Annotated in this window: 46 protein-coding genes and 2 pseudogenes; 23 read left to right on the top strand and 25 right to left on the bottom strand. The window is 59.5% G+C overall.

Annotation, left to right across the window (positions count from 1 at the left end; all coding sequences use genetic code 11):
• Window positions 1-92 precede the first annotated feature (92 nt).
• Genes ACX3P1_RS21950 through ACX3P1_RS21930 form a run of 5 tightly spaced genes read right to left on the bottom strand, consistent with a single transcriptional unit; the run spans window position 93 to window position 5,090 of the window.
• Complete coding sequence (locus tag ACX3P1_RS21950; RefSeq protein WP_459081728.1) at window positions 93-431, bottom strand: slr1659 superfamily regulator; 339 nt, start codon at window positions 429-431, stop codon at window positions 93-95.
• Window positions 432-462: 31 nt separating this feature from the next.
• Window positions 463-1,011, bottom strand: a complete 549-nt coding sequence (locus ACX3P1_RS21945; protein ID WP_459081727.1) for a slr1658 superfamily regulator — start codon at window positions 1,009-1,011, stop codon at window positions 463-465.
• A gap of 4 nt (window positions 1,012-1,015) precedes the next feature.
• Window positions 1,016-3,400, bottom strand: a complete 2,385-nt coding sequence (locus ACX3P1_RS21940; RefSeq protein WP_459081726.1) for a SpoIIE family protein phosphatase — start codon at window positions 3,398-3,400, stop codon at window positions 1,016-1,018.
• A complete protein-coding gene (locus ACX3P1_RS21935) occupies window positions 3,397-4,572 on the bottom strand; it encodes a methyltransferase domain-containing protein (protein WP_459081725.1) in 1,176 nt (391 codons plus the stop codon). Before ACX3P1_RS21935 ends, ACX3P1_RS21940 begins: the two co-directional genes overlap by 4 nt.
• Window positions 4,572-5,090, bottom strand: coding sequence for a ubiquinone biosynthesis methyltransferase UbiE (locus tag ACX3P1_RS21930; protein WP_459081724.1), 519 nt, complete (start codon window positions 5,088-5,090; stop codon window positions 4,572-4,574). The genes ACX3P1_RS21935 and ACX3P1_RS21930 overlap by 1 nt, the downstream gene beginning before the upstream one ends.
• 214 nt (window positions 5,091-5,304) lie before the next feature.
• Between ACX3P1_RS21930 and ACX3P1_RS21925 the strand changes: the two genes are divergently transcribed.
• Together ACX3P1_RS21925 and ACX3P1_RS21920 are read left to right on the top strand one after the other, a co-directional pair.
• A complete protein-coding gene (locus tag ACX3P1_RS21925) occupies window positions 5,305-6,249 on the top strand; it encodes a PP2C family protein-serine/threonine phosphatase (RefSeq protein WP_459081723.1) in 945 nt (314 codons plus the stop codon).
• Window positions 6,250-6,366: 117 nt separating this feature from the next.
• Window positions 6,367-7,671: a PP2C family protein-serine/threonine phosphatase gene (locus ACX3P1_RS21920; protein WP_459081722.1), complete on the top strand. Its 1,305-nt coding sequence runs from the start codon at window positions 6,367-6,369 to the stop codon at window positions 7,669-7,671.
• Window positions 7,672-7,732: 61 nt separating this feature from the next.
• On the opposite strand, the gene ACX3P1_RS21915 is transcribed toward ACX3P1_RS21920, so the two are convergent.
• From ACX3P1_RS21915 to ACX3P1_RS21850, 14 genes are all read right to left on the bottom strand, one after another.
• A complete protein-coding gene (locus ACX3P1_RS21915) occupies window positions 7,733-8,113 on the bottom strand; it encodes a DUF3307 domain-containing protein (protein ID WP_459081721.1) in 381 nt (126 codons plus the stop codon).
• 43 nt (window positions 8,114-8,156) lie between these two features.
• Entirely contained in the window at window positions 8,157-10,388 is a 2,232-nt protein-coding gene (locus ACX3P1_RS21910) for a CHASE2 domain-containing protein (RefSeq protein ID WP_459081720.1), read from the bottom strand.
• Window positions 10,389-10,476: 88 nt separating this feature from the next.
• A complete protein-coding gene (locus ACX3P1_RS21905) occupies window positions 10,477-13,185 on the bottom strand; it encodes a FecR family protein (protein ID WP_459081719.1) in 2,709 nt (902 codons plus the stop codon).
• Window positions 13,186-13,252: 67 nt separating this feature from the next.
• Entirely contained in the window at window positions 13,253-14,650 is a 1,398-nt protein-coding gene (locus tag ACX3P1_RS21900) for a surface lipoprotein assembly modifier (protein ID WP_459081718.1), read from the bottom strand.
• A 107-nt stretch (window positions 14,651-14,757) separates the two neighbouring features.
• Window positions 14,758-15,258 carry a type VI secretion system baseplate subunit TssE gene (gene tssE, locus ACX3P1_RS21895; RefSeq protein ID WP_459081716.1) on the bottom strand — a complete coding sequence of 167 codons (501 nt, stop codon included), beginning with the start codon at window positions 15,256-15,258 and terminating at the stop codon, window positions 14,758-14,760.
• Between the two features lie 11 nt (window positions 15,259-15,269).
• The gene (tssC, locus tag ACX3P1_RS21890; RefSeq protein ID WP_459081715.1) at window positions 15,270-16,730 is read right to left on the bottom strand and encodes a type VI secretion system contractile sheath large subunit; all 1,461 of its coding nucleotides are present in this window, start codon (window positions 16,728-16,730) and stop codon (window positions 15,270-15,272) included.
• A gap of 111 nt (window positions 16,731-16,841) precedes the next feature.
• Window positions 16,842-18,335: a type VI secretion system contractile sheath large subunit gene (gene tssC, locus ACX3P1_RS21885; RefSeq protein WP_459081714.1), complete on the bottom strand. Its 1,494-nt coding sequence runs from the start codon at window positions 18,333-18,335 to the stop codon at window positions 16,842-16,844.
• A 3-nt stretch (window positions 18,336-18,338) separates the two neighbouring features.
• The gene (gene tssB, locus ACX3P1_RS21880; protein WP_459081713.1) at window positions 18,339-18,848 is read right to left on the bottom strand and encodes a type VI secretion system contractile sheath small subunit; all 510 of its coding nucleotides are present in this window, start codon (window positions 18,846-18,848) and stop codon (window positions 18,339-18,341) included.
• 62 nt (window positions 18,849-18,910) lie between these two features.
• Entirely contained in the window at window positions 18,911-20,023 is a 1,113-nt protein-coding gene (gene tssA / locus ACX3P1_RS21875; protein WP_459081712.1) for a type VI secretion system protein TssA, read from the bottom strand.
• Window positions 20,024-20,157: 134 nt separating this feature from the next.
• The gene (locus ACX3P1_RS21870; RefSeq protein WP_459081711.1) at window positions 20,158-20,826 is read right to left on the bottom strand and encodes a DUF6931 family protein; all 669 of its coding nucleotides are present in this window, start codon (window positions 20,824-20,826) and stop codon (window positions 20,158-20,160) included.
• 13 nt (window positions 20,827-20,839) lie between these two features.
• Window positions 20,840-22,825: a type VI secretion system Vgr family protein gene (locus ACX3P1_RS21865; RefSeq protein WP_459081710.1), complete on the bottom strand. Its 1,986-nt coding sequence runs from the start codon at window positions 22,823-22,825 to the stop codon at window positions 20,840-20,842.
• A gap of 61 nt (window positions 22,826-22,886) precedes the next feature.
• Window positions 22,887-23,363, bottom strand: a complete 477-nt coding sequence (locus ACX3P1_RS21860) for an Hcp family type VI secretion system effector (RefSeq protein ID WP_459081709.1) — start codon at window positions 23,361-23,363, stop codon at window positions 22,887-22,889.
• A gap of 69 nt (window positions 23,364-23,432) precedes the next feature.
• Window positions 23,433-26,174, bottom strand: a complete 2,742-nt coding sequence (gene tssH, locus ACX3P1_RS21855; RefSeq protein ID WP_459081708.1) for a type VI secretion system ATPase TssH — start codon at window positions 26,172-26,174, stop codon at window positions 23,433-23,435.
• A 139-nt stretch (window positions 26,175-26,313) separates the two neighbouring features.
• Complete coding sequence (locus ACX3P1_RS21850; RefSeq protein WP_459081707.1) at window positions 26,314-26,640, bottom strand: STAS domain-containing protein; 327 nt, start codon at window positions 26,638-26,640, stop codon at window positions 26,314-26,316.
• 158 nt (window positions 26,641-26,798) lie between these two features.
• Here ACX3P1_RS21850 and ACX3P1_RS21845 point away from each other — a divergent pair, with 158 nt between their 5' ends.
• The 14 genes from ACX3P1_RS21845 (at window position 26,799) to ACX3P1_RS21780 (ending at window position 45,728) form a co-directional block, all read left to right on the top strand.
• A complete protein-coding gene (locus ACX3P1_RS21845; protein WP_459081706.1) occupies window positions 26,799-27,827 on the top strand; it encodes an ATP-binding protein in 1,029 nt (342 codons plus the stop codon).
• Window positions 27,824-28,204: a PAAR domain-containing protein gene (locus ACX3P1_RS21840; RefSeq protein WP_459081705.1), complete on the top strand. Its 381-nt coding sequence runs from the start codon at window positions 27,824-27,826 to the stop codon at window positions 28,202-28,204. The genes ACX3P1_RS21845 and ACX3P1_RS21840 overlap by 4 nt, the downstream gene beginning before the upstream one ends.
• 1 nt (window position 28,205) lies before the next feature.
• Window positions 28,206-29,309, top strand: a complete 1,104-nt coding sequence (locus tag ACX3P1_RS21835; protein WP_459081704.1) for a methyltransferase domain-containing protein — start codon at window positions 28,206-28,208, stop codon at window positions 29,307-29,309.
• A 30-nt stretch (window positions 29,310-29,339) separates the two neighbouring features.
• Window positions 29,340-30,113 carry an FHA domain-containing protein gene (locus ACX3P1_RS21830; RefSeq protein ID WP_459081703.1) on the top strand — a complete coding sequence of 258 codons (774 nt, stop codon included), beginning with the start codon at window positions 29,340-29,342 and terminating at the stop codon, window positions 30,111-30,113.
• A gap of 51 nt (window positions 30,114-30,164) precedes the next feature.
• Window positions 30,165-30,668, top strand: coding sequence for a type VI secretion system lipoprotein TssJ (tssJ, locus tag ACX3P1_RS21825; protein WP_459081701.1), 504 nt, complete (start codon window positions 30,165-30,167; stop codon window positions 30,666-30,668).
• A 71-nt stretch (window positions 30,669-30,739) separates the two neighbouring features.
• On the top strand, window positions 30,740-32,071 hold the full coding sequence (gene tssK, locus ACX3P1_RS21820; protein WP_459081700.1) for a type VI secretion system baseplate subunit TssK: 1,332 nt from the start codon (window positions 30,740-30,742) through the stop codon (window positions 32,069-32,071).
• A 329-nt stretch (window positions 32,072-32,400) separates the two neighbouring features.
• Window positions 32,401-33,774: a type IVB secretion system protein IcmH/DotU gene (icmH, locus tag ACX3P1_RS21815; protein ID WP_459081699.1), complete on the top strand. Its 1,374-nt coding sequence runs from the start codon at window positions 32,401-32,403 to the stop codon at window positions 33,772-33,774.
• Window positions 33,771-35,570, top strand: a complete 1,800-nt coding sequence (locus tag ACX3P1_RS21810) for a type VI secretion protein IcmF/TssM N-terminal domain-containing protein (RefSeq protein WP_459081698.1) — start codon at window positions 33,771-33,773, stop codon at window positions 35,568-35,570. Before icmH ends, ACX3P1_RS21810 begins: the two co-directional genes overlap by 4 nt.
• Window positions 35,567-39,100 (top strand): type VI secretion system membrane subunit TssM, encoded by a 3,534-nt coding sequence (gene tssM, locus ACX3P1_RS21805; protein ID WP_459081697.1) that lies wholly within the window; start codon window positions 35,567-35,569, stop codon window positions 39,098-39,100. The genes ACX3P1_RS21810 and tssM overlap by 4 nt, the downstream gene beginning before the upstream one ends.
• 105 nt (window positions 39,101-39,205) lie before the next feature.
• Window positions 39,206-41,041 (top strand): type VI secretion system baseplate subunit TssF, encoded by a 1,836-nt coding sequence (tssF, locus tag ACX3P1_RS21800; protein WP_459081696.1) that lies wholly within the window; start codon window positions 39,206-39,208, stop codon window positions 41,039-41,041.
• The gene (tssG, locus tag ACX3P1_RS21795) at window positions 41,005-42,096 is read left to right on the top strand and encodes a type VI secretion system baseplate subunit TssG (RefSeq protein ID WP_459081695.1); all 1,092 of its coding nucleotides are present in this window, start codon (window positions 41,005-41,007) and stop codon (window positions 42,094-42,096) included. Before tssF ends, tssG begins: the two co-directional genes overlap by 37 nt.
• A gap of 13 nt (window positions 42,097-42,109) precedes the next feature.
• Window positions 42,110-43,651 carry a methyltransferase regulatory domain-containing protein gene (locus ACX3P1_RS21790; RefSeq protein WP_459081694.1) on the top strand — a complete coding sequence of 514 codons (1,542 nt, stop codon included), beginning with the start codon at window positions 42,110-42,112 and terminating at the stop codon, window positions 43,649-43,651.
• Window positions 43,652-43,736: 85 nt separating this feature from the next.
• Window positions 43,737-44,531 carry a protein kinase domain-containing protein gene (locus ACX3P1_RS21785; protein WP_459081693.1) on the top strand — a complete coding sequence of 265 codons (795 nt, stop codon included), beginning with the start codon at window positions 43,737-43,739 and terminating at the stop codon, window positions 44,529-44,531.
• 534 nt (window positions 44,532-45,065) lie between these two features.
• Window positions 45,066-45,728: a hypothetical protein gene (locus ACX3P1_RS21780; RefSeq protein ID WP_459081692.1), complete on the top strand. Its 663-nt coding sequence runs from the start codon at window positions 45,066-45,068 to the stop codon at window positions 45,726-45,728.
• Between the two features lie 125 nt (window positions 45,729-45,853).
• Here the strand turns inward: ACX3P1_RS21780 and ACX3P1_RS21775 are convergent.
• The 5 genes and pseudogenes from ACX3P1_RS21775 to ACX3P1_RS21755 form a co-directional block, all read right to left on the bottom strand.
• A pseudogene (locus ACX3P1_RS21775) lies at window positions 45,854-46,699 on the bottom strand (IS5 family transposase); the annotation flags it as partial.
• 250 nt (window positions 46,700-46,949) lie between these two features.
• A complete protein-coding gene (locus tag ACX3P1_RS21770; RefSeq protein ID WP_459081691.1) occupies window positions 46,950-47,369 on the bottom strand; it encodes a DUF2442 domain-containing protein in 420 nt (139 codons plus the stop codon).
• A gap of 713 nt (window positions 47,370-48,082) precedes the next feature.
• Window positions 48,083-48,391: a hypothetical protein gene (locus ACX3P1_RS21765; RefSeq protein ID WP_459081729.1), complete on the bottom strand. Its 309-nt coding sequence runs from the start codon at window positions 48,389-48,391 to the stop codon at window positions 48,083-48,085.
• Window positions 48,387-49,210 (bottom strand): annotated as a pseudogene (locus ACX3P1_RS21760) (MFS transporter); the annotation flags it as partial. The pseudogene ACX3P1_RS21760 and the gene ACX3P1_RS21765, both read right to left, overlap by 5 nt.
• A gap of 46 nt (window positions 49,211-49,256) precedes the next feature.
• Window positions 49,257-49,658 carry a DUF5086 family protein gene (locus ACX3P1_RS21755; protein ID WP_459081690.1) on the bottom strand — a complete coding sequence of 134 codons (402 nt, stop codon included), beginning with the start codon at window positions 49,656-49,658 and terminating at the stop codon, window positions 49,257-49,259.
• A gap of 97 nt (window positions 49,659-49,755) precedes the next feature.
• Here ACX3P1_RS21755 and ACX3P1_RS21750 point away from each other — a divergent pair, with 97 nt between their 5' ends.
• From ACX3P1_RS21750 to ACX3P1_RS21730, 5 genes are all read left to right on the top strand, one after another.
• Complete coding sequence (locus ACX3P1_RS21750; protein WP_459081689.1) at window positions 49,756-50,220, top strand: Ros/MucR family transcriptional regulator; 465 nt, start codon at window positions 49,756-49,758, stop codon at window positions 50,218-50,220.
• 595 nt (window positions 50,221-50,815) lie between these two features.
• On the top strand, window positions 50,816-52,024 hold the full coding sequence (repA, locus tag ACX3P1_RS21745; RefSeq protein WP_459081688.1) for a plasmid partitioning protein RepA: 1,209 nt from the start codon (window positions 50,816-50,818) through the stop codon (window positions 52,022-52,024).
• A 73-nt stretch (window positions 52,025-52,097) separates the two neighbouring features.
• Window positions 52,098-53,072 (top strand): plasmid partitioning protein RepB, encoded by a 975-nt coding sequence (gene repB / locus ACX3P1_RS21740; RefSeq protein ID WP_459081687.1) that lies wholly within the window; start codon window positions 52,098-52,100, stop codon window positions 53,070-53,072.
• A gap of 158 nt (window positions 53,073-53,230) precedes the next feature.
• Window positions 53,231-54,436, top strand: a complete 1,206-nt coding sequence (gene repC, locus ACX3P1_RS21735; protein ID WP_459081686.1) for a plasmid replication protein RepC — start codon at window positions 53,231-53,233, stop codon at window positions 54,434-54,436.
• A 9-nt stretch (window positions 54,437-54,445) separates the two neighbouring features.
• Window positions 54,446-54,790: an ASCH domain-containing protein gene (locus ACX3P1_RS21730; RefSeq protein WP_459081685.1), complete on the top strand. Its 345-nt coding sequence runs from the start codon at window positions 54,446-54,448 to the stop codon at window positions 54,788-54,790.
• Here the strand turns inward: ACX3P1_RS21730 and ACX3P1_RS21725 are convergent.
• A complete protein-coding gene (locus ACX3P1_RS21725) occupies window positions 54,782-54,976 on the bottom strand; it encodes a hypothetical protein (RefSeq protein WP_459081684.1) in 195 nt (64 codons plus the stop codon). The two genes, ACX3P1_RS21730 and ACX3P1_RS21725, sit on opposite strands and share 9 nt — an antisense overlap.
• 464 nt (window positions 54,977-55,440) lie before the next feature.
• On the opposite strand from ACX3P1_RS21725, the gene ACX3P1_RS21720 reads away from it, so the two are divergent.
• Together ACX3P1_RS21720 and ACX3P1_RS21715 are read left to right on the top strand one after the other, a co-directional pair.
• Complete coding sequence (locus ACX3P1_RS21720; RefSeq protein ID WP_459081683.1) at window positions 55,441-55,689, top strand: plasmid stabilization protein; 249 nt, start codon at window positions 55,441-55,443, stop codon at window positions 55,687-55,689.
• On the top strand, window positions 55,686-56,099 hold the full coding sequence (locus ACX3P1_RS21715) for a PIN domain-containing protein (RefSeq protein ID WP_459081682.1): 414 nt from the start codon (window positions 55,686-55,688) through the stop codon (window positions 56,097-56,099). The genes ACX3P1_RS21720 and ACX3P1_RS21715 overlap by 4 nt, the downstream gene beginning before the upstream one ends.
• Window positions 56,100-56,279 lie beyond the last annotated feature (180 nt).

Here is a 56,279-nt window from a genome sequence, read left to right as displayed (position 1 = left end):
ATGAAGATGACGAACCGGCTATTTCAGTCGCCGCTCGACTACGCCATCGCCAATAAATGATCCGTGCACCAAAGCTTGGAATCAAAACACCTCTATGCGATGACCAATTCTGCTGCCGGATGAAGCTTCTTCAGGTTGGGGAGTGACTTCGACTGCCAGGGTATTCGAGTCGAGCCTTTTACCGTCAGACCCACTTCCGGTTGCTTGCGCACTTCGATGGTGAATTTGGCGAGCAGGTTGATGCCGGAACTGTTGAGGAACTCGAGTTCTGTCAGGTCGAGTATGATGGTCTTGGGCTTTGACGCCAGAATACTGGCCATCAATTCGAGAATCGGCACATAGGCTTCGGTTCCCGAGAGACGCATCGTTCCTTCATAATGGATCGTAGACCCCTCGCTCCACACTCGATATTCATTCGCCTTAATTTCCATGACCTGCAATCTGCTCCTAAAAGAATTCGGGTTAAGCGATATCCAAGGCTGCAAAGGTTTCGAGCTGGATAGGCTCGTTTTCTCCGACGTCGTGGAATTCCCACCCCAAACGCGCGCCATAATCGTTCATCAGGGTCAGAAGACCAAGCCCTGACCCGCTCGATGATGAATCCGAAGCGTTTGCCTCGATTCGCTCTATCAGAAGATCACCCGGATCGCGCGACGTTACGTCCATCAGCATGAGTTGGAACTTCGCCGCAGTCCGGGCGTCGATCAGGTTACTGACTTTCAGTTCGAATCTGCCAGCATCGAGCGAGCTTTGAATGACGATATCACCCGGGTGTCTAAACTTCACCGCGTTTTCGAGAAGCTCGTTGACCAGATAGCCAATGCTGTGCCGGACCTCGTTGTAAGCTTGCTCCGATTTGGCGCATCCAAGTGCGAAGAATTCTCCCAGGAATTCCGCAGTCACGCCACAATGGTTCCAGTTCAGATCGATAGGGCCATCGCAGATGTAGATGGTGTTGGCCATTGCGCTTGATAAATTCTGGAAATGAGTATTACCGAAACTCACCCGCATATCCTTACCTGTGCCTCATGACGACGAGCGTGATATCATCGTGGATCTTCTGCGTACCGATATGAGCCATCAGATCGGAGATGATGCCGTCCTTGATGTCGTCCGCACTACCGTTACGATGACGCAGTGCGCTGTCGCACAGCCGGTCGAAGCCGAACAACTCGCCGTCCGGCGCCTCGGCCTCCGTAACACCGTCCGTATGGAGCACGATGATATCGCCAGTATCGAAGCTGAAGTCGTACGTATCGATGAACGGCCCGATGTCTCGTTCGAGACCGATCGGGAAGCCCAGGTCGATCGTGTCGATACGCTCGACTTCCTCTCCACGCACCACGATCACCTCCTCGTGCTGGCCGGACAGGCAGACGCGCCTGTCTTTGTAATCGAGAAAAGCGAGCGACAGGTGCTTGTCGGTCTTGGTGCGCTCGATGTTCTTGTAGATGGCGCGGTTGAGTACTTCGAGAAATTCCTTCGGATCGTCGTTTCCCTGCTCCTGCAAAGCGCGCGCGACCGACTGCACCATAAGCATCAGCACGCCGCTCTCAAGCCCGTGCCCGGTTACGTCACCTATGCCGATCTTGACGCGGTTGCCGCTCTGCAGCACATCGTAGTAGTCGCCGCCGACTTCGTCGGCCGGCTCCATATATCCGGCAATTTCGATCCGTGGAATGCCCGCAAGTTCGGCGATCTTCGGCAGCACCATCATCTGAATCTGCCGGGCCACATCCAGTTCCGCGCCGAGCCGCAAATTCTCTCTCTTCAGCTTGGCATTGAGCCCGTTGATTTCCTCGTTCGCCTTGCCAAGTTCCCGCGTTCTGTCGTCAACAAGCCTTTCTAGGTTTTCGGTGTGGTAGCTTACCTCTTCCGCCATGCGATTGAAGGCGTGGCCGACCGCCGCGACTTCGTCACCAGTCGGAATTTTGACGCGGACCGAATAGTCCTTGTTTTCCAAGCGTCTTGCGGCGTCAGCCAGCGCGCTCAACCCTGCGGTAATGCGGCCTGAAATGGTAAAAACCGCGAAGAAGACGACGATCAGGCTGATGAGGAACGTCAGCAACTGGTAGTCGATGATACGCGAGGTGGCTTCGGAGATATTTTCCTGCGCGGCAATCAGGGATTGGTATATTTCGCGCTCGGAGACCACGAAGCCGAGCGACATGGTTTCTTTGACGATCCCGGCGCCAGCCCACAAATTGGTGGGGTTGAGCTGCTTGAGCACAACCAGGTAGGGAACGTCTTCGCCATCTTTCTTGAGAAAAATATGCTTGATGACAATCTTGCCATCGGAGGGTAGCGCAAGCGTCTTGATCGCCTGTTGGCTGCTGTCTTTCAGCGAGCGGATGACGCCGGTGACACCCTTGCCGCTGACGTCGTTCGAGACCAGGCCAAGCGTCTTCTCGCCCGTGTCGTTGGTGGCGATAACGTTGCCGTTTTCCATCGCGAGGAAGCCAAAACCGGTCTTTGCTATGCTGACGCTTTCAACCAGATTGGCCAACTGGTCGAGCGTGATGTCGACTGCAGCCATGCCCGCGACGTCGGATCGGTTCTTAGTCCAGAGCGGATGGAAAAAGCTGACGACCAGCTTGCCGGTAATGGCGTCGACATAAGGGGCCGTCGTCACGATATCGGAATCGACCAGCCTCGAAGACGGATTTTTGATCCAGCCCTGCCAGCCTTCGTAGACACCGGGGAAGAAGAAGTCCCAGAAGCTTGGGCCCTTGTTGTGGCCGGGATAGAACTGATCGAGCGTGCGCGCCTGGTCCGAATAGGGCGTCGAACGGGTAATGGAGGCGTTCTTCGGCCCGACATAGTACATCTGCAACTTCGGCGCGCCGGTCGCCATCAGCGCCGGGCCGATAAGGCTCAGGATTTGGCTGTTGAGCACTTCCTTGGCGGCTCTGGGTACGGGGTTGTGGTTCGAGTCGAGCAGATAGCCCCAGACATTGACTGCCGAAGGCACTCCCGGCGCATTCTGCGACCAACCGCCCTTTTGGTCGTAGATCAGATCGCTCGACAAGGCCGGGCTCTTTTCCAGCGCTTGTCCGATGGAATTTTGAACGTCTGGATGGTCGATAAGGGTCTGCATGGAATTGGCCAGCGTGTTCAATTCCGAATGCACGCGCTCCAGCAGAAGATCCGCCCGCAAGGCGGTCGTGTCGATATAGGTCTGGAGGAATTCTTCGTTGGCTTGGGTCAGGCCGTCACCGACTTGCTGTGCGGCATCGTGCGACAGCCGCTGCACGTTCCAGATCGCGATGCCGCCGCCGAGCAGCATATCGAACAGCACAGCCGCACCGACGACGAGAATGAACTTGGCGCGAAAGCTGCGGCGAGAGAGCAGCCCAGCGGGGCGCAACTTGTCTTGGGAACCATCGGCAGCCGTTGTCATAACGGCTTCCGAGCCGATGCGACCCAGATCGGCCACCCCGCATAACCTCTCGGGTGCAACGCTGCGAAGATGTGGTCATCAAAGCCCCGACGGAATCGCTCGACGAATTCGGGATCGTCTTTGCGCAACGCCGTCATGTTTCCGACGAACAGGTTCTTCCACGACTCGATGATGTCAGCGAAATCCTGCGGGTCGCCGTCGAGGTTGGTGACCATGAACGATTCCATACGCACCTCGTCAAAGCCGGCGTCGAGAAGCAGCCGCCGGCTCTTTGGGCCGATCTCTATGTCCTGGTTGAAATGCGCCAGGATCTTCGCCACCTCGTTATAGGTCCACTGAATGGACTCGCCGCGGGGTTCGCCCAGGCAATGCGAGTTCTTTTCGTTGGTGACATAGACGCGGCCGCCTGGCCTGCAGATGCGGAAGAGCTCGCGCAGGATCAATTCCGGTCGATCAAAAATCTGCAGTGCATGGCGACAAGTGACGAAATCGAACTGGTTCTCCTCAAGCAACATCTCGGACGCGTCGCCATAAATGTATTCGATGCCCTGGATATCAAAATCGTTTGCCACATTGCGGGCGTAGGCTAGGCTCGCCTTCGAATGGTCGAGGGCCACGAGCCGAGACGGCTTGAATTCCTTCTGCAGCAGGACGGCAAAGTCGCCGATACCACAACAAATATCGGCGACCGACATTCCTTCCCGGATACCGTGGCTCCCCAGAATGTTGCGCTCGTGCCGCCAAGTCATTTTCGTCTGCGTCCTGAGCAGCGAAATGATCTCGTTGTTCTCGACGAATGCCTGCCCCGGATAGAACTCGTTGTCGTACTCCTCGACGAGGATGTTCTTGTTGATCGCCCGCAAGGTGGCAAATTTGCGCGTCGACCAGCCGACCACGCTTGAAGTTATGATCGAAACCCTGAGATCGGGCCGCTCGCCGCACGCTTTGACGATCAGTCCGGCCAATACGCGAAAGGCAATGTTGTTCAGCCGGACCAGCCGCTTCAAATTGACGTAGAGCGTGCCTTTGATCGAGCGCAGCGACTTTTCGAACAGCTTGGCCAATATTTCGAGATCTTCGGCGCGCTGCGGTCGCATCGAACCGGTGATGCAAATCTCCTGGTTATTCTCGTCAAAATGAGCGTCGAATTTGTGTAGAACGATGTCAGCCATCACGCTTGCGCTTCCTCAAGCACCAGGTCCACAGTCAAGTGGACGGTGTTTTCATCGGGTGCCTCGATGCGGATAGAGGCATCATAATCGACGGCAAGTTCGAAAAGCCCGATGTCGGGATCGAGCGCGCCTTCGGCAAACAGGGCCGAGTGATATTGCTCCGCCACATCCGGCTGGGACAGCCGCTGCACTGCATCGAAGTAGAATTGCGCCTGCTCTGTCTTGCACGGTATCGTCAGTTCGATCCGATCCGTATTTGCCATGCGCGAAACACTGCATACGAAGCTTCCGCCCGCATCATGGGAACGGAAGACGGTTTCGAGCAATTCGTTGAGAGCCGACGAAAAAAGATTGGAATAAAGAAGGGAATCGATACGGTTGTGGCTGACCATGCGGGCCGCGTATGACGACAGCCGGTCGCAATAGGCCCAGTTCGATGCATAGACTTCGATTTCTATGTCGATACTGAATAAAGGCTCGAAGATGGTGCCTGCTATGCCTACGGTGCTCGTGTTCATGGGTTGGTCTTCCGGCAACGGGTCAACGCTGCGAAGGAGTTTATGCCAGAGCCGACGGGTAGTTTTCTGCTCGCCCCCGCGAGTCGCCATTCAAACCCTCAACGATGGACGAATCCATCGCGCAAATGATACGAAAAGAATATTGACATGATCAAGCCTGATGCCCGGTCAAGAAGTGTTCCATGATTGTTATAGGCTGGAATATTTAACAAAAATGTTGATAAGCGACCCTTCGGATCAGAGTGGAAAAGAGCAGTCATCACTGCCCGCCGCAGACCTTGCCCGTGAACTCGCCGAGGCGCGCGCCGCAAACGCCAGGCTAAGCGCAGAGTATGAGGATCTGAAGCTTCTCTACGAGGCCATGATCGAGCACGGCGAGGCGGTCGAAGACCAACTGGCCGAAAGTAATCTCACGCTTCAGACCGCGCAGGCGCGACTGGAGGCCGAGCTTTCCGACGCGGCTCGTTATGTGATGTCTATCCTCCCGGAACCTCGGACCGCCACGCCGGTTACCGAATGGCTGCTGGTGCCTTCGACTGAACTCGGCGGCGACTCTTTCGGCTATCACACGATCGATGAAGACCACATGGCGTTCTACCTGGTTGATGTCTGCGGGCACGGCGTCGGCGCAGCCTTGCTGTCGGTTACGGTGATCAACGTGCTGCGCGCGGCGGCTTTGCCGAATGTCGATTTTCGCGATCCGAGCCGGCTGCTTGCAGCCCTCAACGACGCTTTTCCGATGGAGAAGCAGAACAACATGTTCTTCACCATCTGGTATGGCGTCTACCGCCGTTCGTCTGGCGAACTGCGCTACGCGACGGGGGGCCACCCGCCGGCCATCCACCTGAGAAGCGCCAACGATGGAACCACGACCGCCAGCGAGTTGATCACACTTGGCGGCATGGCGATCGGCGCCCTTCCGGGCGTCGAGTACGAGTGCAAGAGCATTCACATCGAGCCCGAAGATCGGCTTTTGATCCTCAGCGATGGCACCTTCGAGGTCGATGGCCCGGACGGAGATATGCTGAGCGTGAGCGAACTCGCCGCATTTGCCGCCGACCACAGCGATTCGCCTCGCGCCATTCTGGAATGGGTACGGTCGTTCAACGGCGAGGGTCCGCTGCCCGACGATTTTTCCTTGCTGCATGTGGTTTTCTGACCGGTCTGGCAGCTCAGACCGGTGGTACCAAGCCCGCCTATGAATTATCAATAGAAATGGAACGCATCGGGCGAACCAGTGCCTTTCACAACGATGTCGTCAAACAGGTGAGGTTGAATGAGCACGATCGAGCAACAACTGCATCGTCTCCCCCTGTTCAGGACGTTGCCTCACGAAGCCATCGCCGAACTTGTTTCTGGTGCTGCGTCGGAAACGTTTCTCCCTGGCGATGTGCTGCTTCGGCAAGGTGACGCCAGCCACCACGCCATTATCATCATCGAGGGCGAGGTTGAGGTCCTCGTTGTTATCGCGTCAGGCGAAGTGAAACTGGCCTCGCTGCCGGGCGTCGTGCTGCTCGGGGAAATAGGCACCCTGGCCGATCTTCCCCGTACCGCCACGGTGCGGGCCATGGCGCCAGGCAGCCTCCTGAAAATCGACAAGGCGGTGTTTAACCGCGTCGCGGACAAGCACCCCACCATTCTTCGCTCGGTCATCACCCAGCTTGGTGGCCAGATCGGCACCTATAACCGTGCAGTCGCTGTCTACACCAATGCGCTTGCCGCACTGGAGCGCGACGAGTTCGACGAGGCCATGCTGGCGAACCTCAATAACCCTTCGCCGGAGTTGATGAATTTCGCCGAGACCCTCAGGAAAATGGCCAACCAGTTCGTATTACGGCAGCGCCACCTGGAGGAAATGGCAAGTGCTGCGGCCATCCAACAGGCGATGCTGCCCGATCCGCTGCCGCAAGATAGCCTGCACGAGCGGGTGAGCATGTTCGCCGCCATGCGGCCTGCGCGCGAGGTCGGCGGCGATTTCTACGATGCCTTCTTCCTCGGCTCCGACCGGCTGGTGGTGTCGATAGGCGACGTTTCGGGCAAGGGGGTTCCCGCAGCGTTGTTCATGGCGGTATGCCAGACGACGCTGCGCATGGCGCTTCGGGAACATCCCGACGACATCGGCCGGGCCTTAGGCCGCGCCAACAGCCTGCTCGAGGCGGAAAACAAGGCTTCCATGTTCGCAACCTTCTTCGGTGCCGTCATCGATCTTCCGACGGGCCGCATCAGTTACTGCAATTGCGGCCATAACCCGCCGCTGCTCCAGCGCGCCAACGGCACCCTGGAATTGCTGCAGCCCAATGGCGCGGCGCTGGGCGTGATCGATCTAGATGATTATGACGCCGCGCAAGTGACGCTGGAAGGCGGCGACCGGCTGCTGCTCTATACGGATGGGGTGACGGAAGCGAACGACGACGATGGCCAGTTTTTCGGAGATGAGAGGCTGGCCCAGGCAGCGGCAAGCAACCGAGGCGCACCGCCCCAAACTTTCATCGAAGGGATAATCGCCGACCTCGACAGCTTCGTGGGGATGGCACCGCAGCATGACGACATTACTTGCCTTGTTCTCGATTTTTCAGGTTGAGGGTTGCCCCTTCACTCTAGATGCCAAGCGGAACGTACAAGATTAATCTCGATCCAATTCGCTAGCCGGCATGGCCGAGAAACAGAATGGCGGCGATCGCGATGTAGGTCAGTTGGTGCAGCAACTGGTCGAGCCCCATCATGCGCCAGAAGAAGGTGCCCTGCCCGGTCACCCACCGCCGCATGATCTGCTCCTTCGCCCAGTCGATGTGGTAGTGAACCACGAATTCTCCGGCCAGGATGGCGATCGCCATGGACAGCGGCGGCAGGAAGAAGACCAGCACCACCGCCGTTCCCAGCACATGCAACCCCGAATGCAGCAATCCTCCCGGATGCCCATAAGTACCTTTGTTGCGAACTTGGTAAAGCGTCTGGAAAACGAAGTCGAACAGACAGTGCTTGACCTCCATGCAAATGAGGAAAAGTAAAGCAGCCCCTGTCATGCTTCGTCTCCTTGCGCCCGCCGCCCCGCGATACGGCAGTCCGTTATTTTTCCCGCGCGAGGAATACGCCGTCCCAGTTGCTGGCCGGAGGCCGCAGCCGCATCGTCGCCAGCCGCTCGTCATAAACGGCGTAAAATGCCCGCAAATCATTTGGCGTTGCCTGCCGCGCCACCTCCAGCGCCACTTTCGCGGCATCGGGATCGGCGCTCCGGTAGAGGTTGAGGAAACGCTCGTGCGCCTTGGCAAACGCGGCGAAGACGGTCGTCGCGGCATGGACCGCATCGCCAAGCAGGGCGTGGATCACCACCGGCTCGCTCCTGCCCACCACCCGCACGCGGTCGGCTTCGATGAAGGCAAGGTCGGGTGCGCCCGCCCGCGTTGCCTCGGTAACGAGTATCCCGAGTCCATATTGCTTGGTCAGGCCCTCGACTCGTGAGGCGAGATTGACGCCATCGCCGATGGCCGAATAGCTGAAGCGCTGCGCCGAGCCCAGATTGCCGACGCAGCACGCACCGGAATTGAGCCCGATCCCCACCCGGAGATCTAGATCGGCACTTTTCCCGAGCAGAGCGACCGCTTTCTGCAAGGAAAGGGCTGCGAGACAAGCCTTGCGGCGATGATCGTCTATGTCCAGCGGCGCATTCCAGAACGCCATGATCGCATCGCCGATATATTTGTCGATCGTCGCTTCCGCCTGCAGCAGCACATCGGTTGCGGGGGTCAGCACATCGTTGAGCAGCTTGGTCAGTGCCTGAGGGTCGAGATTTTCCGACAGAGAGGTAAAGCCGCGGATATCGGAAAACAGGACCGTCAATTCGCGCGTTTCGCCGCCAAGCGCCAGCGCCTGCGGGTTGTCGGCCAACCGCTCCACAAGTCCCGGCGAAAGATAGTGCGCGAAAGCCCGGTGGATGAAACGCTTTTCACGATCGGTCAACAAAAGCAGCACCGGCATCGTGGCCGCGAAGACGATGGCAACGGCAGCGCCCGGCAGCACCGGATCGATCAGCAGCCGCCCATAGCTGAAGGCGAACCACGAGACGGCACTCCATAGGCCGATCATGCCGACAGCCGCGAGGCTGCTTGTCGCCGCCCCTACGCGCCTTTCGACCGCGAGTATCGCAAGCCCCAATAGCAGCGCGGCCAGAATTTCCGCGCCGCGCGCCCAGTCCGGCCGCGCAAGAAAGGTTTGCCCCATGATCTGATCGATGATTTCGGCGTGCACACGCACACCCGGCATGGCCTGCTGGAAAGGCGTTGCGACGAGATCACGCAAACCGACCGCGCTGGTTCCGATCAGCACGATATGCCCTGCGACCATTTCAGCCAGGCCAGGATCGGGATCGGGCTGCAGAAGGCGGGCGGCGGGCAGTGTCAGCATCGCCGGAAGACCCGAATAATAGACGCGGAAATCACCGCCGGGGCCGGTCGGAGCGCTAAAGGCGCCGACCTTTAGCGCGACCATGGCGGCATGGCCGGTGTCGGCCTCGCCGCTGGCGCCGGTGCTGCGCACGACAATCGCGTCGGCACCCTGCGCGACCCGCAGCGCCTCTACCGCCAGCGCCGGATAGAGACGGCCTTGGGCAGCGGCGATCAGCGGCAGTGCTCGCACCACCCCATCTCCGCCCGTCGGAAACGAGAAAAAGCCCAAGCCTCGCGCGGCCTTGCTCAACATGGGCAAATTGTCGACACCACCGCTGAAGGCCGGCAGATAGCTTTTTGGATCGCTACCGCCAAAGGCGAAGCCGGCTTTGGCGGCAGGCAGCGGCGCGGACGTCTCGTTGCTGATCGCAATGCCGGCCACGACGGGGTTCCCAGCAAAAGCACGCGCGAGAATGCGGTCGTTGTCGAGGTCCTCTCCTCTGGCCGGCAATTCCACCTTCGCGCCCGCTTTCTCAAGCGCCGCCACGGCACGAAACGGCGAGGTTCGGTCGGGCTCGGGAAAGACGATATCGAAAGCGATCACGGCGGCACCATACTTTCCCAGGCGGTCCACCAGAGTTGCGATCTGGCTGCGCGGCCATGGCCATTGGCCAATAGTACGCAACGAAGCCTCGTCTATATCAACAACCAGCACGGGCGCGTTGGCCTGGGTCCGCGGCCTCGCTTGCTGATAGCGGTCGAAAGCGAGATCGCTGAGATGGGAAAAAAAACGCGGTGAAGTGGTGGCGGCGAAAACGCTCAAGGCCAACGCGGCAAGCCCGATACCCCAGAAAAGCAGCGTCTTGCGGCTTGAGGCGCGCTCTGGGCCGAGCCATCGCCCTGTGATACCGCTCACTGCGCCACCGCCCGATGCCTTGCCGAACATTCCCACGGCCATATGTGATGGCCAAAAGCCACTTCAAAACTCCCCCGCCCCGGAGCGGTCACTTCGTCGGAATGTATGTTTGCCCGGCGATGATGCCTGTTGCCGACCAGCCAGGCGAGTTGTCCTGGGCATCGAAATTACCGATGACCCCCGCCGCTATGTTGGTGCCGTCGTTGACGAAGGCACCACGGGCGGTTCCTGTAATGTAGCCCCCGCTGCTGCTCGAGAGGCCTCCTTCGAACGTCGCTTTGCCGCCGGTGGTGCCGGTCATTAGACCATCAAAGTTGCGCCCATCGAAGTCGCTGATCGAAAGAGATTTCGACCCACCGACCCCGAAATTGTACTCCATCGCCATCCGGCCAGCGGCGACGTAGGTATCCGATCCGTTGACGACAGTCCCGACCGCCAGCCCCCGGTAATATCCCGTGGTAGTGGACAACTGGGAGACATCGGCGATATCGCCGACAACCCAGGTACCAAGATGGGTGGACAGGCGCTCGACTTCCTTGTTCGGGTCGGTCGCGGTGACGTCGACCATCTGTGCCTGCGTGCCCCACCATCCCCATTTCAGGAAATCGCAGGTGCTGCAGGAATAGTCGCCCAATCCACTTGGGTTGGCCACACTCTGCATGAAATCCATGTCGGACAGGCCGGGAACGGAGCCGGAGGACACCAGATATGTTGCGGCCTCCCGGTCGGGGCTTTGCTCATAATCCGCTGCGTCGCCGAAAGCCGTGGTCCCTGCCGGATCGGGATTGGCGGCCGCGCCGAAAATATTGTCGTCGATATAGGCCGACGCGCCATCCTCGACGTTGCCGTCGATGCCATGGCCGAAGGAAAGCGTAACATCCTGTCCCATAGGCTCGAACAGGACGCCGAGGACACCGCCTACGCTCCTGGCTGCCGGATTGAAGTCGACTGTCACGGAACCCGGATCGGAATTGTAGGCAAAACCCCGCTTGGTGCTGATGAGTGCGCCTGAGGGATCGAACTCGACTCCCGCCATCACGGCAGAGGCAAAGCCCTGATAGGGCCCGCTCAAGGTCCGGGAGGGCGTGTCCGTCGTTTCCAGATTGCCGACGTGGATGGTGGAAAAGCCAGATCCAGATCCGGAGGCATCGTCTGGCAGGTCGTAGAAATGATCGCCCACGCCCGGGCTCGCCTCTGTGACGACGAAATTCTCGCCATCAGGGCCGAAGATCGCACCGCCGGAGGCACCCGACAGCGCCGAGGCGTCCCCGTACAGACCATAGGGCAAAGCACCGCCACCGGGACTTATGCTGCCGCGCCGCTGCAGGGTGAAGCCGTCGCCAGTCAACTCCCCGACATTGACGCCGATAGCGCTGGTCTGGCTTGAGCCGGACCCGTTGATTGCGAGCCAGCTTTGAAAGACCTTGGCGCTACCGTCGGCCGGATTGCCCGTTTCCGCAATCAGCAGATCGGATGAAACCGCGCTGGAAAGGCCTCCCGTATCCATCATGAACGGCACGCCCAATCCCTGAATGGGATCAGCCGTCAAGCTGTAGTGGCGAATACCAGTGCCCTGGAATGCCGTGTCCACATTCGTCGGCGTACCTCTAATCGCATAAAAGGGCCGGGTGGGGTCCCCATCGATCCCGAGCAGATAGGCCGTGAAGCCGCTTGGGCCGGAGTAGGCTGTGCCCGACAAAGGCCCGAAAGGCGATTGCGCGACGCTCATCTCATGCGCGGCGAATACACCATCGTTATAGACCGGCAACGTTATCGGGCCTTGCGACAACACAGCGGTTCCCACCGTGGAACCATATGGGACCTGAAGAGAAACGACCTGATCCGCGCTAGCCGCTCCACCGACGACGCCTGTGGGGCCGGACGTACCTTGGGCCGTTAAAACGCGCAGCGGAATGTTGGTATAGTTTTCCCCGCCGCTGGGCGGCGGCAGCGTGCCGCTGCCACCGTCGCTGGGAGGCGTGCCGCTGTCGCCCGGAACTCCGTCTACCGGTTCCGCCTGGATAGCCTCGTGGCGCAGGGCATCCCTGTTGGGATCAGCCAGAAAATCATCCCCATCGGTGGGAGGGCGCGCTGTCGGCAGTGGAATAGCATTGGCCGTGGCCGGGATGCCGGAATTCGTTGTCGAAATTCCACTCGAGACCACCATGTCGGCGGTCGGCGGCTTGGGCGCACCACCGTTCTTGCCCCGATGTCCTCCAATCAACTTCTGGAACAGAGTTGTCCACCCGGGCGGAGTTTTCTTAATTTCAAGCTTGTTCTTGCCGTCGATGACAATCAGATAACCAGGCTTGTAGAGGCGCGCTTTTTGCCCGTCCTTTTCTTTCAGCGTTATCTCCTTGCCATAACGCAGGACGATGTAGGCGAGCATTCCGTCGCTGCGGCTGAAGTCCATGTCGCCGATGGCGCCCCTGATACCGACTGTACCAACGGGTGTGTTGAGAGTAACGCCGCCCGGCGTCTTCGAAGTCTGGCCGCCGATGAAGCGGAATACACCTTTGCCCAGCGTTGCAGTGACGCTGGCGGTTCCGGCATCGGGATCATAAACGAAGGAATCGATCTTCAACGTCGAGGATGGCCCGACCGTGAATGTTGTACCATCCGCCAGAAGGATTTGCAGCAATCCGTCGGCGTCCGTTTCGATCAACTCGTTATGGATAATCCTCTCGCCGAGCGTGATCGTACGAACTGCCTGTGTTGGCGGCGTGCCACGCGTCGAGGGGTTGACGGCCGCACTCACCCCCACTTGTTGAGCGGTCCCCACTTTCGGAGCTGCCATGACGCCACCAGCGAAACAAAGGCACAGAGCCGATGAAAGAAGTACTACGCGCAATCGTATCATGCCCTTAGAACCGCTTCATGAAGCCAATGGAGGTGCTTATGTTGTCAAAGCTGTCTATGTCGTAGTTGGAGCTGACATTTTGATATCCGACCGTCGTCTGCATTGACCAGGTCTCGGCAAGCGGGATGGTCAAGGTACCACGCACGAAGCTCTCGACGTCTCGCTGGGCCTGCCCTGCGTTGATGGCGGGATCAGGTTCATCATACAGACGGCGCCCGAAGCCCGCCGCAAGTCCGGCCGTCCAAAGGCCCGGCTCACTCTTGAACGGGAAGGGGGCGGCAAAACTGTAATTCATGCCGAGCCCGGCCTCGATCTGCCTGTTGCTCTCGTACTCACGCCGTGCGTCGGTGCGCTCGCTGTTAAAAAATCCGAAGACCGAGACGCGATCGGTTAGCTGGTGCAGGAGCACCCCACCCACAAGATACTTGTCGCCGGTCCGATCGTCGGCGGTCGGCCGTAAGGTGGAATCGCGATAATCCTGATATTGATATTCGAACCGCACTTCTGCGCGCGTCTGGGGGCTGAAGCGCTTGCTCAGCTTGATGCCGGCACCGCCGCTCAGGCGATACGGATCGCCTTTAAGGACGATGCCGCCAAGAATGCCGTAAACGCCGAGTTCGGTATCTTCCAGATGAATGCGATCAAGATTGAAGACAGGGCCGAACCTTACATCCGCAAGAGCGATGTTGATTTCATTATGGTGCGCGTACAGCGCCCCATAAGTAGACAGGTCCACATCAAAGCGGTCACCCTGCGAGGAAAAGTCATGTGAATAATGAAAACTGCCGGAAACAAACGCATTGGTATCGGCATCGGCCATCGCCGCGTCGTTAAGGATGAAGTCGCGCCCATTGAGATCGATGATACGATCGATTGCGCCGCCATTAGCGTTGGACTGATAGCGCGCGCCGAAAAGAACAGCGCCGTCAAAGCGGTTCACTGCGGTTTGTGTCTTAATCGCTGCGAGATAACGATCGACCCGAAGCTTGACCGGATCGGGAACGTTCGGCGCGGACAGCACGCTGTCGAAATAGTTTCGGGCCACTTCGTAGGAACCGAGCCGGAAATAAAGCACACCCAGTTCCAGTTGCAGGCGCGACACGTCGGGTGCGAAGATCAGCATGCGTTCCAGCGTCGCAATCGCCGCTTCAAGATCGCCGGCCTGGGACGAGAGCGCGGCGTATTCGAATGCCGTATCGAGATCGGCGGGGTTGGCCAACATCAGATTGAATAAGCGCTGGCGGCGTTCCTCGATCTGTTGCGGCTGCTGGCCTTCCTGGATACGTGGCGCGGCGTTGGTCTCCCCGCGCACCTGCGCGGAGGCTTTGTGTGGCGCACTGACCGCCGCCAGCAGGGCGAAGACACCAAGGAGAAGGAACCGTGTCCTTCGGCGTGATACCACGTTGTGCTCCCCCCTCGCCTCGGCCTCCACCCGGAGAAAGCCACTCTAGAGTCTCGCTTCCCCCATGTCGAAAGAATACGACACCGTAAGGTTAACAAAGGCCGAAGCTACACAGAAACATCGGCACTCATGCCCCCGGTAAGAGACATCCCCCCCGAAACCGGGTCCACAAGTGTGTCGTAAACGACAAGTTCGCTTGTCGAGTCGGTTTGCAGCACGGCGTGGACACGAAAGCGCACTGTCCGATCGAGCATGTCGGGTTGGGTCAACAACTCTACCGAAACGCTGTGAAAGCGAGGTTCGAACCGCCGGATCAGGGCTTCCATCCTGAGACGAAACTGCTCCTGTTGAGTTGGCGTGGCCAGTTGTTGGGTTTGTAGCTCCTGAAGTCCAAAGGAGAGCAGCGATGTGTGAAGTTCCTCCAACTCCGGTGGGATCGAAAGATACCGCGGCCGGGTCGTAAACAGTATTTCCAGATCGCGCCTCACTCCATCGCGCAATTCCTGCATAGCGCGGTCGGCATTGCGATCGGTTTCGATGCTGTCGCCCTGCAGCAACCGATCGAACAACGGCAACTTTGGCAACAATTTGGGGGTCGAGCGCGCCATATCACATCCCACTATACCGCATACGCGGCTTGCAACTCGGTGCGAAGTTTGAAGCCGCTGACCATTTGATCAAACTGGAAGTGCGGTTGCAAATGGATGACACAATTCATGATGCCCGGGCGTCCCGGAATTTCCTTTACCTCGATGCCTCCGCCACTTAGCGGGTAGCGCGCCTTGAGTTCGGCGCCCGCATCGGCATTGCCAAGCATGTAGCCTCGAAGCCAGTCGTTGAGGTATTTTTGCAACTCGGCAGCACTCGTAAAGGCGCCAACCCTGTCGCGCGCCATAACCTTGGCATAATGCGCGAAGCGGCTGATGCACATGACGTATTGCAGCATCGAAGACAGGCGGGAATTGATCCGTTCGACCGGATTGCCGATGTCGCCCGACACATGCAGGGACTGGATACCCAGAAAGACGGTGGATTTGGTGAAGCTGCACGGGCTGAGCGAAATGAAGCCCAATTCTTCAAGCGCCCGTTGCTTTCTGTCGGTCAGTTCCACCTCGAGCGGCCGCCGGTAGGCGACGGCCTCGCCGGTCGAGAAATAGGGGGCGGGCAGGCCGGTCAGCACGCCCGCTTCATCACGGTTGGGGTAGGCACCGCGGATATCGGCAAACCAGCCGGAGTCGTGGAACGCACGGATAGCCACCGCACCAAAACCATAGACGGCATTGCCCCATAACCATGAGTCAATCCCGTTACCGGCCTCTCGATAGCGAAATCCGTCCTCGCGAGAAGGACTATCCTCATACTTGTTGCGCAACAGGACGCGCGGCAGCACTACCCCCAGGAACCGGCTGTCTTCCTGCTCCTGCAGCCTGCGCCAACGTTGATATTCGGCAAGCCGAAAGCCGGCATCCAGGTTTTGGATATGCGACAGATCCGCGAACGTCGGAACGCCGAAAAGCTCGGGGGCGGCGCTGATGACGCAAGGGGCAAAGGCCGCGGCGGCCACCTGCGCCAGGCCGCCAAGCGTGCTCACATCGTCGGTCGACTGTTCGGCTCCTGGTAAAAAGCGGTGGCGAATTGCGTAATCGCACAGCAACAGGCCGTAAGGCAGGCCGCCCGGCATGCCATATTCGTCATTGTAAATCTTGGCGAACAACGCACTTTGATCGAATTCGATGGCTCGGTCGAAGTCGCGGGAAAGTTCGATCCAGGTTGCGTTGAACAGCTTGACCTTGACCTTCTCCTCGCTCTCGATCTGGTCAAGAAGATAATCGACGCCGCGCCAACTCGCCTCGATCCGTTTGAAGTCCTTGTGGTGCAGAACGGTATCAAGCAGTTCTCCGATCAGTTGATCGATCGCGGCTATATCGCGGTCGATAAATTGCCGGAACGCCGCAACATCGCCATGCCGCGCCCACTCGCGCGCCTTGTCGCCGAACCATGCCCGTAGACCGGTTCCGGTCTCCGCGCCGGTCAGAAAATCCGATAACGCATCATCAAGTTGGTCGGCGCCGCCAAGCACGGCGCCAACCAGCATTTCTCGCAGGACAACGGGGCCGCGGCCCCCGGCATCAGGAGCATCGACGTCCTTCAGCAGGGGGCCCGCCTCGTTCATCCTATGTGCCTGTCCGCGTCAGCCCATCTGTGGAATGCGAGCGACGAGACGCATAGACGCGGTGAGTTCCTCCATCTGCAGCCACGGGCGCAGATACGCCACCGCATTGTAAGAGCCGGGGGCGCCCGGCACTTCCTTTACGGAAATAGACGCCTCGGCCAGCGGGTATTGAGCCTTCATCTCGGCGCTGGCGCTCTCGTTGCCGTTGACGTAAGTGCGAATCCACTTGTTCAACCACGTCTCGCAATCCTTGGCCTCCAGGAAGGAGCCGATCTTGTCGCGGCCCATGACCTTGAGATAGTGCGAGAAGCGCGACGTCGCCATGAGATAGGGTAGGCGCGCCGAGATCGCCGCATTGGCGGTGGCGTCCGGGCTGTCATATTTCTTCGGCCTCTGGGTAGTCTGCGAGCCGAAGAACACGGCGTAGTCCGACGCTTTGTAGTGGCAGAGTGGCAGGAAACCCAGCTTGGAAAGCTCCGCCTCGCGGCGGTCGGTAATTCCAATCTCGGTCGGACACTGCTGATCTGCGTCGCCATCATCGCTGGTGAAGGTGAAACTCGGCAGATTTTCTACCTTGCCGCCACCTTCGGCACCGCGAACCGCGACGCACCAGCCGTATTTCGCAAACGCCGAGGTAAGGCGCTCACCCAGCGCATAGGACGCGTTCATCCAGGTGAACTTGTCCGATGTCATCGCCACAGCCTTGCCATCGTCGCCAATCGGGGCTTCCTCGAAGCGGAATTCCTCGACTTCCCTGCCGCTCGAACCATACGGCACCCGCGAAAGCACGCGCGGCATCGTCAGCGTCACGAAACGGCTGTCTTCGCTGTCGCGGAAACCACGCCACTTGATGTATTCGGAACTTTCGAAGACCTTCTCCAGATCACGCGGCTTCGCCAGCTCATTGAAGCTTTCGAGTCCGAACATCTTTGGATCCGCAGCCGAAATGAACGGTGCGAACGACGCTGCGGCAACGTTGGACATGCCCTGCAGCACCTCCAGATCCTCGGTTCCGTTGCCGAATTCGTAGTCGCCGATGAGTGCGCCGTAAGGCTCGCCACCGGGTGTACCGAACTCCGATTCGTAGATCTTCTTGAAGATCTGGCTCTGGTCGAATTCGACGGCCTTGGTCAGATCCTTGTGAAGGTCCTTTTTCTTCAGGTTGAAAACCCGGATCTTCAAAGTCGAGCTGGTTTCGGAATTCTTCACCAAATAGTTGAGGCCGCGCCAAGAGCCCTCCAGCTTCTGGAACTCCTCGTTATGCATGATCTCTGAAAGCTGCTTGGACAGTTTTTCGTCGATCGCCGCGATCGCCTTGTTGAACGTCTGGGTGAGGTTCTTGCTGAAGGTGACGGTGCCGGAAAGCGCTTCGGATGTGAGGGTGCGAAGCAAGTCCTGCATCTCGTCAGGTTCGGCAGTCTTGGTGACCCCAATCGCCTGGTCCAGCAGGCTCAGCGTGCCGGTTTCCTCGGCGACGGCGGTTTCAGTTTTGGTCTGGGTTTCGGAGGCCATGAATCACGCTCCCTTGTTTTCGGTGCCAAGCTCACCGGCCAGGGCCGTCAACTTGTCCGTATTCTGCAAGACTTCTTCCAACAGGCTTTCGAGCTCCTCCGAGCGGTCCACCTTGGACATCAGGTCCCTAAGCTTGTTGCGTACGGCCAGCAGCTTGCGAAGCGGCTCGACCTGGTTGACCACGGCTGCCGGCTCGAAATCGTCCATCGATTTGAACTTGAGCGAAACGGCCATTTGGGACTCATCGCCAGCCAGCGTGTTGTCGACCTTGAATTCCGCTCCCGGTGTCATGCGTTGCATCACATCGTCAAAATTGTCGCGGTCCACCTGAATGAACTTGCGGTCGCGCAACGGCTTCAGCGGCTCATACGACTTTCCCGAAAAATCACCGATTACGCCGACAACGAAAGGCAGTTCCTTGCGGACCTCCGCACCTTCCGTTTCGACATCGTAGGTAATGTGCACGCGGGGCTTTCGTACCCGGCTCAGTTTCTTTTGAACACTCTCTGCCATGGTGGCTTCCTCTCCAGCGGGTTAGCTTTACAAAATCGGTCCGGGGCGGTTATCGTCCCCGGTCAGGCGATTGCTTCAATATTCCGTATTCCGGCTGCCCTTAAAATACGCTGAACCTGCGCGGGATCCTCGGCCAGTTCCACGAGCAATTCTTGCAGTGTCATGCGAGCCCGCCTCACCGCCTCCTCCAGCGTGTAGGAGGTTGGCGATTGCGGCTCGGTCTTCCGAAAATAGGCGGCGATACGGATCAGATCCGAAAGCGCTTCATCCCGTGAGGAATAGCCTTCCACGCGTGGAGCGGCAGATGTGGCACTAGTACCGCCTGCCGCCGGGTCCGCGCCTTCAGCCGCTTCTTCTTCCTCGGACGCCACATACGCCACGGAAGCCAATTTATCGGCAGCGAAATGGCGTACCGCGCTGTTGATTTCTTCCAAAAGCTCCCGCAACGCCGAAATAGGCGGCGAATCAACTCCCGCGACCGCATCGAACGTGGCCGACATGTTGGCGAGTGCCGCAAGACAGCCGTCGACCAGCTTCACGGTCGTCGCAAATTCACTGGCCGGCGTTTCGGCGACGCTTTGAGCGAACTGCTCCATTGTCACGGCGCCAGCCGATATCCGCGCCGTCTTACGGGCCGGATCGGAGACTTTCTCAAGCTCCGTCGCCTGCTCGTAGCTCCACAGGGAATACGCGGCCATCGAGCCGCGGGTCAGGGTTGTAAGACGGACCGGCTGAATCAGCGTTCCCACTGCGCCCGCACCGCTAAGCCCGGAAACGGATGTCAATTTGCCTTCGACGCCGTCCTCGTCCAGTTCAGGAAAGCAAGCCCCCCAGAAGTTCGCAGCGATCCCACTCAGGGTCAGCAATCCGTCGCGCAACCCGCTAAAACCCTGCCGGCGCACGAGGGCTTCGACGAGCCACGACGCGACCTCAAGATCCTTGGCATGATTGGCAAGGATCTCCACCGCCGTTTCCAGCACGACGTCCCATTCTTCCGGGGGCGGCGACCCTATCTCAACCGAGGCACGCTCCGCCGAGCGCGCTGCGTTGCGAGCGTCTTTCGTGCGATAATAGAGGGACGAAGAAGTAGTATCCGCACGCGGATCGGTGCCCGCCGGGACCTCATCCGAGATCGGCAGCAGAAGCTGTTCAACATCAACGACTTGCGCTGACATGCGCAATGATCCTTTTCTTCCTCGAAGACCACGTCCGGTGCCCCTGCACACGACCGACACACGGTCAACTACCGACGCTTCTTACACTAGACCACAAACCCCCGAAGGACTCCAGATCACAACCGCGTGGGCCATCAAAATCCTGTTCTATGTCCCGCGACTTGCCCGGAAGCTTGCCCAGAAGCTTGCAATGACGGCTGCACCCTTATCGGGCGATCACCATCAAGCCGTCCATTTCCACCGTTTGCAATATCGACGCCGCGCTCGATCGCCTTTTCAAATCGCGTGTTCTGATGCGCCGCGTCGCCGCTGGCAATCGACAGAAGGACGGAGGCGCCCACTCCTATCGGCCCCAGTTTCGGATCGGGCAACGCTTCCGGCATGTTCTCCGACGCCATGCTTCCGCCTGACCAGAATGCAGCAAGGGCAGCATAGGCGGGCGCACCCTCGAAATTTGCCGACTCGGCTGCTTCCATGCAGGAGCGGCGGTTCATATCGTTCGGCTCATAGACCCAGTTCGCCGTTCGGTCGAGTGCCAGCGACTGGGTCGCGGTGGGCTCGGCCAGATTGCCGTGCGCGACCACGCAGGCCCACCACACGCCCTCGCGTATCGGCAGCGTAAAAGCGAGAAACCGCATCGCATCGCCAACCAGCCTGGCATCGACCAAAAGCGCCAGATACCCTTGCGGCGACAGGCCCGGCACGAGAAATGCCGCGGCTTCGGCCGACAGATCGACACGTTTGCAGATTTCCGCGGCAGCGCCTTCGGAAATCTTGCGGAACGGTTCAGTCTGTATCTTCACGTCGTTCCGATCCCTAGTTGATCTTGACCATGCCGCCGGCGAGCTTCGCCACGCCGCTTCCGGTCATATCCAGCATAGGAGCCTTGATCTCGGCTTTGGCTGTTCCCTCGATCGAGACCTGAAGGCCATTCACCTTGATCCCCTGGGGTGTCACTTCGACCGTGTTGTCGCCGCATTTGAGAAGCACCCCTAGCTGGGCCTCAAGCGTGATCTTGCCGGCCTTCGCTTCGGTGGTCTGGTTTCCGAGTTTCAGGGTCAGCGTGTCGTTGCCCTTGTCGAGGGTCAGCACACGATTTCCCGCCTTGATGTCGAGCGTCTCGTTTCCCTGAGTAATCGTCTCGCTGCGGTTTCCCTTGCTGATGGTGGTCGCGTCATTGCCCTCGGAAATCGTAGTGGTGCGATTGTTCTTGATGGTACGGGTCTGATCATGCCCGACATCCAGCGTGTCGTCATTCTCGACCTCACGTTGAAAATCCTTTTCGGCGTGGAAAACAATCTTCTCCGCGCCCTTCTTGTCCTCGAACGACAATTCGTTGGCATTGGCGGTAGCGCCGGAAAGCGTGCTGCGCGACAGAAACCCGCTTTTGGTCATACCGTCCGGCAGCGCCCAGGGGAGCGCATTGGCGCCATTGTAGACCGCGCCTGTAACGAGCGGGCGATCCGGATCGCCATCGAGGAACTGGACTACGACTTCCATGCCAATCCTGGGAATGAACACCGTACCCCAGCCGCTGCCCGCCAGTGCTTGCGCGACATGCACGAAGCAAGAGCTTTTCTCGTTTTTGGTCCCGTAGCGGTCCCATGGGAACTGGATACGGATCCGACCGTATTTGTCGGTATGGATATCCTGCCCCGAAGGCCCGACCACCATCGCCGTCTGCGGACCGCGCACGATCGGCCTGAGAGCTTGCAACGGCCTGCGCGCCAATCGCGCCGCAGGAATGCACGTGAAACTGTTGCGGTAATAGGGCTTGCCCTCCATACCCGGGCGGATGGTGAAGTGTGTTTTATCCTGGGCTTCGTGACGCACTTCGGTCACGACGTGCTTCTGGTTCTTGAGCGCCTCGACCGGATGCTCGGAAAGGGTAAACCGGTGACCAGGTGTAAAACGCGCGCAGTTTCCCTTGCCGTTGGCTACCTCGAACCCCGCATCGACGCCGTCTACGGCAACGCTTGCCAACCGCGTCAGCGTCGCCGGCTTCAGCGAGCCCGCCGGAAACCGGTAATGTTGCCAATTCTTCGAAGTGGCGGGATTGAGGCTGGTTTTGCCACTGCCCTCCAGCGTGCTGCCGGGTGCCTCGAAATCATAGTCGCCGACGGTCCATTTCGCGTCGGTCAGATTGGCGGCAAAGTCCATCTTGTACACGGCGTCGGCGGCGTCCTCGATGTTCTGCCGGAAACCGACATTTGCCGGGGAGGCATCGGCGTAGCCCGTCGCACTGTCCGCCAAGATGAGCTTGTGGGAGCCCTTCTCGTGCGTGAAATAATAGATAATGCCTTCTTCGGCGAGCAGGCGTTCAATGAAGCCCAGGTTCGTTTCGCCAAACTGCACGCAATAGTCGCGCTTGTCGTAGGTGGCCTTCAATCGATTTTCAAAGGTTACACCGCCATCGCGGAGCAATTCCTCTACGATATCGACGGCGGACTTCTCCTGGAAAACCTTGTAGTCGGACGTTCGGTCGAGCAGCCAAAGCGTCGGCACTACGACCATCGTGAACAATCGGTAGCTGCTGCGCGTGAGTTCGCCGCCGGATAATGAAACGACGATGCCATTGACGATGCGGAGAATTCCGCCGGGGCGCGCCATGGAAAGAGTGACGCTCTTGCCGAGAAGATCCTTCGGCGCGATCATCGCCTCGTTCGATAGCGCCGATATTGTAAACTCGAAAAGCCGCGATACCCCCTCTACCCCCGTCGCCTCTGTAGCGACGAGCGCATCCGCCCCAAGAGGGGTCTCCAGGACAAGCCAGTGCTCTCCCTGTACAAGCGGTTCGGCCATTCAGTTTTCTGCCTCGGGAAGCGCCCGGCCGGAGGGGTCGGGCGCTGCAAAGAGTTGGGAATCAGCCGCTCTTCGAGGTCGACAGATCGTAGCTGACGGTCACCGGCGTGCCGGCGGCGTTGCCCTCGTCAAACGGCGTTTGCTTGAACTCGATCTTGGTGAAGTTGATCGAAACCGATTCCGATGGGCGGTCGCCACCGGTGCTGACGCTGTATCCGGAAATGAGCGCGTCGCTCAGTATGTACTCCACATAGGTGTTACCGGGGCTGCCCGTGCTGACCAGGTGGATCTCGACCTTCTTGCCGGCCGCACCGGTGACCGATTCGGTGAACAGCTTGCTGGAAGAGCCGTCGAGCTGCTTGGAGATCACGACCTCGCTAACACTCGGCTGGCTCGCCTCGCGATTGGCGGTCGCGCCACTCGGGCTCGCAATGCCGCGCCCCACCCCGAATTGCAGGCTGGCGACATCGATCCACTTCTTGTGATCTTCGTGTGTGGCCTCGCCGTCGATGCCCTCGTATTTCACATAAATAGCCATAGCTTTCTCCCGTTGTGAACCAAATTTAAGATCCCTGACGGACAGCCCCCGCCGGAGATTGGCAAATCCCTATTCGGCCGAGGCGGTTTCTGCCTCGACTTTCGTAGAGGCCGAATTGACCGTGTCCTCGACCTCACCGTAGGGCTCCCCTTTCGGCGCGAACCGAAACCGTCCATCCGCTTCGATGGACACGACGATGCTGCCAACCTGCCCTCCTTCGGCCATCACCGAAAGAACATGGGCGGACAGTTGCGGCAGCAAACCGCGGGAAAGAATATATTCGATGTTGCGCGCGCCGCTTTCGACTTCCGTGCAGCGGCTGGCAATTTCGGAGACCATATCCTCGTTCCAACTGAGCTCGGCGCGATAGTTCTCGAGATACCGCTTGCGGATGCGGTCAAGCTGCAGCGACACGATCCGGCGGATGATGTCGTCGGCCAGCGGAAAATAGGGAATGACCGAGCAACGGCCGAGAAACGCCGGCTTGAACAACTTCAGCAATTCGGGGCGCAAGGCGTCGGCAAGTTCCTGCGGATCGGGCCGCGTCTTCGGATCGGCGCAAAGTCGATGGATCAGATCCGTTCCGGCATTGGAGGTCATGATGATGACGGTGTTCTTGAAATCGATGTCGCGGCCTTCACCGTCGCGCAGCATGCCCTTGTCGAACACCTGGTAGAACACATCCTGGACGCCAGGATGCGCCTTTTCCATTTCGTCGAACAGAACCACCGAATAAGGGCGTCGGCGAACAGCTTCGGTGAGCACCCCGCCTTCGCCATAGCCGACATAGCCGGGAGGCGACCCGACCAACATCGAGACCTTATGCTCTTCCTTGAACTCCGACATGTTGATGACGGTCAGATTCTGTTCGCCGCCATAGAGAAGATCCGCCACGGCCAGCGCCGTCTCCGTCTTGCCGACACCCGATGTACCAACCATCAGGAAGACACCGATAGGCTTGCGGGGATCGATAAGCTTCGCCCGTGACGTGCGAATAGTCTCGGCGATGGCCTCCAGCGCATGCGGCTGGCCGATGACACGCTCGCCAAGCTTGTCCTTCAGGGCAAGGACGGTCTTGATCTCATTCGATACCATGCGGCCGACGGGTATGCCGGTCCAATTGCCGACGACTTCGGCAATTGCCTGGCTATCGACCGTAACATGCAACAACGGCTTTTCGCCCTGCAGGCTTTCTAAATCGGCTTTGAGCGTCGCCAGTTCTGCTCGCAGTTCGTCTGGCTCCCTTGCGTCCGGTGCCGCCGGCGCGCCTTCCTCGATATCCGCCAGCACGACATGCAAATCGCGGATTTTCCCGACCAGCTCAAGCTCTTGCTGCCACTGCGCCTCGATACTGGCAAGTTCTTGCGCGGTTGTCGCGCGATCAGCCTCCACATGCTTGATGCGCTCGGCATGATCGGTGCCGATCCTTGTCTCGCGAGACAGCACCGCGAGATCCGTGTCCAGCATTTCGATCCGGCGGCGGCGATCTTCCACGGGTGCCGGAACCGCATGGCTTGCAATGGAGACCCGGCCGCAAGCAGTGTCCAGCAGACTGACGGCCTTGTCGGGTAACTGTCGGCTCGGAATATAACGCCGCGACAGGCGCACCGCGTCCTCGACCGCCTCGGCCAGAATGCGCACGCCGTGATGCTGCTCGAGCGTGGGGACCAGGCCTCGCATCATGCCGATAGCCGCTTCGTCGTTGGGTTCTTCGACCTTGACGACCTGGAAGCGGCGCGTCAGCGCGGGATCCCGTTCGAAGTATTTCTTGTATTCGGCCCAGGTGGTAGCTGCGATCGTCCGCATCTCTCCCCGCGCCAGTGCCGGTTTGAGCAGGTTGGCCGCATCGTTCTGGCCGGCGGCGCCACCGGCGCCGATCAGGGTGTGCGCCTCATCGATAAACACGATGATCGGCTTCGGCGACGACTTCACACCTTCGATGACATTTTTCAGGCGGTTCTCGAACTCACCCTTCATCCCGGCGCCTGCCTGCAGCAGGCCGAGGTCGAGCGAAAGCAATTCCACATCCTTCAAGGCCGGCGGCACATCGCCAGCAGCGATCTTGAGGGCGAACCCTTCCACCACCGCCGTCTTTCCAACGCCGGCCTCACCCGTCAGAATCGGGTTGTTCTGACGCCGCCGGGTCAGAATATCGACGATCTGCCGCGTTTCGGCGTCACGACCGAGAACTGGGTCGATCTTGCCTTCGCGTGCGCGTGCCGTCAGGTTGATCGTGTATTGTTCGAGTGCCGAGTTCGCGGTGGAACTCGGCGGCGAGCCCGCGGGCGACGCCTTGCCGCCGCTGGTAGACCCAAGATTTACACCGCCAGCTTCGCTGCTGTCCGCGACGATCTTGGCAAACGAAAGGCGCAGCGTCTCGACATTGATCCGGGAAAAAAGCGGCGACGCGTCGCGCGCGATCGCCGCCAGACTGTCGTCGCCGAGCAACGCAGCCATCAGATGGCCACTGCGGATCGCGGCAACGTTGTACTCCAGGGACGCGAATACCCAGGCTTCACGAACGAGTTTGACGACGTTGGGCGCAAGCGCCGGCGAACGAGCGTTACCAGTCTTCAACCGATCCAGCGTCTTGGCCAGATCAGTTGCCAATCGACCGGCGTCGATCTCGAAATGGCGAAGGATCGCGGCAATGTCGCCGTCCGTCGACTCAACGAGCTTGGATAGCCAGTGCTCAATCTCGACGTTGTAATGCGTGCGGGAAAGGGTCAGCCCCACCGCACCTTCAAGAGTTGATCGGCAATGCTGGTCCAGCCGCCCAACAAGGGCCTGCAAATCTACGTTAAGCACCATACCCCCCTCAAACCCTAGCCGAATTGAAACAGCAAAAGCGGTAACAACCGGTGGACCCCCCCTTTCCGCGACTCTGGAAAAATGCGAGTGAATTACTCTAGGTCTGACTTTTCCTGACGTCTACGAGATTTTTGCGAAATTACGTTACGGCCGCTTCCACAGTGGGAAACACTGGAAACAGCCTTAAAAAACCACTCATCTCGAAAACGAGACGAATTCGACTGTTGAGGCCGGTGAGCGCCATCTGGCCGCCGGCCGCCTTTACTTTCTTTGCCGCCGAGAGAAACGCCGACAGGCCCGTACTGCTGATATACTCAAGATTCGAAAGGTCGACAATAAGCTGAGTATCGCCACGATCAATGACGGAACTGAGATGTCGATCGAAGATCGGAGAAGAAGTTGTGTCAATCCTGCCGCTTGGCGCAATTATAAGCTTGCCGTCGCGACGACTCTCGGCGATGTCCATGACGATGAATGCCTCGCGCTTCTTTCAAATCCGTTCTTTTTAGGCTACACCGCCAGCCACAGCTCCGCAACGCCCGCCATCCTTCAAGAGAGCTCCCCGTGTCGTCAGAAACGTATTCTTGTGATGTTGGCGTGTGACCTTCCGCATAGGAGGCTGTCGTGAACGAGCCTCACATGGATGATGATCTCGCCACAATCATCAGGAACGCCTTGCTGCCCCAACGCTTTCCGGTCCGGCGCGATGTCGAGCTCGGCGCGGGTGTTCGCCATTGTGACGGGTCGGTCTGTTTTCACGATAATGTGTGGCTCGCCCAGCAAATGCTGGCAGTGGCGACGGTTCGCATAGGCGGGGATGGCGTCAAAGGCGCACTCGCCGCCGCCTCGTTTCGACACCTTCTACGCGCGGCTCTTACGCTTCTCGAAAGTCCCGAGTCCGCGCTGGTTGCCTGCAGGAAGGGTTTTCCCGACGCGGATCTGGATGTGGCCGTCGTTCTGCTCGATATAGCCACCGGCACGATGGCGTCGGCAACTGCCGGGCGGGCGCGCATCGACGTGGTAGCCCGCAAGGAGGTCACCACATGGCTTGCCCCCGGCGAAATCGCATGGCTGTCTACCGGCGCTGTGCCCCCACCTTCCAGTTCGGAGATGCCGCTTGAAGGCCTGGAGCGTCTGGTCGATCGTGAGATCGAACGCGCCAAGGGTGGGTGTGCCGCCGTCGCGCTGTTTCGGTCCGATGTCCGTCCCGCCAGGACGGCGACATTCGTTATGCTCAATGACGCCCTCGCGATCCCGGGCGTTCTCAGGCAGGTCGACATGTTCTTTGCGCGTCATGCGCTCGCCCACGACGCTGTCGAGGGCATCGAGGTGGCGCTTGACGAGATTCTTTCCAACGTCACCGGTTACGCATTTCGGGACGGAAACGCGCACGAAATCCTTGTCATGCTGCGCGTCGATGTGGCAGAACTGCTGATAGAGATACGGGACGATGGAATGCCGTTCGATCCGCTCGGAATACCCCGCCCCGATCTTTCCGCTGACATTGAAGCCCGCCAAGTCGGCGGGCTCGGCATGCATTTCGTCCACACCGTGCTTGATGAGATCGGGTACCAGCGCAAGAGCGGCTGGAATGTGCTGACGCTCCATAAGCGTCTGGCGCGAACAACGCGGCTTGAGGAGACCCCACCATGAACGCAGCTCGCATGGGCGATCGGATGTTGCAAGACGCGCCGCACTGCCATGCGCCGATTCATCCGGCAGCGCCAACGCCAACGCCGACCCCGCATCCGGCCATGCCGCTCGCCATCATAAAGGGCCAGCCAAACGTCCTTATAGGCAATATGCCAGCCGCTCGCGTGTCGGACCTGTCGCAGCCGTGTCTTCTGGCCGGTTGTATGCCGGGCGGCCCCGGCATGATCGCCAAGGGCTCGGCCACGGTTCTTATAGGGGGGCTGCCGGCCGCCCGCGTCGGCGACCTGACCGCGCATACGGCATGCGTCGCCCCCATCCCCAGTCCGGTCGGAAAAATCCTGCCACCCGGTTGTCCCACCGTCATAATCGGTGGCTGAGATGCGCCGCAGCCATTTTGAAATGCTCAGGCCGATCTGCCCTGCGTGCAACAGGAGTGGGCATTCGCAAGCGCTGTGCATCAATGTGATCGAAACAGAAACGGATGACGATGTCATCGCGGGAATTCTCGGTTGCGCCCACTGCGGCCGCGAGTATCCGGTGATCGACGGTCTGCCGGTGATCGTGCCCGACGTCCGGCGCTACATCCAGGACAATCTCTTCTATATCATGGCGCGGCGCGATCTGACCCCTGCAGTCGAAAGCCTGCTGGGCGATGCGTCGGGGCCGGGCAGCGGCCTTGATTCGATACGCCAACACGTGTCTTCTTATGTCTGGGACCATTGGGGTGATCAGGACCCGCAGGAAACCGCGCCCGCCGTGGGCGACGCCTCTCCTTCGGGGGTGGCGCGGGCATTGGCTTGCGGCCTTGAGATGGCCACCGACGATTTTCCGCCCGGACCGGTGCTCGACATTGGATGCGGTGCGGGCCGCTCGGTAGTCGAGCTTGCCAGCAGGACCGGACGCCAGATTCTGGGGATCGACATCTCGATGCCGCTTGCCCGCGTTTCCCGCCGCGCGGTCGTCGAAGGCAACGTCGACTATGCGCGCCGACGGGTGGGCGTTGTCTATGACCGCCGGCGCTTCAGCATCGATGCTCCCCATCGCGAGCGGATGGACGTCTGGGTCTGCGACGTTCTCGCGCTTCCGTTCGCGCCGGAGACCTTTGCTCTCGCGGTCGGCCTAAACGTGCTGGACTGCCTGTCCGATCCGCAGCTAGGGTTGAACGAGATCGGACGCGTCGTGCGCGTCGGCGGACAAGCATTGCTGGCTGTTCCCTTCGACTGGGCCGCACAAGTCACGCCGCTTGAAGGTTGGATCGGCGGACATTCGCAGCGCGGACCGCACGACGGTGGCGGCGAAGCCCTCCTTGACCTGATGCTGAGTGACGGCCCCCTTGCGGCCGGGGCGCTGCGCAGAGGTAAGCCAACGCGCGAAGTGCCATGGCACGTGCGCTTGCACGAACGGTCCTGCATGCACTACAGCACCCATCTGGTGGCGGCACGACGCGAGGTGCAAGGTAGGCTCGACGATACCGGCACCTGAGTGACGGGCAAAGAGCGTTTGGAGGGGCGCATGAAACTCAAACTTATCCTGAAGGGACCTGACCGGCTGATGGGCGCCCAGATCGAAAAGACCATGGAGAACGGCAGCCTCGTCGTCGGGCGGTCGCCTGTCGCCGACTGGACGCTGCCAGACCCGGAGCGCATCGTATCAAAAGCGCACTGCCGCATAGACAGGGACGTCAGTGGCTTCGTGCTGACCGACACGTCGACCAACGGCGTCGAGATCGACAATGAGGTCGTCGGGTTCGGCCTTCCCCGGCTTCTGTCGGACGGCAATGTGGTGAAGCTCGGCGACGCGGTTATCCTGGTCCGACTGGAGGCTGATGCACCCTTGCAAGAGCCTACGCAATCGCCCCGCCCGGCGGCGGCCGGGGCAGGCCAGGAAGGCCCGTTCGGGTCAGCCGAGAAGGCTGCCCCTGCCAGCGCGCCGCAGCCGCCGCCTTTACAAGACGGACTAGGTCAACCCGGTTCGCCGGAGCCTATACTGGACGACTGGTGGGCACCGCAGGGATCATTTGAACCAAGCAGGAATCCGATTTCCGTGGATATCTCTTCAAATGAAGAGCAAGAGACTATTCGGAATTCCATAAAAGGCCAAGACTCGTTAGCATCCACGAGTGGTGAGGCTGTGATACTTGATTTACCTGTTGCAGGGGTCGAGTTGAGTCGCTTTATCAAAGCCGTGGAAGCAGCGGCGACGGATTTGCCGGACATCGAACGGCAAAGGTTTTGTGAACGGCTACGCGCTCTTCTTCTCGACGGGAGTAAATTCCTGCCTGAGTAATGCGTTTGTTTTTACGCTGGTTTAACGCCAGCAAGTTGCGGGGGTGGTTTCATGTCCGGTATTCTCCGGCCATGGTTGGTGTTTGCGGTGGTTCTATGCCTGTCGGGCTGTGGACTGCTCACAAAAAAACCGCCCGCCACGGAGATCGAGATCAAGCCCGCGCCGGCCGAAGCGGGGATTGATTTCATCGCGATGGCATCGCCTCTCATCAATCCGTCCCCTGACGGACAGCCTTCGCCCGTGGTTCTTAGGCTCTACCAGCTCAGCGGAGACGCGGCATTCGCAAACGCCAGTTTCAAGCAGCTATGGGAGCAGGACGAAGCAACGCTGGGGCCGACCATGCTGGGCAAGGCGGAAATCATGCTTAATCCGGGCGGCGTGGAGCGGATCAAGGCAAAGCTTGTCGAGGGTACCGTGATTGTGGCCGTCGTCGTCGGCTTCCGCGATTTTGAGCAGACGAAATGGCGCGCTATGATCCCTTTGCAAGGGGAAAAGAAACTCAAGCTGAAAGCGGAGCTCAAGACGAGTTCGGTCGACCTTGGGCCTCAGGATTGAGGTCGGGCCTGGCTGTGGGGCGGATATGATTGGCAGCGACATCTCGCGACGAGGGTACGGGGAATTACAGCATGCCGTTCGGTGACAAGGTGATCTGGTCCGAGGGCATGTTCATTCGTGCCCAGCACTTCCAGCAGAGTATCCGCTCCATGGAGCGGATGCTCGATGGGCGGGTGCGCGCGCTTCGTGCCTATGGGTGGGGTTTGGCCGAGCTCAAGCTCAACCGCGAGCTTCTGTCGATCGGCCGCTTCGCGGTGGAGCATGCGACAGGGGTATTCGAGGACGGCACTCCGTTCACCGCGCCCGACAGTGCGGACGATCTCATACCGCTGCAACTTGGCGAAAACATACGCGACACCATCGTCTACCTGACGCTGCCCATCACCCAACCCGGCAGCCGCGAGGCGGCCGGCGCGGAAGTCGACACCCTGACTCGCTACACGTCGAAGGACATCGAGATTGCCGATTCCAACAGCAGCGAGCGAGCACCCGTATCGATAACCGTCGGCAAGCTCCGGCTGCGCTACGCGCTGGAATCCAGCGAGAGTGCCGGCCTCCTCAGAATCGGCCTGGCGCGCATCCTGGAGGTCCGCGCCGACAATACCGTCGTTCTCGACGACAGCTATATTCCGCCGGCGCTCGATGCCCGGACATCACCTGTACTGACAGGGCTGCTCACCGAGATCGTCGGCCTTCTGAACCACCGCGGCGAGGCAATAGCCTCCCGACTTGCTGCCGGCAGCGCGGGCACGACAGCCGAGTTGACCGACACGCTGATGTTGCAGACGATCAACCGCTGGCAGCCTGTGTTCACGCATCTCGCCTCCATCTTTTGCGTGCATCCCGAAACGATCTTCCTGAACGCCGTCACCCTGGCCTCGGAACTCGCCACGTTCACGACGCCCAATCACCGCCCGCGTCCCTTTCCCGTCTATGACCATGAACGCCTGCAAATAACGTTTGCTCCGGTGATTGCGGCCGTGCGCCAGTCGTTGAGTGCTGTCCTCGACCGGGGCGCGTTCCTGATTCCACTGACTGAGCATCGCTACGGAATCCGGGTCGCCACGGTGTCGGATCGCTCCATCTATTCAAAATACACGTTCATTCTCGCTGCCCAATCCGACATGCCTGCCGATGCGATGCAGCGGCGGCTGGTCGGCCAGATCAAGATGGGCCCTGTCGAGCAGATAAGAGAACTGGTGAACGCCGCCCTGCCGGGGATCGCTCTGCACGCCTTGCCGGCAGCACCGCGACAAATACCCTACCATACGGGAAAAGCCTATTTCGAACTCGACCGGACCAGTGCCATATGGAAGCAAACCGGCAACTCCGCTGGACTTGCCATCCACATGGCTGGTGAATTTCCCGGACTGGAACTCGAACTGTGGGCCGTGAAGGCTTAGGATCGAATTGACATGATCGAGATGGCACATGACGTTGTCGCAATAGCCAAGGGCCTGAGAACCCGACGGGGTTTGCCGTCCTGGCTGCGCCTTTCTACAACGTTTTGTGTAGCCGTTGATGGTCGCCATCAGCTTCGCCTTTGCTTATCCGAGCGGAAGCAGACACGGCCTGATACCGCCTCAACCGGACCAACGGGCTCGAGCCTCGCGATTGGCCGAAGGTCTATTCCAGAAGGAGTGCTGCGCTGAGCGATCCTTTTTCCTATTTCTCGAAGGCCGACGACACGATCAGACAATCGCTGCCAGGGGGCGATCTGCGGCCCTCGCCCATGCGCGGCAACACGCGCAACCAGCCCGATTTCGGCGCGTTGTCGCTGGACGAGGACTTTTTCGGCGGCAGCCCGCCGTCGGGTGGCAACCAGTTCGACCAGCGTTTCGCGCCACGCGAGCGTGCTTCGGTCAGCGATGCCATGCGCCCGCGCCCCGACTCCAGCATAGACAAGGCCTTCGACCTCGCCGCGATCAACCCACTGGTGAGTGCCGCCGCCCCGCTGCTGTGGCTGGCCGGGCGTCTCAACGAGAGTGCTCCACCAGATAATATCGCCGAGTTTCGTGATCTCACCATCAACGAAATCAAACGTTTCGAAACAGCGGCCATGGCCAAGGACGTGCCCAGCCGGATCGTTAGGATCGCACGCTACGCCCTGTGTGCGACCATTGACGACATCATTCTCAACACGAATTGGGGCGGCCAGTCCGGTTGGGCCAGCGGCAGTCTGGTCAGCAGCCTCTATAATGAAACCTGGGGCGGCGAACGCTTTTACGATCTGCTTTCGCAATTGCTGATGAGCCCCGAAGACGACGTCGACGCGCTTGAACTGATGGCGATCTGCCTGGCCGTGGGTTTCGTCGGCAAATACCGTGTAGTAGAAGGCGGCCAAGGCCAGCTTACCCGGCTTCGCCACGACCTGTACCGGGCCATTCGCCGCGTGCGCGGGCCCTACGATCGCGACCTGTCGGCTACCTGGCAGGGCGTAACCGCGCCGCATAAGCCGCCGCGCATCATGGCCGACCCCTGGCTTGCCGGAATGATCGTCTTGGGGCTGCTTGCCGCATTGTGGATTTTTTCCAGCCTCAGCTTGCGCGGCAGCGTCGAGGCCGCGGCCGAGCAGATCAAAGCGCTGGCTCCGGCTACGCCGATCGTCGTCAACCATGCCGCCGTGCCCGCCATCCCCGAGCCTGTGCCTCCGACCCGGCAAACCCAGATCGAGAGGATATCGACCTTTCTGGCCGACGACATAGCGAGCGGCAGCGTCGAAGTATCGCCATCGGGAAGCTCCGTCGTCATTCGGATGCTCAAGGCTTCGTTCCCTTCGGGTGGAAAGGATATCGCCTCGGACGAAGACCCGCTGATCGGCCGCATCGGAAGCGCCCTGAACGGCGAAAAGGGGCCGATCCTCGTTATCGGGCATACCGATAACGTTCCGGTCGGCGCGGGCAGCCCGCTTGGGGACAACATGGCAATTTCGGTCGCGCGGGCCAATTCTGCTGCCGATATGCTGCGCCGGCACGTCTCCGCTCCATCGCGCGTGAATTTTGAAGGGCGAGGCGAAAACGACGCCATCGCCTCCAATGCGACCGCGGAAGGCCGCGCCCGCAATCGGCGCGTCGAATTCCAGATTCCGATGGAACCGGCGCCATGAGATCATGGTTCCGGATCAACTGGCTGGCAGGTCTTTGCCTTTCGATTGCCGCTAGTTGGGCTATCTGGAATTACGCGCCGCTCGCTGACGCCCAACTGCGTTTTGCGGCCTGTATCGCCCCGCTCGTCCTCCTGGCCTTGATCCCGGCCCTCTTGGGGCGACGCATCGGCGCCACCCAGACCCATCCGGGCTCACCTGGGTTTCGCGAGCAGCGGCAGGCAGCAATGACTTTCCTTTCCAACAGGGGTCTGCAAGGCCGCGGGGGCCGCCAATCCGTTCCGCTCTATCTGCTGATCGGCGCACCCGGCGTTGGCAAGTCGAGCTTGCTCGACAAGTCCGGGATGCGGCTCAGTATGCCCACAACCATTGGCCATGCCACGTGGTGGGTTGGGGAAGAAGCGATTTTCGTCGAAACCTCAATCGGTGCGCCTGACCAGAAACTGGGCGAGGCCTGCGAATTAATCAAGCAGTTGCGCCCGGCCCAGCCCATCAACGGAACGGTATTCGTACTCAGCCCCGCCGACCTGACACTTGCCGACCAGACCGAACACCGTGAGTTCTCGCAAAATGCCCTGCTTGGTTTGCGCGAAATCGAGGCCGTGACGGGACAGACCGCGCCCGTTTACATGCTGCTGACCAAGATCGACCTGCTTCCGGGATTCCAGGAGTTCTTCGATCGGCAAGAACCCCAGGAGCGGTTGCAACCCTGGGGTTTTACGCTGCCTTTTCGGGCTCCCGGCGTATCGCTGTCGGCGGACGCCATGAAAGAGGCCGTGTCGCACGGCTACCAGTCGCTGCTTGCAGCAATGCGCGCCCGTCTGGTCGAGTGGGTCTCACGAGAAGCCGATCCCGTACGCTGCGCGCGCATCAACGGGTTCAGCGCGCAGGTCGCAGCCCTCCAGAACACCGTCCAGCCTTTGCTGGACGCGGTGTTTACCAGCGGAGACAAGGCACATAATGGCGCGGCGCTGCGCGGTATCTTTCTGACCAGTGCTCGCCAGGAGGCGCTGTCGATCGACAGTCTTCTGCCAGAACTGTCACGGCGCTTTGCCATGCCACGGGTCGGCATGATTCCGCCTGACCTCGGCTTCGATGACGAAGATCATGGTTATTTCATCGCCGGAACGTTCAAGGACACGATCTTCAAGGAAGCCGGCCTCGTCGGTTTCCATCGCAAAGGCCACATCAGCAATTCTGTAAAGTGGGCCTCGGCCGCAGCGCTGGCGCTCGCCTGCCTCGGCACCGGTTATCTGGTTTTCCAGACCTTCGAGATTGAAACCCGATGGACGACGCGAGGCGTCGAAACGGCAGCACAGACTGACCCGATCACCAGCCCGACAACAGTTGCCGCCCTGTCGACGATCACTGCGGCTTTGCGACGTATGGACAATCTCGAGTCTGCCATGAAGAGCGAAGGCTCCGTCCTTCCGTTGATGGTTGGTCTTGCCGCTCGGCCCAAGCTCGATGCCTCTGTCGAGGAAGCGCGCGTGCGTGTGCGACGCAATGCCTTGCTGCCGAGCCTCGCAGCGTTGATGGAAACGCAGCTTGTCGACCTCGATGCGAGCGTCGAGACGATGAAGGCCCGCATCGCGCTCGCCAGCGCTACAGGTAATCCAGATGACGCGGCTCTCGTGGCATGGCTCGAAGCACAGGCCATGTTGATTCCGGAAGCAGATCGTGGCCTGTTCGTCTCGGAAAGCAAGGCTGCGATTGTCGCTCATGGCAGCTTAGCGATCGACCCGGCTTATCTCGACGCCGCGCGGCGCATGATCGCCTACAAGGAAAGCTTGTCTTGATCCTGTGGCGCAGCCTGCAGCGTGTGGGAAAGCCTCTGCTGAGGTCCGGTTCGCTGCTGACTATTGCCGCGCTTTGCCTCGTGCTACTGATCTGGCTTCTCGGTCCGTTGCTGGCCTTTGGCGAGGCGCGCCCGCTTGGTCCCGCTTCCACCCGCTTGGCCATCATCCTGGTCATCGTCCTTGCCTGGGGCATAGCCGGCTTCTTCATACGGGCCCGCCGCAGCAGCGCCGATCAGGCGCTGCTCGCCACATTGCGCCGGCAAAAGGAAGAGGAACGGCAGGCGGCCGACCAGGTCTGCGACAAGGCGGATGTGGAATTCGCGGCCTTCCGCGATTCCGCACGCGGCGCGATGCGGTTCACGAACAGGGGGCGGTTTAATCCCTACTCTCGCGAGAATTATCGGATCCCCTGGTATCTGGTCATGGGACGAGACGGCGCGGGCAAGACATCGGCTATCCTGAATGGCGGGCTGGCATTTCCATACCAGCCCGAAACGGTGACCGATGCCCCTGCCGTCTTCCATCTCGCCGACCAGGCCGTTTTGGTCGAACTGGCCGGCCGGTTCCTCGAACAAGCGGACCGGGCGTCCTCTTCACTATGGCAGCACCTGCTTGATCATCTGCGCCGACTGCGGCCACAGCAACCGATCAGCGGCCTCATCATCACGATCAGCGCCGGCGAGCTGATGGCGATGACACCGGAATCCGGCCTCGATTTCGGCTCGGCCTTGCGCCGCCGGATCGACGAAATAACCGCTAGGCTGCGCACCCGCCCGCCCATATATATTCTCGTCACCAAGCTGGATCTGCTGGTCGGGTTCGAGGAGTTCTTCGACGCGCTGAACACCGAGGAACGCAACGCGGTCTTGGGATTTTCGCTCGACCCAACCGCAAAGGCCACCAATCCTGGCTTGGCGCTAGAGCACTTCACGCAAGGGTTCTCCGGCATCGTTGGGTCGCTGGCGCGCAATCTGCTGCTGCGGCTACAGGAAGAACCGGACGATCAACGCCGCCTCCGAGCCTTCGAGTTCCCCAACCAGTTCGCCGCGATGCAGCCGACACTGGAGTCCCTGGTGACACAGGTGACGTTTACTCATCGGTTCGAGGCGCCGCCGCTGGTGCGTGGGATGTTCTTTGCGAGCGCGACGCAGAACGGCCTTTCAGTCGACGGCCTTTCCAGCCATCTGGCAAGGAATTTCGCGCAAAAGCCCCAAAACCTGGCGCTGCGCGCCGAGAGTGCCGCTCCGCGCGCGCGCGCCTACTTCCTGCACAAGTTGGTCCACGACATCGTCATCCCGGAGGCCAGTCTCGGCGGCCTCACCCGGCCCGCGGCACTAATGATGCGGGTGCGAGGCGTTGCCGTCAATGCGCTACTGGCTTTGGGGGTCTTTGCGGTGCTCATCTTCTGGTGGCTAGGATTCACCGAGGGCCGGGCCTATACGGCAAGGCTCCAGGATGAAGTGGGCGCTGCACGGGCCAGCCTTGCGGCGGCCTCTCCCGACGGCAAGCTTCCGTCGACCTTCATGCCAGCGCTTGGCGCACTGGACGACCTGCGCAAGCTGGCGAAAGAGCAACCCGCGCGCGCGACCTTCGGCCTCTATGGAACGGCTTCGGTCGAGGAGGCGGCGCGCGCGGCCTACGATCGCGGCATTTCCGGATTGTTGCTGCCATTTGCCAGCCGCTACCTGCACGATGGGTTGGGCGACCCGAAGACGGCCGCCGCGCTACGTTTTCAGCAATTAAAACTCTATCTGATGCTGACAGGCGAGCGGCCCGTGCAGCCATCGACAGCCGCCCTGCTCGGCCCCGATTTCAGCGCCAAATGGTTGCCTTACGATCGCACGCAGCAAATCGACGAGCGGGTTTCAGAGCACCTTGCAGAACTATCGTCGGCCGCGGTGACGCCGCCGCCGTTGATGGACATGCGCCTGGTGGACCGTGCGCGCGGGTTCATGTCCGATTATACCCTCGCCCGTCTTGCCTACGATTCGCTGATTTCCATGCCCGATATCCAGCAGTTGCAATCATGGCGACCCGTTGACCATATGGGGTTATCGGGACCGCAGGCATTGTCGCGCATCAGCGGCTCGAGTTTCTGGGACGGCGTTGCCGGGCTCTATACGAAGTCTGGATTTTTGGACACCGGCTTGCCGGCCACCGGAACCGTTGCCACCGCGCTCGGTGACGACCTGTGGGTGATGGGGGCCGCCGATTCGGCGCTCGACCGGGAGAACGAAATCCAGCGCATCCGCAAGGGGATGCTCGATCTCTATCGGGTGGATTATATCCGATCATGGGACAGCCTGTTGTCCGACCTGACGATCGCCGACGGCACCAGTGCCGGAGAGGTGGCGCGGTCGCTGGCGATCATCACCGGAAGCCCTTCGCCGGTCACTGAGTTGATGCAGGCCATTGTGGCTGAGACCAACCTCGTTCCAGCCGCCAGCCCCGCTGGAGCGGACAAGCTGGCAGGCGCGCTCGCCAAGGCGGCCCCCGTGCAGGTCAAACGCATCGCCGACAGCGTGACGTTACCGCAGCGAGTAGTCGATGTCGGCAAATCCGTGACGGACCATTTCCAGGCCTTTGACAAGGCGGTCAGCGCGGCAGAGGGGCAGCAGTCGCAAGTCGGCGCGATCGTAGCCGCATTGCAACCGCTTTACGCGCAGATCAACCTTGTCGCGACAGGCGGCGACATTCTCGAACTTGGCGCTCAACCACAGACGATCCTCAACCAGTTGGGCGAACAAGTCAGCGCACTGCCCGCACCCTTGCAGCCGCTGTTTCGCCGCATTCTCAGCCAGGTGGCGGCCGTCACCGGAGGCAGTTCGCGGGCACGGTTGGCAGAGATATGGAAGACCACGGTGCTGCCGGCCTGCCAATCGACCACCGAACACCGCTATCCGTTCGAGCCGAAGAGTAGCGACGACGCGTCCATCGCCGATTTTGCTACGGTATTCGCGCCAACTGGACGGATCAATTCATTTCGTAATGACTATCTGAAGCCGTTCATCGACACGACAACCAAGCCCTGGCGGTGGCGAACCGGACAGAAGATCGGCCTCGACCTAAGCGATGAAGTGCTGGCCGGCTTCGAGCGCGCCGCCGACATCACCGACATCTATTTCGGCGCCTCTGCGACGCCAGCGATCAAATTTACGGTTTCGCCGGTGCAGTTGGACCTCAAGGCACGCGCCTTGCAGTTCGATGTCGGCGGACCGACCCTCGTCTATACGCACGGCCCGCTGACGCCGACGGAATTCGGATGGCCGCCGCAGCCCGCCGGTGCCGAAGCGGTCCTGTCCATGACCCCGGAACTGGACGGCGAGCGCAACGCTCTGAGGCGCCAGGGTCCATGGGCGCTCTTCCGGTTATTCGATGCCGGCCATATCCTGAATCCCGACGCCACCGATGTGGTGCCCTACGGCTTTACGATCGGCAGTCGAAAGGCGGTGCTCGATGTAACGGTATCGGCCGCGAGGAATCCATTCGCCAAGGACACCCTTGCGGATTTCAAATGTCCGGTGCTGTGACGCCAGCGGCAGGCTCCGTTGACAGGCGGCGGCACGCTGATCATCTTCACGCGTCAGCGAAGGTATCCGCCTCGCCAGTGTCTCCAGCAGGAACTCACCTAACCCATGTCGGATGATCTGCTCCTTCACTATAACCGTGAACTGCTCAATATCCGACGAGCGGCGGCGGTCTTTGCAGCCGAGAACCCGCGCATCGCCGGCCGGCTTCGTTTGTCGGAAGACGCCGTCGAGGACCCCCATGTCGGCCGGTTGATTGAGGCATTCGCCTACCTGACCGCGCGCATCCGCCAAAAGCTGGACGACGACTTTCCCGAATTGACCAGCGCGATGCTTGGCATCCTCTATCCCCATTTCGACAAACCGATCCCCTCCATGTCCATCGTGCAGATGGAACCACAGCCGGACTTGCCGGACAGCCATGAGGTTCCCGCCGGAACGTTGCTCGACACGGAACCGATGGAGGGCGAGCGATGCCGCTTTCGCACCGCATCCACCGTGTTGCTACATCCCCTGACGGTTCGTTCAGCAACTTTGTCGGGCCGCCCGATCACCGCGCCGGACACCCCGCGCAGTCAAAATGCCGCCGCCTGCCTGCGCCTGACACTGGAGATGACGTCTCCCGACGCCAGCTTTGAGAAGAACGCGCCAGAGCGACTGCGCTTCTTCCTGCGCGGGCAACCACAACTAGTCTATCCGCTTTATGAACTGCTGCTCAACGACACCATCGCCGTCGCTTTCGCGGAAGGTGCGAACGATCCAGACGTCGCTGTGCTCGATGCTTCCGCCTTCTCGCCCGGAGGCTTCAGCGAGGAGGAGGGCCTGCTGCCCTATGAGAAGGGGTCTCATCTCGGCTTCCGTATCCTCACCGAATTTTTCGCCTTCCCGGAAAAATTCCTGTTCGTGGATCTGGCCTTTCCGCCACGAGCAAAGCTTGCGGGCAAGAAGGGGACCCTTGATGTCTTCGTCTATCTGAAACGGCCCTGGCCGACGTTGGAACGATCGCTCGATGCAACGGCTTTCGCGCTTGGCTGCACGCCGATCGTCAATCTGTTTCCTCAGACCGCCGAACCCATCGCCGTCAACCATACGACCAGTGAGTACCGCGTCGTGCCGGATAGCCGGCGGCCGCGTGCCATGGAAGTTTATAGCGTCGACCAGGTGACGGCCTCGGATTCCGGCGGTCACAGGCGCGATATCCTGCCATTTTACAGCGTCCAGCATAGCCGGAACGATCGCCATGGTAGCCAGGAGAACGAAGAGCCGGTCTGGTGGCTCGCTGCTCGACGTCCCTCAAGTGCGGACAACCCCGGCAGTGAAGTCTACCTCTCGGTCGTAGACCCCGAATTCTCGCCGGCGGCCCAGCCGGATCACGTGTTGTCCGTGGAAACACTTTGCCTGAACCGCAACCTCCCCGAGCGCCTGCCGTTCGGCGGTGGCCAGCCGGTCCTGCACATGGTCAATCCGGCGCCCCTGGTCAAATCCCTGCGGCTGTTGACGGCGCCGACGCCTACGATGCGGCCGGATCATGGCAAGGGTGCGCGCTGGCGGCTAATCTCCCAATTATCGCTTAATCATCTGTCGCTGGTGTCGGATGGCGGCGTGGACGCGCTGAAAGAAATACTTCTATTGTACGATTTCCGCGATTCGGCTGAAACGCGAGCTTTGATCGACGGCCTTCTTTCCCTGTCGTCCAAGCCTGGCGCGGCCCGGGTCAAGAGTCACGGACAGACGGCGTTCTGCCGGGGCATCGACGTGACAGTCACCTTCGACGAAGGTAATTTTTCCGGCAACGGGGTGTTCATGATGGCAAGCGTTCTTGAACGCTTCCTCGGCCTCTATGCCAGCGTCAATTCCTTCTCGCGACTAACCGCCCTGGTAAAAGGCCGTAGTGGAGTTCTCAAGACATGGCCAGCCCGCGCCGGCGACCGAATTCTTCTCTGAAGTCGGACCTTTTCGAGCGTCCGTACGCCTTTGATTTCTTCCAGGCGGTACGGATCATCGAAGCGATTGCCTCCGAGGAGGCTCGATCCTCGGGGGCGGCCCTGCCGGATCCCGTCGGCCGGGGCGTCGATTCGAAGAACGCGTCAATCAGCATCCACGCCGCCGTCCCGCTGGGTTTTGCGGCGACCGAAGTCAATGCCGTCAAGCGCCCGCGCAACGGCGGCCCGGTAGAAATAACGCAATCCGTCGTCGGGCTGACCGGACCGTCCGGCGTACTGCCGCATGCGTTCAGCGAGATGGTCCATATCAGCGTACGCGACCGCAATCCGGGGCTGCGTGAGTTTTTTGATCTGTTCAACAACCGCCTTGCCGGCCTTCTCTACGATGCCTGGGCCAAATATCGCGTCACGGTCGAGTTGGAGCGAAGCCAACGCTTATCGACACAACGGCCGATCGAAGATGCGTTGCGGGCGATCGTCGGTATCGGTACGCCGGCACTTTCAGGCCGGATGGAAACGCCTGACGCGACCCTCGTTCATTTTGGCGGATTGCTTGGCAGGATCGGGCGGTCGTCCACCGCGGTCGAGCGCATCATGTCGGGCACACTCGGTTATCAGGTAAAGGTCGAGCAGTTCCACGGCGAATGGCTTCCGATCGATGTCGATGACAGAACTCAGCTTCCAGGTCCCGGTGTTCCCGAGGGCGCCTATTGCAGGCTAGGCGAAGACACGGTCATGGGAGAACGCACATTCGATATCCAGTCTTCGGTGCTCCTCGATGTCGAGCCGCTGCATTATCCGGTTTTCCGCTCCCTGCTCCCGGACGGCACGCAGGCAAAGACGTTCACCGACCTGGCGGCGGTCGCACTGGGACCCGACAAGGCCTACCGTGTCCGTCTCGGGTTGCTGCCGGATGAAATCCCGCCGCTTACCTTGACTGACGACCGCGACGATCCGGCGGCAAGTCGCCTCGGTTGGAATACATGGCTCAATACGTCGATGGCGCGCAGCCAATCGGTGGCGGCGGAGTTCAGCCCCGATCCGCACCTGCGCTGAAAAGGACCCCAGCATGATAGCGTGGCAAGACGGTTACGTTTCTGATATCGAATATATGCCGGGCTTCTATCGGCAGCAGATGCCGGTCCATCTCGATACGGTCTGCATGCTGCGCAATATCGAGCCGCCGGTCACGCCAGGCGCGTCATTTCGGTACTGCGAACTTGGGTGCGGCGTCGGCGAGAGTGCACTGGCAGTCGCCGCCGCGAACTACAAAAGTGAAGTATGGGGCTTCGATTTCAACCCTGCCCACATCGCGCGCGGAAGGGAGCTGGCGACGAGGAGCGGATTGAAAAACATCCGCCTGGAAGAAGCCTCGTTCGAACAGCTTGCCACCAACGATCCGTTTGGCCTCCCCGCATTCGACTATATCACTTTGCACGGCGTCTGGTCGTGGATCAGCCTGGAAAACCGCGCCCATATCGTACGCTTTATAGACCGTACGCTTAAACCCGGCGGCGTTGCCTATGTTAGCTACAATGCATTGCCAGGCTGGACGCAGTCGGTGCCGACACAGCGGTTGCTAGCGATGCTGGCCAAGCTGGAAAACACCCACAGCGACGTTCAGATAAGCAAAGCCCTGGATATGGTTCGCCGCATATCCGACGCAGGTTCGGCTGCATTGCCGGTGGAAATCCTGGAAGTGCTGAAGAAAGAACGCGACAAGGGCAATGTCGCCTATCTCGCGCACGAATATCTGAATGAGCACTGGGCGCCTTGTTACCAAACCGATGTCGCCGAGGATTTTGCCGCCGCCAAGATGGAGTTCGTGGGATCCGCCAACATTTTGGAGAATTTCCCGGACTTGTCGCTCAAGCCCGAACAGCGCGCAATCATCGAGGAGGTCCCCCATTCTCTTCGCGAGACCGTCGGCGACTATTTCATGATCCGCACCTTTCGTCGCGACGTTTATATACGCGGCGCACGTACCGTTCCGAAGCACGTTCGCGAGAACCGCCTGCGCCAACAAAAGCTGAAGCTCGTCATCCAGCCGTCAGGGGTGCATCGAGAGATCAAGATACCTCTCGGCGAAGCGATGCTGAACGAAGGGTTCTATGGGCCGGCCTTGCGCGCGCTAAGTGAGCGCCCGTGCACGATCGGCGAACTGCTCGATCTTCCGGAAGCCGAGGGCTCCACCGCCTCACCGCGCGAGATCATCGGCATGCTGATCGGCTCACATCAGGCAATGGCTGTTATCAACCCGGTAACGGAAGAGGCCGTCGAGGCTGCACGTCTCTACAATGCGGCTCACCTCGCGGACTGCGCGGACAACGGCCGTACCGTCACGGCGCTGGTGGCACCGGCGGTCGGTTCGGCTGTAACGGTGACGGTTCTCGAAATGCTCGCTTACGAGGCGCTGGCCGCAGGTACGCCCGCAGAAGCGGAAGCGCTTGCCCAGGCAAGCGCGCAGTTGCTGCTGGAACGTGGTGCAACGCTCCGTCACAAGGGCGAACAAGTCGAAAGCGATGATGAAACGATGAGAACCCTGCGCGAGAACATGGAGAAGATCATTTCGATCTCCCTGCCGATGTGGCAATCTTTGGGGGCAATCTAAGTCCCATGTCGGGAAGATTCATGCCAAGCTTGAGCTCGTGGGGTCTCCCCCTGCCCGATTGGGCGCGTCGGCGCCAGGCTAGGTGATGGACACCATGGACGGCGACCTGATCCCGTACCGGGAAATGCGCTTGCTGCGGGAAGGTAGCATGACGACGGCTTTTCACGCAGTCGATGCCGATGGCGCAGAAGTGATTGTCAAGCGACTTAACCATGTGAAAGACGCCGCCGTCGACCTGCTCGGGGTCAGGCGTTTCGAGCGCGAAATCGCTTTGTCCATGATGGTTGACCACCCCGGATTGGCGCGGGTGACCAGCCACGGCGCCAACTGGATCGCCTTTGAATACCTCGAACATCCCGCAGCCAACGACGAACGGAAAAAATCATTGGCATCTCCCACAGGCATCAGCCGCCTGATCGGGGATTTGGCCGATATCCTAGCCTACCTGCATTCGCGTGGCGTCGTCCACCGCGACGTGAAGCCCGCTCACGTCATGTTCCGTGGAAACCAGCCTGTCCTCATCGATCTGGGGGTCGCTGGCCTCATGGGCGATGATCCACTCGACGGGACTGAACTGATTGGCTCGCCCGCATGGATGGCGCCGGAACAGATCGCCGGTGCAAAGGCGGCGCCGTCCGCCGACATCTGGTCGCTATGTGCAGTTGGCGTGGCACTGGTGCGCGGCAGGCCGCTTTTCAGTGGCTCGGCCGAAGGGGTCCTGAACCGGAGAAGGAATGAAGCGCGCGAACTGATTTGCCTGTCGGACTACCTTGAAGATGCCCCCGATCTTAAGGCGCTTTTGGAGGCCGGTTTGGGCGAGGCTAGCACACGCCCCAGCGCCGCGGCGATTGCTGCAGCACTGGGCCTCGTGGCGGGTTGACCAGTACCGTCGTGCGCGCGTTCGACCTTGAACGGCGGAAAAGCTTTCCATCGAGGCATTGAAGTGGCTCTGCCGCAAACTCGAAATTGAGATACGGAAAGGCTTCCTGCTCAGTTTTTACGCGGCCAGGATTTCGAACGTCGCCGGGGCGAAGCGTTGGCACGAGGACACGGCGCAGATAGATTAGGAACCCCTTCGCCATCCATCGCGCCGTCCAAGAGCCAGGAAGCGACGATCCCGTCGAGGCGTAGGTCGTGGACTTCCAGTGTCCATGGGGCACGGCTACCCGGCGGATTCAAACGGTCGTGCAACACCAAGAGATTGGAGGTTGCAATGACGGTTCACCAACGCGCTTCGGATCGGTGCACTCGAAAGAAGCTAGGGACGCCCGGGCGTCCGTTTCTTGCAACGCTAGGTCCAGTGTCAGTCCGATGGCATCATCCGGCTTTGTGCAAGTCGCAATACACAAGGGCTTGAACCCCATCCTCTTCTGGAGCACACTGTGCGACAAGCACTTGGGGGGGGGAGACAGAGATGACGCTGCTGCTTTGGGCAAATCCATCCACAAACAACAAGTTTGGCAACAAACACCTTTACGTCGTGGGCGGGGCTGCTAGTCTGCAGCAACTCATAGACGAGGGTCGCAAGGTCTTTTCTGCTCGCCTTGAGGCTTACCGCATGCGTGGACGGAAAAGCGTCATGGCTAAACAGCTAAAAGAAACTTATGGTAGCAGCACAGCAGTCACCTCAAACACATTGATAGTACTGAATTCCGGAGGCATTCAAGCTCTCGAGTCGGAGATAAAAAATAAAGGATACAAAACTGGATACTATACAGTAAAATCAGGAGTTATATTTAATGTTACTGGAAGTGGGTGCAGTGAAGGCTTGGTCGCGAAATTGCATTTGGCCGTCCGACCCTGCCTTGGTGGCCATGAAGTTTGGCACCTGGAAGGAGCGGAGCTTAAGGCCAAGCTGAAGTCGAACGTACCTGTTGCGGCCTATTCTCAGGTGACCGTTACTTCCGCTCCCGGTGATAACGGTATATTGGGGCTTCATTATACACCGACGGTAGGCCAATTGGCCGCCGCCAAAGCTGGACTCAAGCCAGTAACTCCCCGCGTGAGCAGTGGACTACCTGCACCGTCAGAGATTGGGAATATCAAACTTATCGACCTAAGTTTTCTGGACGACTGAGGGTCTACAAGTCGGCGAACGAAACTGTCCGTCATCAGAATATTCAGCGCAGATTGTGGTGCTCCCAGCAAAATCGGCATTGGTGCAACGAGGCTACCGCATAGATCTTTGACTTTGTAGGCTGATCAGCGGATGCGCTCGGACACTGGCCTTACGACCAGCATGTTGCGGTTGGCGATTTCGATGTGAATGGCGATCTCGTTCTGCTGGGCGCCGAATGTGCGGGATGTGAGTTTGCCGTCGTTGATCCTCTTGATGCGGGAGATGACGGTTTCGACCAGTGATCGTTTGCTGTATCCGTGTCGTCGCTGCCACGCCATTCGTCCATGGCGAGCGATCTCCGCGGCATGTTGTGCTCGCTGGCCGCCGCCATACGATTGGCCCTTGTCGGGGATCGACGGCTTGCCGGGTGGAATGACGATCTTGGGCGGCGACTTCACAGGCCGCGCCAAGCGGATCGCCTGATAGACCGGCTCTCCGTCGTAAGCGCCGTCAGCGATCACGGTGCGAATGTTGCCGCCGGAGTTGGCGACAAGAGCGCCGATCATCGCAGCGTCCGACGTATCGTCGTCCGTCAGTTCATGGGCGATAATCTCGTTGCCGTCGGGGTTTGCCGAGATGTGCAGTTTGCGCCAGGAGCGGCGCGTCTCGCCATGTTTCTTCCTTGCCCACTCGCCTGCGCCAAAGAACTTCAAGCCGGTGCTGTCGATCACAATGTCGACTGGCCCCTTGCGCGGCCAGCGGTACTCGTGAACACAAACCGTCCGCCGGCGTCGAGCCAAGGTGGTGTGATCTGGAGCCGTCAGATCGAGCTCCATCAACGCCATAAGCGATCTGACAAAGCCTTCGGTCTGGCGTAGCGGAAAACGAAGCATCGCGCCGAGGATCAGCGTTGTCTCGATGGCGAGGTTGGAGAAGCGGCTCTGACCGCCAGGCGTCTTTCGGCACTCAGCGCGCCAACCGGCGATCGCATCCTCCGAAAATCAGAGCCTGATGTCGCCACGACGGATCAACCCCGCATCGTATCCTGTCCAGTTTCGAACCCGGTACGTCGCCTTCGGGATCCGATGACGGCGAGCTCGATTGAATTTGAACGGCATGCGACAGCTCGGCTGGGTTTCAACGAGAACGCCCATACCATCACAGCGGTATCAATGCACCAACGCCGTTCCCTGCGTGACCGCTCCGCCACGAGGCCTTATCGGTGACGGGTGCCAGCAGTCAGCCGTTCGCGATCTTGCGTGGCCGTCCGCCCTTCGCGCCATTAGCCCGCGCAGCTCGGGCCTTCGCTGCGGAAGTCGTGCGACCAGCTATCCGGGCCAGTTCGCGGGTCATCCAATCTCGGGTTCCGAAAATCCCGCTCACAAGTGCCGGCACATAAAGATCGACGTCCAGATCCGGCCAGTGAAGATTAAACCCTATGCCGTCAACTTCTACTTTGGCGAGACCTCTAGCGTCGGCTCCTTGCAGGTCCTGAATAAGCTGCGCCGGGAACCCATAGGTGCAACCATTCACCAGTTCGAGTTCGACACGCCCCGTTGTGGTATCATAGCGAACTGTTTTAGCGCGCGGTTCCGACTCGAGCATCATCTTGCCACGTGCTTCAGCGGCTTTGAAATCCATATCAGTCGTTCCGGCCATGGATCCGTTCCCATTCCTTGAGGAATTCGTCGCGACGTTCAGCCGCCTCTGACAGCAGACGGCGCATATCCGACTGCTTGATGCCGACGTTGTAAATCACCTCCGGTTGTCCATCCCGGCCCGTCAGATTGATTTTCGCCTGCCGGGTCCAGTGATATGGCCGTGGGCGGGCTCGTGATCGAGCGTGTAGATGACGAACCGGAATCCGAATGCGCGGTGGATAACAACCATATCGTTATATAACCCATCGGATGGGTTAATCAAGCCCAACGATGCCGCGCCACAGGCAGAAAGGGCACGTCCCTTCGGAACCAGGCACTACTCCGCTGCATAGCACTCCACGGAACTCCGTGCCGGGTCTCCGCGCAGTCGCGTGACGATCCTTCGTGCTGCCGGCGAAATCTCGCCGACATAGCGCGGCCAATTTGCGCCGCGTCACTTCCACCGTAGGCATGGCCAAACTGGCCGACAGCATCGAGGTCCACAGACTGATTCAGAACATCACCGTTCGAAAGATGAAGTTGGAGCACTTTAAACGACACCGTCCCAGATTGCCCGAGATGACCATAGCTTGAAATCATCAACTTTGGCTTCGGTATCGGATCAAATCATGCCTGGCATGGCTGGGGCAAGACTTCACGCTGCCGTATCCGCTGGGCGGCATATGCCAGCACGAAACAGATTCCGATGCACCAGACGGCCATCCACAGCATTTATGTCGGCAATGTTATGCCGAGATCGGTCAGCACTCCGGTGATGCCGGGGCCAATGGCGCTGGCCAGCACCATGGCCGAAACCGTGATCGCCCGAATGCCGCCCAGATTTTCGACGCCATAGACTTCCGGCCATAGCGCGCCCAGATGCGTGGAAGTGAACCCATTGCTGACACCGACGAGCAGCATGAAAACATAAAGCCCCCAGATCGGCGTGATCAGCCCCACAGCGAAGGATGCAACGGCAAGCGGCAGCAAGAAGAAGGGCAACAGCCTGAGCGCTCCGAAGCGGTCGACGGAGATAGCCACATACGAATCCGAAAACGATCGTGGTCACCGACATCACGGCAAAAGACGTGGCAAACACCAAGGAGTCGTAGCCGCGCAGCTCGATCAGATACCCCTGATGGAAGAAGATGACGGTGACGATGAAGGCGGGTGCCAGCGTACCGGTGAGCAGCAGGTAAAGGATCGGATCCCGTACCACCTCGCCACGCGTCCAGTCACGCGCCGTGCGTGACATGGAGACTTTGGCTTCCCTGGATTGAGGCTCGCGTTCCACCCGCATCAGCGCCATGATGGCGGGCATGCCGACAAACAGAACTGCGGCCGCTGAAATATACCAGCCCATGCGCCAGTTACCCGTCGCCCCGACGATCAGTACCACGATGGCGGGAGTACGGCGGAGCCGATCTGTTGCCCGGGCGTAATGAGGGACATCGCACGACCGCGGTTGGCGACGAACCAGCGTCCTATCTCTGTGAAAGCGATTTCCGTCATCATGCCTTGGCCAAAGAGGCGCAAAAGGTAGAGTGCGAGCGTCAGGATGATGACATTTGGCGCCATTGCCAACAAGACACAGGCAAATGCGAGCCCCGGCATCGTGAAGCGCACTACCTTCCAGCCGGGCATCAGATCGAGCGTCCGTCCGAGCCATGGCAGGGTCATGGCACTAGCGAGGGTGGCAAGCATGTAGATGCCGCCGAATGAACCGCCGGACAGGTGAAATGTTTCACGCAATTCGTTGCCCGACAGGCCGATGAAAAACGTCTGCCCGAAAGACGAAAACAGGGTCAGGAGAAAGCCGCCGCCGATCCAGCGGCCGTTCTTTTGCAAGAAATCGAACATGGCGGGGCTGTAGCCAATTAATCCGGAAAACGAAAGCGGCTCTCTATTATCTGGAGACGCAATTCAGAATGTCCTTCTCGCAGACCGGAGTGTTGCGTCGAATCTCCGGGTTCTTGAGCCAATCCCGGTACAGGTAGCGAAACTCGACGTCCTTATAGGATGGGACGGCCGCCTTCTTGCTCGTCCGGCTTGCGGCCAAGGCCTCAGGCGTCACGACAAGGTGAGGAGAAACCAGTTTGTAAACCCACGGTTCCGCGCCCTTCTTTTTCTCGAAGACCTGCGCGTGAAAATATGGATCATCCTGCGGCGCATCAGGATTCTTGTAGACCGTCGCCCACTTCATCGATTGTCGTGTCACAGACAGGATGATGGTTTCGGTTTGAACCTGCGCGGCCGCTGTCACGGCACCTGTCAGGCAAAGCACTATGGAAATCGAGAGGGTTTTCACAAGGTATATCAGCACTTTCTTGGCAATCGCCGGTTTGCCTCGGTGACCGGGAAACTATATATAGCCATCTAATCTCAAAAGACGATTGGAAGATGCAATGTCCGACACCAACAACGACGCGATTGTAGAACTTACCGCTGACGTGACTTCGGCCTATGTTTCAAATAATCCCGTCGCGGTGTCAGAGCTGCCTGCATTGATCTCGCAGGTTCACCAGTCGCTGTCAGGTTTAACGGGAACGGCGACCGAGCCAACTGTCGACCCGCACAAGCCTGCCGTGAACCCCAAGAAATCCGTGCACGACGACTTCATCATCTGCCTGGAGGACGGGAAGAAATTCAAGTCGCTGAAGCGTCACCTGATGACCCACTTCAGCCTGTCCCCTGACGAATATCGGGTGAAGTGGAATTTGCCGTCGGATTACCCGATGGTCGCCCCAGCTTACGCTGCAGCACGGTCGGCTCTCGCCAAATCAATGGGTCTCGGCCGCAAGCCCAAGGAAGCCGCTCCGGCACCTGCGCCGAAGAAGCGGGCTCCCCGCAAGGCGAAGGCGGCGGCTTAGTCCCTGATACAAAAAAGAGCGGGTCATCCCCGCTCTTTTCCGCTGCGCTGAATTTGCCCGTTATAGGCTGCGATTATCGAAGCTATGAGAGACCGTTTGAGAAGACGTCAGAGCCAAATCAACCCACAGCCATCCATGGCGCGGTGAGATGCACGGAAGCCCCCTGCCCTCCCCGTTGCCTCGTAAATCACAGCCGGCGCATCAAGTTGATGGGCGTACACTAGGATGAGACGACTGCTCTTATGGGAATTCATCAGTTTCGCCTCCAAAGGCGCCCTTAGCGTTCAGAATCACCCGGGCGGCAGCTTGCTACCTCGCCGGACCTTGGCGGCCGGGACATGCATTGGACGGGGTTCAAACTCGCTTAAGGGGATAGTTTTCGTGGGCCATTGCTCGGACGCTGTTTTGTCCGCAGACAAAATCGACAAATAACGTAACGTAATCAATTGGATGATTCCTTACTGGTGGTGCTGCTGCCTTTTGACAGTTAACGTCTTGTTAACTTTAAAGTTCTTGCCGGGGGCGACGAATCGGGCATAATCACGGTTAGTTGGTGTTATCGCGCCAAAAATCGTTTTTAGGATAGCTCGATCGAATGAAGGTGAGTTCGCTTGTCATGACGAAAACGCCGTTGCATTTCGAGAAGCATATTCTCGAACAAGGCGATTTGATTTCCAAGAAGTTGCATCTGCTTTCCATGCAGCGCTTTCCTCCGCTCGCGAAAAAAAGCCTGCGTTCGTTCTCTCTGGCAGAGGTTGCCACCTATCTTGGAGTCTCTCAAAGCCATTTGAAAAAACTGCATCTGGAAGGCAAAGGCCCGGCGCCTGAAACTTCTTCTTCCGGAAGGCGCTCTTATACGGCCGAGCAGATGCTTGAGCTGCGCCAGTATCTGGACCAGCACGGCCGTTCCGATGCCCGTATGTATGTTCCCCGTCGTCGGCCCGGTGAGAAGCTTCAGATTCTCGCTGTCGTGAATTTCAAGGGTGGCAGCGGGAAGACGACGACGGCGGCTCATCTTGCTCAGTATCTCGCTCTCACCGGCCATCGCGTGCTCGCGATCGATCTCGATCCGCAGGCATCGCTTTCCTCGCTGCACGGGTTCCAGCCTGAACTGGATCAGACCAAATCGCTCTACGACGCGATCCGGTATGATGACGAGAAGGTCCCGCTTTCCGAAGTCACAAGGCCAACCAATTTCCCCAACCTCGACATCGTCCCGGCGAACCTTGAACTTCAGGAGTTCGAATACGATACGCCCCTCGCGATGACGGACAAGACATCCAATGTCGGCCGGGCGTTCTTCACGCGGATTTCGACGGCGTTGATGGAAGTCGATGACCGCTACGACATTGTCGTCATCGATTGTCCACCGCAGTTGGGCTATCTGACGATCACCGCTCTGACCGCCGCGACGTCGGTCTTGATCACGATCCACCCGCAGATGCTCGATGTCATGTCGATGGGACAGTTCCTGCTGATGCTTGGCAACATTCTCGAGCCGATCAGAGCAGCGGGGGCCGCGGTTAATCTGGAATGGTATCGCTATGTGATCACCCGTTTCGAGCCGATGGATCAGCCCCAAGCCCAAATGGTGGCCTTCCTGCATACACTGTTTGGCGAATTCATCCTCAAGAACCAGATGTTGAAATCAACGGCGGTGTCGGATGCCGGGATTACCAAGCAGACGCTCTACGAGGTCGAAAAGAACGCCATGACCCGCTCGACCTATGAGCGGGCCATGGAAGCATTGGATGGCGTGAACGGTGAAATCACTGCCTTGGTCCATGAGGCTTGGGGTCGTTGATGTTGTCGGCTGACAAAATCGGCGTTTTCGCTAGCCAGTTCAATTGGCTAGGCGGTACCTGGAGGTAAATGAAATGGCACGTAAGAATCTTCTTGCAGGCCTGGTCGATTTGGAGCCCTCCGACAAGGTGTCGTCTGTCTCAGCCGTGACCTATCCGGTTCGCGGAGCTTCGAAATCCATGATCCGGTCTGTCAGCGAGCTGGCCAAACAGGCTGATGCGTATCTTGAGGGCGAACACGTCGTCGAACTCGATCCAGAGTTTATCGACGGCTCATTCGTATCCGACCGCATGGGAGACGACGGGGGGCAGTATAAAGATCTGCTGGAGGCGATCCGGGAGACAGGGCAAGACTCCCCGATCCTGGTCCGTCCGCATCCCGGTATCGACGGTCGATATATGATTGTTTTTGGCCATCGCCGGGTGCGCGTTGCCAAGGAACTCGGGCGCAAGGTGAAGGCGGTCGTAAAGGCCATCGACGACAGAACCCATGTCATAGCACAGGGGCAGGAAAATTCGGCCCGTGCGAACCTGACTTTCGTCGAGAAGGCGATGTTCGCCAAGCGCCTTGAGGACTTGAACTACGACAGGGAGGTCATCGGTGCGGCATTGGCATCAAATGCCGCTGCCATCTCCAAGATGGTGTCTGTCGTCACAAGGATTCCGGTAGCCATCATCAACAAGATCGGACCGGCTCCGGCGGTCGGCCGTGAGCGATGGGTTGAGTTGTCATTGCTCGTCGGCAGGAAAGCCGATGCCGTTGACGGCATCGTGTCCAATCCCGGATTCGGACAGTTGGAAAGCGACGAGCGCTTTGAGCGGTTGTTCACGGCTCTGAATGCAAGAGGGATGCCGGTCAGGAAGGTCGCGGCCAAATCTGAGGTTCGAACTTGGGCGCCGAAGGACAACTCGGTTAGCGTCAGCGTAAAACGTAGCGGGAAGACAGCGACGATAGCTCTTGGAGAAGCTAACGGAACGCGCTTTGCCGATTGGATTTCCAGCAACTTGGGCGATCTCTATGAATCGTTCAGGAAGTCGGAAGGAGACTAGAAACCGCAAAAGAAAAAGGCCCCCGAACGGCGAGCCGTGGAAGCCTCTCTCAAACCCTTGCAAGTCTGAGAATCACATTTCCACGAATCAGTGTCAAGCGTTTTGACGTCGAAGTCGGCGAGCGGGTATCTTTTGCCTAACTGAAGGCGAAGAAGGAAATGGAAACGGGAATTGCAACGACTCCCTTTGGGAGCCGAACGATGACGCTTGCCATGTTGGCAGCGCAGAAGGATTCGCAAGAAATCCCTGAAGGGAAGGCCGTCGACAAATGGCAGGTCTACCGCGACCTCTGCGAAGGCAAGAGCCTTGTCGGTATCGGGGACCGGTCACTGGCCGTTCTGGCGGGCTTGCTGTCGTTCTATCCGGATAACGAACTGTCGGAAGAGAACGGCCTGATTGTTTTTCCGTCGAACAGACAGCTGTCACTCAGGGCACACGGGATGGCGAATGCCACGCTGCGGCGACATCTGGCGGCGTTGCTGGATTGCGGTCTCATTACTCGGCGGGATAGCCCGAACGGCAAGCGATACGCACGTAAAGGCAGGGAAGGGGGCCTTGAAGATGCCTTTGGTTTCTCTCTCGCACCGCTTCTCGTGCGCTCCGAAGAGTTTCAGCAAGCGGCCGAACGTATCCGAGCGGAGAACCGTGGCCTCAAACTGATGCGCGAGCGGATCACGCTGCATCGTCGTGACATCCATAAACTGATCGAGGCAGCGATCGAGGAAGCCGTCCCTGGCGACTGGGAAGGTCTGTGGAGGCGTTTCCGTGAGGTTGTGGAGGCTATCCCGCGCAAAGCCGTCCTACACGAGATGGAGGCCATCGTCGGCGCCTTGGCGACCGTTCGCGAAGAAGTGGACATGGTGCTGGAAAGCTTCATGAAAAGTCAGAATCCGAGCGGCAATGAGTCTCATAATGAGCCGCAGCAATCTGACTCAAACACAGATGCCTTATTTGAACTTGAACCTGCTTCCGAGAAAAGCGGGGCGATGGTCGAGCCCGAACGGGGAACGCAGGAGCCGCCGAAAGGGTATCCACTAGGATTTGTGCTGAAGGCCTGCCCAGAAATAGTCGAATACGCGCTGGACGGGATCGGCAATTGGCGTGATTTGCTGGCAACAGCCGCCCAGGTGAGGGGATATCTCGGGGTTTCGCCGTCGGCGTACGAGGATGCCTGCCACGTCATGGGGCCGGAAACCGCGGCGATTGTCGTCGCCTGCATCCTGCAGAGGGCGCAGCACATCAATTCGGCGGGCGGATACCTGCGGGCGCTGACGGAAAAGGCGAGGGCAGGCGAGTTTTCGGTTGGCCCGATGCTGATGGCCGCGTTCAAATCGAATGGGGCGACGTCGAGGATGGCAGGGTAGGAGGTCAACATGCAGAGGCTCAAGACCGTTAAGCGCTTGTTTCCGGTAGTAGAAAGCGGTGAGAAGACCTCAACCATCAGGTGGCGAGAGCTGAGAATCCAACCCGGGCTCATGATCTACGAATGTGACACCGATCCGAGAAAGGCAGTCACGGTTTTTGTGACCTCGTGTACGGACATGCCGCTCTCGCAGGCGGCAGCGTTCGTCGGGCGAAAGGATGAGTGGCCCGATGACGTCATGTTCGCTGGCATGCGTGAGCATTACCCGGAAATCGAGCTGACAGACATCGTACAGGTGGTTGAGCACCTTACTCCGGAGCGGACCAGGAAAATGTCGGCCTATGGCTCACTTTGATTTGGCCGCCCGCCTGAAATCGATGATTTCGGCCTGCCTGTACGGCTTCGAGTGTTCGGCCGTCGCCACGGCTTCGACCAGGATGTCGATCGCCAGGCGGGATTTCTGGCTAGTTTTATCGTCGCCCGACAGTTGGAGCCAGGCTTGCTCGAGGAGCTCGCGCGCATGGCCGAAATTGGATTGCATATGTCGTCTCCAAATCGCGCCCACCGCGTCGGAAGAGGTGACAGAGCCGGGAACACGGACGGTAAACGGCCGAGCTCGCATTCGTCTTAAATGGTAGACAATCGCCGTTAGCTTCCAAGGATGCCGATGGATTGTTGAGCGAAATCAGACGGATGGTAATCTCCGGCGGCCGAGCAGAACGGGTGGACACTTATTGTGGACGGCTGGCGGCCAAAATTGAGGGCGAGGTTTTGAGCTACCTCCAAATAATGTCCAATAATACTCGTGGGTCTGGGCAGACTCACGGGGCGGGCGAAGCACGGTACATTCACGGGCGATGATCATGGCGCTGTTGCTCATCAAGTTGGATGCTTCCAGGGGAGGGAGGTCGTAAAGTGGCGGTCTAGGTAATGGATACCATGCCAGCGGATGCCATCTTGATGGCAAGTTAAAGGTGGCCTATATTCGGGACGAAGGAGACCAGCATGGCCGAACCTCAACTTTCTGTGCGAAGTGCCAAGGCGCGAGACCTTGCTCACCGGCTTGCCCGTCGCGAAAATCGCTCGATCGCGGACGTCGTTGAGCGTGCGCTGGAGTCCTACGAGGTCCGTGAAGCCGGTCGCGAACCGGCTGCAACATTCTACGCGCGCATGTCTATCAACAGCGGCACTGATATCGATCTCGAAGCGATCATCAGAGAAGGACGCAAAGTCCACACGGGACCTGAGCTTTGATCTTTCTCGATACCAATGTGATTTCGGAGACTCTGAAAAAGGCGCCAAGTCCGGCCGTCATGGCTTGGCTCGTGCGGCACGATGCCGAGCTTGCATTGCCCACCGTAACGATTGCGGAGCTCGCTTTCGGGATTCAGAAGATCGTGCCCGATCAGCGGGCTGGGCGGCTGGAGCGGGGCCTTTCCGATTGGCGCCGCCGTTTTGCCGACCGGATATTCGGGCTGACCGAAGAGGCAGCCCTTGCCTATGGTGAAATCATGGGCACCGCATCGCGCCAAGGACGAGGCATGTCCGCACCGGATGGGATGATCGCCGCCATCGCGCGAGTGAATGGCGGTCGCCTTGCCACCCGCAATTTGAGTGACTTCGGCACGACTGCCCTCGAGCTGATCTCTCCGTGGGAGTTCTGAACCGCTGGAAGCGGGCTTATTCAGCATAGCAGCAGGCGAGGGAGGCCTTTGCCTCCTGGTCTTATCTCTTGCCTACAGCCCCGACGCTTTTGTCAGATTGACTCTGAACCGATCCCTTCGGCGCTGGTATTTGCGTGTCATTTCGGCGCTAGCGTGGCCGAGTTGCTTTTGCACATAGCG

The sequence above is a fragment of the Mesorhizobium sp. A623 genome (assembly GCF_054489405.1).
The sequence above is the reverse complement of the archived record's forward strand: the minus strand, read 5'-3'. Positions and strand labels throughout refer to the sequence as shown.

Bases quoted from the DNA above. Each gene is read 5' to 3' on its own strand.
- ACX3P1_RS21950 (WP_459081728.1), bottom strand. From the start codon at position 431: ATGGAAATTAAGGCGAATGAATATCGAGTGTGGAGCGAGGGGTCTACG.
- ACX3P1_RS21945 (WP_459081727.1), bottom strand. From the start codon at position 1,011: ATGCGGGTGAGTTTCGGTAATACTCATTTCCAGAATTTATCAAGCGCA.
- ACX3P1_RS21940 (WP_459081726.1), bottom strand. From the start codon at position 3,400: ATGACAACGGCTGCCGATGGTTCCCAAGACAAGTTGCGCCCCGCTGGG.
- ACX3P1_RS21935 (WP_459081725.1), bottom strand. From the start codon at position 4,572: ATGGCTGACATCGTTCTACACAAATTCGACGCTCATTTTGACGAGAAT.
- ACX3P1_RS21930 (WP_459081724.1), bottom strand. From the start codon at position 5,090: ATGAACACGAGCACCGTAGGCATAGCAGGCACCATCTTCGAGCCTTTA.
- ACX3P1_RS21925 (WP_459081723.1), top strand. From the start codon at position 5,305: ATGTTGATAAGCGACCCTTCGGATCAGAGTGGAAAAGAGCAGTCATCA.
- ACX3P1_RS21920 (WP_459081722.1), top strand. From the start codon at position 6,367: ATGAGCACGATCGAGCAACAACTGCATCGTCTCCCCCTGTTCAGGACG.
- ACX3P1_RS21915 (WP_459081721.1), bottom strand. From the start codon at position 8,113: ATGACAGGGGCTGCTTTACTTTTCCTCATTTGCATGGAGGTCAAGCAC.
- ACX3P1_RS21905 (WP_459081719.1), bottom strand. From the start codon at position 13,185: ATGGCAGCTCCGAAAGTGGGGACCGCTCAACAAGTGGGGGTGAGTGCG.
- tssE (WP_459081716.1), bottom strand. From the start codon at position 15,258: ATGGCGCGCTCGACCCCCAAATTGTTGCCAAAGTTGCCGTTGTTCGAT.
- tssC (WP_459081714.1), bottom strand. From the start codon at position 18,335: ATGGCCTCCGAAACCCAGACCAAAACTGAAACCGCCGTCGCCGAGGAA.
- tssB (WP_459081713.1), bottom strand. From the start codon at position 18,848: ATGGCAGAGAGTGTTCAAAAGAAACTGAGCCGGGTACGAAAGCCCCGC.
- tssA (WP_459081712.1), bottom strand. From the start codon at position 20,023: ATGTCAGCGCAAGTCGTTGATGTTGAACAGCTTCTGCTGCCGATCTCG.
- ACX3P1_RS21865 (WP_459081710.1), bottom strand. From the start codon at position 22,825: ATGGCCGAACCGCTTGTACAGGGAGAGCACTGGCTTGTCCTGGAGACC.
- ACX3P1_RS21860 (WP_459081709.1), bottom strand. From the start codon at position 23,363: ATGGCTATTTATGTGAAATACGAGGGCATCGACGGCGAGGCCACACAC.
- tssH (WP_459081708.1), bottom strand. From the start codon at position 26,174: ATGGTGCTTAACGTAGATTTGCAGGCCCTTGTTGGGCGGCTGGACCAG.
- ACX3P1_RS21850 (WP_459081707.1), bottom strand. From the start codon at position 26,640: ATGGACATCGCCGAGAGTCGTCGCGACGGCAAGCTTATAATTGCGCCA.
- ACX3P1_RS21840 (WP_459081705.1), top strand. From the start codon at position 27,824: ATGAACGCAGCTCGCATGGGCGATCGGATGTTGCAAGACGCGCCGCAC.
- ACX3P1_RS21835 (WP_459081704.1), top strand. From the start codon at position 28,206: ATGCGCCGCAGCCATTTTGAAATGCTCAGGCCGATCTGCCCTGCGTGC.
- ACX3P1_RS21830 (WP_459081703.1), top strand. From the start codon at position 29,340: ATGAAACTCAAACTTATCCTGAAGGGACCTGACCGGCTGATGGGCGCC.
- tssJ (WP_459081701.1), top strand. From the start codon at position 30,165: ATGTCCGGTATTCTCCGGCCATGGTTGGTGTTTGCGGTGGTTCTATGC.
- tssK (WP_459081700.1), top strand. From the start codon at position 30,740: ATGCCGTTCGGTGACAAGGTGATCTGGTCCGAGGGCATGTTCATTCGT.
- icmH (WP_459081699.1), top strand. From the start codon at position 32,401: ATGCGCGGCAACACGCGCAACCAGCCCGATTTCGGCGCGTTGTCGCTG.
- ACX3P1_RS21810 (WP_459081698.1), top strand. From the start codon at position 33,771: ATGAGATCATGGTTCCGGATCAACTGGCTGGCAGGTCTTTGCCTTTCG.
- tssF (WP_459081696.1), top strand. From the start codon at position 39,206: ATGTCGGATGATCTGCTCCTTCACTATAACCGTGAACTGCTCAATATC.
- tssG (WP_459081695.1), top strand. From the start codon at position 41,005: ATGGCCAGCCCGCGCCGGCGACCGAATTCTTCTCTGAAGTCGGACCTT.
- ACX3P1_RS21790 (WP_459081694.1), top strand. From the start codon at position 42,110: ATGATAGCGTGGCAAGACGGTTACGTTTCTGATATCGAATATATGCCG.
- ACX3P1_RS21785 (WP_459081693.1), top strand. From the start codon at position 43,737: ATGGACACCATGGACGGCGACCTGATCCCGTACCGGGAAATGCGCTTG.
- ACX3P1_RS21780 (WP_459081692.1), top strand. From the start codon at position 45,066: ATGACGCTGCTGCTTTGGGCAAATCCATCCACAAACAACAAGTTTGGC.
- ACX3P1_RS21770 (WP_459081691.1), bottom strand. From the start codon at position 47,369: ATGGCCGGAACGACTGATATGGATTTCAAAGCCGCTGAAGCACGTGGC.
- ACX3P1_RS21750 (WP_459081689.1), top strand. From the start codon at position 49,756: ATGTCCGACACCAACAACGACGCGATTGTAGAACTTACCGCTGACGTG.
- repA (WP_459081688.1), top strand. From the start codon at position 50,816: ATGAAGGTGAGTTCGCTTGTCATGACGAAAACGCCGTTGCATTTCGAG.
- repB (WP_459081687.1), top strand. From the start codon at position 52,098: ATGGCACGTAAGAATCTTCTTGCAGGCCTGGTCGATTTGGAGCCCTCC.
- repC (WP_459081686.1), top strand. From the start codon at position 53,231: ATGGAAACGGGAATTGCAACGACTCCCTTTGGGAGCCGAACGATGACG.
- ACX3P1_RS21730 (WP_459081685.1), top strand. From the start codon at position 54,446: ATGCAGAGGCTCAAGACCGTTAAGCGCTTGTTTCCGGTAGTAGAAAGC.
- ACX3P1_RS21725 (WP_459081684.1), bottom strand. From the start codon at position 54,976: ATGCAATCCAATTTCGGCCATGCGCGCGAGCTCCTCGAGCAAGCCTGG.
- ACX3P1_RS21720 (WP_459081683.1), top strand. From the start codon at position 55,441: ATGGCCGAACCTCAACTTTCTGTGCGAAGTGCCAAGGCGCGAGACCTT.